Below are 47,625 nucleotides of genomic sequence, written 5' to 3' on the forward strand. Positions count from 1 at the left end.
GAGCCACAGGCGTGACAGGTACAACTGGTGTAGGAGTGACGGGAGCGACTGGCGTTGCAGGAACTACCGGAACTACCGGAGCAACGGGAGTAACAGGAGCCACGGGATCAACTGGGGCTGTAGGAAATACGGGAGCAACCGGAGCCACAGGCGTGACAGGTACAACTGGTGTAGGAGTGACGGGAGCGACTGGTATTGCAGGAACTACCGGAACTACCGGAGCAACGGGAGTAACAGGAGACACGGGATCAACTGGGGCTGTAGGAACTACGGGAGCAACCGGAGCAACAGGTGTGACAGGTACAACTGGTGTAGGAGCAACGGGAGCGACTGGTGTTGCAGGAACTACCGGAACTACAGGGGCAACGGGAGTAACAGGAGCCACGGGATCAACTGGGGCTGTAGGAACTACGGGAGCAACCGGAGCMACAGGYGTGACAGGTACAACTGGTGTAGGAGTGACGGGAGCGACTGGCGTTGCAGGAACTACCGGAACTACCGGAACTACCGGAACTACAGGAGCATCGGGAGTAACAGGAGCCACGGGATCAACTGGGGCTGTAGGAACTACGGGAGCAACCGGAGCAACTGGAGCAACAGGTCCGACAGGAGTAGGAGTGACGGGGCCAACAGGAACAACAGGAGTAACAGGTGCAACTGGTCCAGCTCCTACGTTCATAGACGCATACTTTAACGGCAATATTCAACCTCAGACAATAGCATCTGGTTCAAACATTTTAAATATTACCCCAAACCAGTCTACTGCATTAACTTATAACGCAGTAACAAGTGTTTTTACAATAGTAAACGCAGGTTTATATAACATTAGCGTTGTGATAAATCTGGCAACTGCAACTCTACCAGAAGCAACAATTGGGTTATCACTGAATAATTCAACTGCTTATCTCGCACCTGCTGTAACCTCGGCAACAAGCGGTCAATTGGTATTAATTCAGGTCGAGGCTTTCGCTATAGGAGATACTCTACAATTTAGAAATATTTCTGGATTTCCTATTACCATTGCTAATTCTCCAGTAATAACTAATAGTGCAGGTCACGTAGCAATTTCAAGGTTTTCTGCATTCTAATCTGTGCTTTATTTTAAGGCAAGGTCAAAAATGGATTCATTTAATAAGAAGCTACAGGTTCAGGACAGGACTCTCTACTCCTATCCAAATCCTATAGTGCTCATCATGAGTACGGACCACCCTTCGGGGTGGTTTTTTTTGATAAAGAACTCATAAGAGCCTTGTTAGTATGTAGGCATATCGATGGTTCAGTAACATTTACTCTTAATGCAGCCGATTTCAAACTGGGGAAATCAGAAAGTATTTACTAGACACTTATAATATGTCTAATCCTGACGTTGATATATGACCAAATAAAACCGCCTTTGTAAAAAAGGCGGTTTATTAGGCTATCGGTTCTAAATAGTCGAGGAAATAATTTACTACGTTGGTAATATAATACCTAATTCTTCAAGTGATTCACGACACTCCTCGATACCATCTGCGTTCTCCAGTCCGATAAGGTTTGCTTCCTCTTGTGTTAATCTGATTTCGGTTTCTGGTTTCTGGAATTTACGGTGGAATAACGACAAAACCAAGTCGCTTTGCTCTTGTGACATTTCATGATAATCCTGCCATCTCTTTATTGCTTCATCTGTAAAACCTAAAAGTTGCGTTAGTATAATCTCTGCACCATGTTCAAATAAATCTTCTATGTTATCGGTGGAAATAAAGTCGTCATTCATACCGTAAAATAATGTCGTTATTAGCGGGATTGTTTGCCCGTCAACCTCATCTAGCAAGTATTGAAGTGTTTCCGACATAGCGACTTCATGAACTATTGATGGTGTGTTATGGAGGTTCTTTTGAACAGTTTGGGTCAAGTCGCTACTAATAAGGCGATCACTTTGTTCATTTCTAAATGCAGCTACAATAACTTCATCGTGGAATGTAATTGTTCCTCGTGTGCCTGCTCCATTTTGTACATTGTAGTTTATTCCATCCCATGATTGTTCGTATGAAAAGTCAGGGTAATGTGCAGTCATTACGGCATGAGCAATCGCCGCCAACATGCATCCGTTCCAGAGATGTTCTCTGTCGATATCCAACTTGTACAAATCTATATCAATCCTTTCAGGTATTTAATGACCGTTTTTCTTGCATCTAATGTACCGGCAGCTTAACAAGAAAACGTTGACAGCCTAGGCCAGACGTTCGTGTCCGTGATTGAAAACAGGCAGAAGCTAAACAGTATCTGTTTCTTATTCGACGTCGTATTCTCGTACTCCTTGCTGTCTACTTAACGGAACCAAGCCAAGTAGTGCTGTAAAAACTTGGTTGAAACGCCATTAAAGCCGTCCATCCATTTTTTCAGGCGGCTGTGGTAGCTGTTAACGTTTTGGATATGGTAAACGCTTTTCACCCGCTGCTGTTGGCAGGATTTACAGCGGAGCGTTACCGTTAAACATCCTCAGTGCGGACACACAAGCCCGTTTTATGCTTTTGCTCCCGAATTTCATCAATGAAGGTAATCGAAGCTGCAAATACTCTGGTGCGAAACTGAAAAAAGTCGATAAGCTCTTGCTTACCGCTATAGACCAATGTATCGGCGTGGCTTTTCAGTTCCTTTAAATCCATAGGCAAATCATCACGGACTCATATTGTCACACATTCCCTTAATGTATACGATGTTTTGAATTGCAATAAATGTCCTATCCTCTCCAGAACCCTCAACAACGCCACGATCAAAGGATTGGGATTCCTATTCTTGTCAGATTACCGACAAGTTACAGTGAAAACTTAGGAACTGCCGTATTCCGAACGGTAAGTTCGGTGGTGTGGGAGGTCGGCTACTCAACTTTTGGGTAGTCTCTTACCCGATTCCTCTCCACACAAAAACTTGAACACACTACTCTTTTTCGCCCTTATTTTCATCACTAGACATAACAATACGCAACTTCACAAATCCTGCATTGACAGTGGCAGTGTCCTTTATTATACTTTCATTACACACGGTGTGCAGTAAGTGATCTTGGTGTAATGCGAAATGAAAATGAGAGGATGGCAAGCACGGATGATAACATCAGAGAAGCCAGCTTACCGCCCCTGGGTAAAGTGGATTTTAATTCCGGTCTATCTGCTAATGATGTATCCGCTTAAATTACGAAGGTGGCTTTACCGCTATCAGCCAGAACCTGTGGAGCAGCGTTATGGCGAACCAGGGCCTCATCGTAGCAGAAGTGTGGTAATTAAGGAAGAGGATGGGAATCCGCAATACAAAATCTATTGCCCGGAGGAGATGGACGAAGCTTGTCCTGTTATTGTTTGGGGCAATGGGTCGGATGCTCAGCCTGAGAATTATGATGCGCTGCTGCTTCATTTGGCGACTTGGGGCTTTGTTGTCATCGACAGCTATTGCCGTCATACGGGCACAGGCCGAGAAGTTGCAGATACGGTCCGTTATGCCCTGCAGGAGAATGTTAATCCTGCAAGCCCTTTTTATCGCAAGCTGCTGATAGACCGCATTGGTGCAGTGGGTCATTCCCAAGGCGCGACAGGGGTCCTGAATGCAGGGAATTATCTGGATGAGCCGCTTCAGACGGTGGTTACGATTGCGCTGCCTGCTCCGATGTGGTGTGAACCCAAGGATGTTTATGAGATCGAAACGCAAACTGCTGCATTATTTTTCATGGCGGGAACACATGACTTTATGATTTCGCCAAAGTCCTCCAATCGGAGTGCCTACGCAGCGGTTCGATCAGGCCAAGCAGCTGTTATGGCGATGACGAGAGCGGCACATCATCTAGAGAGCATGGGGCAGGGCGGCATGCATAGAGGTTATTTGACCGCTTGGCTGCGTTATCGGTTGGCTGATGATTCAGATGCAGCGGCAGCTTTTTCTGGAGAGCATCCGGAGCTGTACCGCAATAAAGGCTGGAGCGGTGTCCATTCACAAGGACTGAAGGCTTTTAATTATGAGAGAAGAGGGGAATTAGCATGCAAAGGCTGAAGCGAACATTCTTTTTTATTGTTGCAGTGGCAGTCCTTTCCATTGTCTTTGTCAGCCGTAAGGTTTTCAAAAGACCAAGCCAAAAGAATAGCTTCCGTGATACGAAACCGGGCAAGTGGAACAAGGTAAAGCTTAGCAAGCAGACAATGGCCACGGATGGTTCAACGTTTTGCTTGTATTCTCGCAAAGGCAGAAGCCGAAATTTGATGGTCTATTTCTGCGGGGGCGGGGCCTGCTGGGATGCAGAGACAGCGAAGATCCCGTTGTCCCTGCGTTCTTATCTCAAGTATGGGCAATTTGGCTATTATTTCGCCCGAATTCCGTTCTACATCTTTAATATGCACCGTGKGATCTTCGATCAACGTCCAGACAACCCGTTCTCCGAGTGGAATGTCGTCTTCATTCCTTATGTCTCAGCTGACTTCCATACCGGCAATGCTGCAGTTACTTACAGCGATGAGAAGGGAAAGAAGATGCGGCATATCCGTCATAATGGCAGGAATAATGTGGAGGAAGCGCTGCAATGGGTGTATGCTAATTTCGACACACCGGATAAGCTTCTGATTACAGGCTCTAGTGCTGGTGGGTTTGGTTCAGCCTTCTATGCCAGTGACATTGCGAGCCATTATGCAGATGCAGAAATCTATCATCTCTCTGACAGCTCCTTTCTTGCTTCAGAGCAATGGCCGAGTATTGTAAACAAGCAGTGGAATACGGATTTCACACGCCAGTTCGCATTTCCGATGGAGACAGATATGATTGGAGCGGCGTTCCGACACAATGCGAAGGCCATGCCTGCTCATGCTGTGCTCATGCATGCTTGTACGATTAATGACAAGGTGCTCACCTCGTTCCAGAACCGTCTTAATGGCAAAGGAGACGATATTGACCCGCAAAGTTTGGAGGCATGGAGCCAGCAGTTTCGGGCGGCGACCCGCCAGCTTGACGAACAACTGCCTAATTTTTATTATTTTCTTACAGAATACGGCTATGATAAGGAGAATCACACGACTCCGCATACGCTGCTGCCGATGCAAGCCTTCTATGAGGCAGAGGAGGAAGGGCAGAAATTAGTGGCATGGCTGGATAGCATTATTCACAAGCAAGAACGCAGCTCTAGAGGCACACGCTTCCTGCATAACGATGCAGAAGCGAGCTCCAATGCTGCCGAAGAGCTTAGCACTACAGGATAGGGGAGCACATGATGAAGCTTAGAGAGAAACAACTGCAGCTTACCAGAGAAATGATTAAAGAGGCGGCGCTGGCCGCCTTTTGCGAGAAGGGGATTGAGGGTGCGGATTTGGTACTCGTTGCTACCCGCTCAGGCGCGTCCAGACGTACCTTGTACCATCATTTTAAGGATAAGGAGGAGCTGGCCACTGAAGTGTATGTAGATAATCTGAAGCGCATGTTCGGACGCTTGCTGGTGGAGTTCGATTTTAAATCCCCGCGTGCTTCTATTGAAGCCATTCTCGACAAGTATTTGTGGTTAAGAGAGCACCAGCCAGATCTTCTCTATTATGATTCGCTCTTTAGTGTGTATTACGCCAGTATGGGCAAGAATCCGGCAGAACTGGAGGCATTCAAGGAGCTGATCAGCGAGGAGACACGCCTGTCGATGAGTGCATTTGCCACTGAGCGCGCAGCCGATATTCCTAATGATGAGAAGCTGGCTTGGATCGAACGGACGCGAATGATTACACATTTGTACTTCATTTATTTACAAAAGTCTGTCTTGATTTGCCGGCAGAACGGTGACGCAACCAAGGCAGAAGAGCTGGAGCAGAATGCGCGTTATAAGGATTTTCTGCTTAGCCTATGGGAAAGGCAATGAATACACAGCGCAGAAGCAAGCTTCGAAATACGATGCGATTCAAACTCATTGTGGGCGTAGCCGCCATTTTGGTTCCGCTCATTGTGCTGCTCAATTTCAACCAATATTATGCCGCTCAAGTAGTACGTAAGCAAGTCGCTGAGAGCAACCAGAGCTTTATCACCCTCTATATGAATCAAATTGATGGGCTGCTCGATGAAATCGACAGCTTCTTAATTAACATGGTGGCTTCTGACCCGAACCTGCTGCTGCTGGACCGAAGGCAGCCAGAAGCCGAGACGGCACTGCTAAAGGTACAACTGTCCAAGCAGCTATGGAACGAAAACTCCCGTAATGGAGCAGTGGACGGCTTTTTTATTTATAGCACACTAGATGCAAGCTTCATAGAAGCATTCAGTCCACGCCCATCCTATATGGAAAGAGTAGCGGTATCAGGTGAGGTTACCCGTAAGCTGAATGCGTCCCCCACACAGTCTGAGCTTGGGGGGCGTGACTGGCTTGTACGACAGATCGATGGCAGCTATTATATTCTCCGCTTGCTTCAGGCAGCTCCCAACACTTATGTTGGCGCCTGGGTCAAGGCGGACACACTTCTCATTCCGTTTAACCTGATTAATTTAGGCGAGAACGGTTTTTCGCTATTTTCTACAGAAGCTGGAGAGCCTATGCTGCATGCTGAAGTGGTTCGCGAAAAACAAATTGATTTAAGCTTTGCCTCTGGTGGATATAGCTTATCAGGTGGTCCGGAACGTTATCTGACGGTAGGTGAACGTTCCCGGCATGGTGGTTTCCGACTGGTTGCGCTTATACCGGAGCAAGATATTTTGAAAGGTTTTTTCAATCTCTGGAGCTGGAATAGGTTTGTCTCTGTGGGTTCAATATTGCTGATTCCCTTGAGTTTGGTGCTGCTTCGCAAGATGATTTTGCTTCCGATCAGAAGACTGCTATCTGCCATGAATCGAATCGGTGAAGGGCATATGCAAGGGATTCCAGAATCTAAAGCCTCAACCGAAGAATTTAGCGTCGTTAACGATCATTTTAACCAAATGCTTTCCTACATTAGAGAGCTGAAAATCCATGTTTATGAGGAACAATTAAGCAAACAGCAGGCGGAGCTTAGGCAGCTGCAGACAACGATTAATCCTCATTTTTATTTAAATTCCCTTAATATGCTGCACAGTTTGGCTGCTGTACGCAATTATGAATTAATTCAGGAGATGTCGCGCTGTCTCTCGGACTATTTCCGTTACATTTTCCGTAGTCATGTGTCACTCGTCTCTCTCGGGGATGAACTGATGCATATGCGCAATTATATACGTATTCAGGAGCTGCGGTTTCCAGATCAGCTGAGCAGTGAAATTGAGGTGCCATCTTATCTGCTGAACCTCGCTATACCCCCGCTTGTGATTCAAACCTTTGTGGAGAATGCCATCAAGCACGCCTTTACGCTGGAAGCGCCATTCCGGCTATCGATTCATGGAAAGCTGGAATCAGATGGTCAGCTGCCTCGCATTCTACTCGTTATTGAAGATACCGGAGAAGGATTTACCCCAGAGCTGCTGCATCTCTTAAATGAGAAGAGGAACTTGGAGCGTGAGGACGGCAGCAGGCATGGCATCTGGAATGCATGGCGCAGACTAGAACTATTGTATGGCGGAAAAGCCGGCCTTAGCTTTCTTAATCTTCATTCAGGCGGGGCTCGAGTCGAAGTTCGCTTACCCATGAAGTCATTCCCGGAAGGAGAGGAGGGAACACCTTGCTGAACGTGCTGATCGTAGATGATGAGATTCATTTTGTGAAAGCGGTTAAAAAAATGGTGGACTGGTTGCAGCTTGGTATTTCCAACGTTTATGTTGCTTACAATCCGACTGCGGCGGAGCGGATTTTTGAGGTACAGGAGATTCATATTCTGCTATGCGATATTGAAATGCCGCAGCGGAGCGGACTAGAGCTGCTGAAGTGGATGCGGGAGAAGGGAATTCGCACCGTTCCTGTGCTGATGACCTGCCATGCGGATTTCAATTACGCCCAAGAAGCTGTACGTCTGGGCTGCTCCAATTATTTGTTGAAGCCGCTGACCAAGGAAGAGCTGGAAGCCGCACTGTGCAAGGCGGCAGACGCTGTGAAGCGCGAGCAAGAACTGGCGGATGCGCAGCGGGTTAAGAACTGGTGGTCGCGGCAGCAGGATATAAATCGTGAGCGCTTCTGGCTGGATGTTCTGAATGAAACCATTCCGGCAGTGAGTGAGATTTTTGTAAAGGAAGCGGCGGCAAGGCAAGTATCTCTCCCTGCGGACTCCTTGGTTCTGCCAGTGTTAATGATCATACGTGGTTGGCAGCAGGACTTCCTGGTCAGAGATCGGAAGCTGCTGGAATATGGGCTCAAGAACGCAGGCAAAGAGATGCTGGGAAGGCTTACGTTAGGCAGTGTCGTTGTACCTGCCGGGAATGACGCTTGGTTGCTTATTATGCCTGTGGAACAGGAACAACTAGAGAACGGACTTGCCATCATGTGTAGCCGCTTGGTTGAGTTTTGTCGTGTACATTTATACTGTGAATTATATTGCTATGGGGGGCGGCCAGTAGAAGGACATGAACTCCCTGCTCTGCTGGCTCAATTACACAATTTAGACAGAGATAATGTGACCGGAATCCATTATGTTGCTCTGAATGAGGCAAAGCGTCTTGCAGCAGCGCCTCCAGCTCTGCCAGATATGAGTGGCTGGGCAGCGATGATGAGGCAAGGCGTGAAGGAGAGGCTGCTGGAAGAAGCGAGAGCTTGCATCCATGGACTGCGGGATCATACGGGAATAGATGGCGATTATTTGCGTGCGCTGAAGGAGAATTTTTTGCAAATGGCCCATGTAGTCCTGCAGCAGCAAGGGGTTCAGGCACATCTCATGTTCTGTGATGAGGAGAGCCTGCGTCTGGCGGAAGCAGCATCCCGCTCGCTTACCGATCTGGAGCGCTGGCTTGCCCATGTCATTATGAAGGCTGTGAATACCACACATCCGTCCTCGATTAGCGATGTGATTGAACGGGCGACACGCTATATTGTATCCAATCTGGATCAGAATCTGTCCAGAGAAACGACAGCGAACCACGTATACTTGCACCCGGACTATTTGACCCGCTTATTTAAAAAAGAGCTGTGCTGTACGATTCCAGAGTATATTTTGCAGGAGAGAATCAAGCTGGCTAGGCAGCTGCTTATTCATTCTGAGCTTCCTGTAAGCGCCGTTGCGATGGCTACGGGCTATTCGAACTTTTCTCATTTTGCAAAGTTGTTCAAGGCTCAGTCAGGCTTAAGCCCAATCGAGTTTCGCCAGCACGGACGAGGTGCCCCCCTTGCAAAGTCGAAATGACGTCAGTCAAAGGTCGAACCTGAAGCAGAGGATGCGGTCCTCTTCCCGCTATAATGGCAAGAGAAAGCCAAATGATCAAGCCAGGGGGAAAACAAAATGCGCAAGAAGACATGGTTATTCGCAAGTCTAGTGAGTCTATCGCTGCTCATATCCGCATGTGGTTCGAACGGAAATTCAGGCGGATTGGCGAAAGATCCGGTTAACAGCCCCGGAACAACAGGCGAGGAAGCATCACAAAAGATCGATGAATTGAATGTCGCATTTCTCAGTGTTACCGGCACGCCTCCGGATATGAAGGCAGTAGAGGATGAGATTAACAAGATTACAAAGGGAAAAATCAATGTAGCGGTTAATCTGATGCCAATCAATTACGGCGCTTATGCCCAGCAGGTTAACTTAATGCTGACGAGCAATGAGAAGCTGGATCTGATTGTCGTCGGATCACCGTTTGGATTTAGCTCGCAAGTGTCCAGAGGACAGCTGTTGCCGCTCGATGAGCTGCTGGAGAAGAATGGGGAAAATATTCGCAAGGCGCTTGACCCGGACTACTTGAACGCCAGTAAGGTAGATGGAAAGGTTTACGGCGTCACACCTGTGAGAGACTTGGCAACAGCCAACGGATTTACAATGCGCAAGGATCTTGCAGATAAGCATGGAATCGACGCGAGTGCGATTAAAACACTGGATGATGTAGAAGCAGCGCTCAAAATCATTAAAGATAATGAACCAGACATTACGCCACTAATTCCTAGCGGAGCAGGCTTCTCCTTTCTGACCAGCTACAGCTGGCATGATGGTCTTAGCAACGGGATGGGCGTGCTACCAGGCTACGATAATGGTCTGAAGCTTGTTAACAGCATCGAGTCTCCGGAATATGCTGCGCTCCTGAAACGGATGAGGAACTGGTATGAAGCGGGTTATACGTTGAAAGATTCAGCAACCAACAAGTCGAGCCAAATCGAATTAATGAAGGCTGATAGAGCTTTTGGTTATCTCTCTAAGCTGAAACCGGGATTTGATGCGCAGGAGTCCAGATCCATTGGCAAGGAAATGATTAGTGCAACCTTGTCTAATCCTGTATCCATGACAGATCATGTGCTGAACATTATGTGGGGGATTCCGCGTCAAGCTAAGAATCCGGTGGCATCCATGAAGTTTCTGGATCTGATGTATGGGGATGCTGAGCTTGTTAATCTGCTGGATTGGGGTATTGAAGGCAAGCATTATGTCAAAGTGTCCGATAATGTCATCAAATATCCAGAAGGCGTCACGATGCTGACGAACGGCTACAATTTAAATATGAGCTGGCTGTTTGGCAACCAGTTCCTCTCTTATGTATTTGAGGGAGAAGACCCGGATATTTGGCAGAAGATGAAGGATTTCAATGAGCAGGCGATTAAATCCAAGGCGATGGGCTTTACGATGAATCCGGAGTCCGTCAAAACAGAAATAGCGGCGGTATCCAACGTCATCGCGCAATATTATCTTGTTCTGGAAACAGGCTCTGTGGACCCAGATAAGGTTTTGCCGCAATTTATTGAGAAGCTGAAGGCCGCAGGAATCGATAAGGTTATTGCGGATAAGCAGCGCCAGCTGGATGAATGGGCGAAAGCCGAGGGTGTGCAATGAGTCGTAAACTTCATGAATTGCTAAGAGGTGAGGAACGGAATTATATTCTTCCGTTCTTCTGGCAGCGCGGAGAAGAAGAGGCGGTCATTCGTGAGGAGCTGTCTCGTATACGGGAAGCGGGCATCCATGCCGTATGTGTGGAGTCCCGTCCCCACCCTGATATGCTTGGTCCACAGTGGTGGAAGGATATGGATACCATTATGGATGAAGCCCGGAAGCATGGCATGCAAATTTGGGTCTTCGACGATGATCACTTTCCGACAGGACACGCAGCAGGAAAGGTGAAGGAGGCGCCGCTGGAACACCAGCGGCAGTTCCTCTCAGAGCGTCGAATGGATGCACGCGGTCCCGATCCTGAAGCTTCATTCTTGCTGCGCCCCTGGTCGGTACTAGATGGTGCAAGACCTGTCGGTGCTGCTGCAGCTAGGCGTGATCCAGTTACGGGCGATCTGGATGGGGATTTTATTGCAATAGATCTCGAAGCTTCTGTGCAAGACGGGGTTCTTTATTGGCCCGTGCCGGAAGGCTACTGGACGATCTGCTTGTTCGTTGTCACCCGGGAAGGCGGGGATGATCGCCGCAAAGATTATTTGAACCCGATCGTGCCGGAATCGACGCAGATTCTGATCGATACAATTTACGAAGCCTATTACGCACGATACAAGGATGATTTTGGCGTCGCATTCGCAGGTTTCTTCTCGGATGAGCCTGGCTTCTATAACAGCAAAGCATCGTACGATTATGCTTCGGGTCTTGGCGATGCCAAGATGGCTTTGCCGTGGCGTTCAGATTTGCTGGAGCTGCTGGAGGCAGAATACGGTCCAAACCTGCGGCAGCATCTGCCTCTGCTCTGGCATGAGGGAGGACCTCAGACGTTTGCTGTGCGCTACGCCTACATGAACGTAGTGAGCAAGCTGTACGCGGAGCACTTCAGCAGGCGGATTGGAGATTGGTGCCGAGAACGGGGCGTAGCCTATATCGGCCATCTAATGGAGGACAATAATGTACACGCCAGACTGGGCTGCGGAGCAGGGCATTTCTTCCGTGCGCTGGAGGGGCAGGACATGTCTGGTCTGGATGTCGTGCTATGGCAAATTGTACCCGGTTTTGATGAAATGTCATTCTCATGGATGGGCGGGAAGACAGACAGTGTCTTTTTCCATTACGGGATGACTAAACTAGCTGCTTCACTGGGACATATCGACCCTAGGAAGCAAGGCAGAACTTTTTGTGAAATCTTCGGCGCTTACGGCTGGGCGGAAGGGCTGAAGCTGATGAAGTGGCTGACCGACCATATGCTGGTTAGAGGCGTCAATCATTTTGTGCCGCATGCTTTTTCTCAGAAGGAGTTTCCTGACTGGGATTGCCCGCCGCACTTCTATGCCAGAGGGTATAATCCGCAGTTCAGGTATTACCGACTGCTTAATGACTATACGAACCGGGTATGCCACTTGTTGAATGACGGGGAGCATATTGCGAGTGCTGCTGTGCTATATCACGCTGAGGCTGAATGGTCCGGGGAATACATGCTGTTCCAAGAGCCGGTGAAGCAGTTGATGCAGAGCCAAATCGACTGCGATGTGCTGCCGATCGATATCCTGGTTTCTTCGGAAGTTATCGATGGGGAGCTAGCGGTGCACAAAGAACGCTACCGCTGTCTAATTGTACCTTATGCCGAAGCGCTGCCAATAGAATGGCTGGGTAAGCTTACTGAGCTCGCATCATCTGGTTTGTCTATTATCTTCATTGACGCATTGCCAGTAAGAGCGAGTCAATCTGTACCATGCGAGGAAGTGCTGAAGAAGCTGGCGGCTTACCCTCAGGTTACGATAACCCCATTGAAGCTTCTGGCAGAGACGCTTATCGACCGAGGGATGAATGAGCTAGTACTCAGGGACAAACAGCCTTATCTACGAGCCTACCAATACCGTCATGATCAATTGGAAGTTCTCATGCTGTTCAATGAGAATCCAGATCAGCCGATTGAGACTGGCATTACGCTCCCAGGCTCTGGTGTATGGCTTCGTTATGACGCATTCACTAACAAGGTGGATCGCGTAGGGGCAGGAGAAAACTATCAGCTTGATTTGCGATTGAGCGCTTATGAATCACTAATCTTGCTTCGTGTACCGTTTGGAGAAGAGGGGACTCTACCGGCTCCAATAGGAGAGTGGCAGCGTGCTCCACTAGGGACAGATCTGAGCCTGCATGCCAGTGCGGATCGTGCTTTATCCAGACGTTTGATTGAGCATGTCCAGTGGAACATTTCCCTCGCTACAGCCAAAGAATATCCAACGTTCACACCTTGGGGGACCATGAAGGAGCTGCGTAATATGAGCTCACGCGACCTGTTGCCGAGATTTTCTGGTACGCTGAAGTATGAGTGTGTCGTAACTGGTGAATTAACTGACCCGATATGGCTGGATCTGGGGCAGGTTTATGAGACTGCACAGGTGTGGGTCAATGGTCAGGATGTGGGTGTGAAGCTCTGTGCGCCTTATATATGGAATATCGCTCGCTATTGGAAGCAAGGAGAGAATGAAGTGACTATCGAGGTGACCAATACACTAGCGAAGAATCAGCAGGACTGGTTCTCCAAGTTCGTCCAGCAGGAGCCCTCTGGCTTGCTGGGTCCAGTTAGCATTATTGGTTCATCCGCGATCAGCCAGGGAAGCGGGGAGTAACATGGAACAAACCTATCGGCCCCGCCGGAAGAGCAATGTGCGAAAGTACTACGTTCTGCTGCTCATGATGATACCGGGGCTTGTCTACTTGCTCATCAACAATTATTTGCCGATGTTCGGGCTAATTATCGCCTTCAAGGATTACAATTTTGCAAAGGGACTACTCGGCAGTGACTGGGTTGGCCTGAGAAATTTTGAGTATTTATTCAAAACGCAGGATGCCTATATCATTACACGCAACACGATATTGTACAATTTTTGTTTCATTATCTTAAATACTGCTTTTGCACTGGGAATTGCAATCGCGCTGAATGAAATTCGCAGCCGCTTTATGTCGCGGTTTTACCAGAGTGTGTTACTGTTGCCCCATTTGATTTCGATGGTTATCGTAAGTTATTTGGCTTATTCCCTGCTCAGCATGGAGACTGGTTTTATTAACAAAACCGTTCTTTCCAGTCTGGGGATGGAGGGTATTTCATGGTATAGCGAATCGCAATATTGGCCATTCATTTTGACGATTATCAGCTTATGGAAAGGCGCCGGGTTCTTATGCGTCATCTATCTGGCTGCGATCATCGGGATTGATCCGGAATATTATGAGGCAGCAAAACTAGACGGGGCTTCCAAATGGCAGCAAATTCGCTATATTACTCTCCCATTATTGTATCCGATTATCATCATGATGACCTTGCTTGCCATCGGCAAAATTTTCTATTCTGATTTCGGCCTATTTTATCAAGTTCCACTCGGCTCTGGCGCTCTGAATGATACGACACAGGTTATCGATACCTATGTGTACCGGGCCCTAATGAATTTAGGCGATATTGGAATGTCTTCGGCAGCGGGGCTATATCAGTCCGTAGTCGGCTTTATACTTGTACTGTTATCGAATTACGCGGTGCGCAAATTCAACAAGGACAGCGCATTGTTCTAAGGCTTGGGACTGGAGTGTAGAAGCATGAAAACGATCAACAAGGGAATATGGCTTCATATTCCGATGATGGCCCTGGCGGTGGCCTGCGTGCTGCCGTTCCTGCTGCTTGTTATCTCATCGATCTCCGATGAGAGCTCAATTCTGCGGCAGGGATATACCTTCTTTCCGGATCAATTGGGATTAGGCGCTTATAATTATCTTTGGAATCACTCGGAGCAGCTCGCTCGTGCTTATGGGGTCACGGTGTTTATTACACTCTTCGGCACGGCAGCAAGTCTGCTGATGACCTCGATGCTTGCTTACCCGATGTCCAGACAGGGAGTGCCTTTACGTAACGGAATTGCATTTTTTGTATTTTTCACGCTGCTATTCAACGGCGGACTTACACCAACCTACTTGGTCTATGTCCAATACTTCGATATTAAAAATACCATTTTGGCCTTGATCGTACCAGGCTTGCTCATGAATGGCTTTAATGTGCTCTTAATGCGGACATTCTTCATGACGACGATTCCCCCGGCATTAATCGAGGCTGCGCAAATCGACGGATCAGGAGAATTCAAAATATTCTGGAAAATCATTGTGCCGCTATCGATGCCGATCGTAGCTACAGTAGGTTTGATTCAGACGATTATTTACTGGAACGATTGGTTTAATGGGATGATCTACGTGACCGATTCCAGGCTGTTCAGCGTACAGAACATATTGAATCGAATGCTAACCGACATCCAGTTTCTGACGGAGAGCAAGTTTAGTGCTCAGCTAGGTGAGGCTGGAGCTAACTTGCCGAGTACGACGGTGAAGATGGCGATTGCTGTGATCGGTGTTCTGCCGATTATGGTGATGTATCCCTTTTTCCAAAAGTATCTTATCAAGGGGATTACCATTGGTGCAGTGAAGGGGTAAGGGTATGTAGGGTTAAGGTGGATGAATGAATGGAACAAGTGAAAATAAAGGAATGGCTTCCTATCATGATGGTGGAGGAGAAGGCGAGTATGTGCTGAGGTAAAGAGCAAAAATATAAAAGTAACAGCTGCCGTTAGACATAGAAAGAAACTATATAAAATGATAGAGTATTTGATATTTTTATTCCAACGTCTTTTTTTTTCATTTTTTTTTTTGTCGCTAGTTATAACCTTCATGAATAAGAGGGAAGAAGCTTAAGTTAATGAACTTATCCATAAACATATATTAGAGTTAGCAAATCATAATGAATTAGAAAAAAATAGCGAGTAGACCTTATTGGTTTACTCGCTATTTTCGTTTATAAGCTATCTCGTTGTTTATTTTTTTAATTAAAGTGCTAAAATTCAAAAATGGTAAAATCAATCGTTTTTGATTCTCCAGCAGGCTAGTGTAATTTTAATGCCAAAGATGCCTTGCTGTTATTGAGGGCGAGACTGAAGTGGAAGAAACTTATTAATAATATGGTTGTTTTAATGGCCAACTTGATGATGACGAAGTATCTAAGTGAATCCGATATTTCTGCAGTTGAATCCCTGAGTGGGAAAGAAGCAATCACGTTTGTTGAGTCTACTCTATTAATATTACTGCCTGCGAAGGAAGAACAGCTTCTTTTAGAAAGTCGAGACCGGAGTAAATGAAGTATTCAAACCAGTGATTTTACCGCAAATTTATTGGCTATGCTTCGCGGCATAATTGTCGAGTTTTTGCAGGAACGAGCCGATTTTCCTTTCTGATGCAAGCGCCCATTGCAACCAGCTTGTAGTTAAAGGAAACCTCTCAAAAGGAGATAGCACCAAGTACGTAGTGTACGGAAACCGTAACCAGACTTGAATAAGTTCATAATCGGTTTTACTCAGTTTCGCTACCTTGCGGTAACCTGTCAGAATAGCTTTAGCAATCGCGAAATTCCAATTGTAATCTTTGCACGAATTATAGATGACTCGAAACAGGTCGTAGGCGCGCAAATCGACGTGCAGCGTTTCGAAGTCGATAAGATATGTTCCTTTTTCATTTAGAATAAAATTGCTGGGCCCTCCATCGCCGTGTGATAGTACTCCGTTTTGGCGCGGACTACGGCAATAAGCTCGATATCCGCTGTTTCGCAGCAGCGCTCCCGCTTGGCTCGAATAATGCAAAATTTCCGAGCGGTGCTGTTGTACAAAGCGGTTAATCGGAGGACTGAAACCATTTCTATTCGCCTTGGTAATCTTTTTTTGTAGATTCCGTTGCCGATAACGAAGAGTAGAGTGCCATGATCCGATCCTGCTATGAGCGATTTTACCTTTAAGTCCGGTACGTCCAGCCAAATGAAATTGTGCTAAGGCGACGCCGCATGCTCGCATATCGCTTAAAGAACGGGGAGAAGGCTCTCTCCCTGAGATCCATGGTGTAAGTACGTAAGGCTCTCCTTTTTGCGAGATTACATAAAGCCTTCGTCCTTCTGGCATTTGTGGATTGCGCCATGCAAGAAGTGGTCCGCTATTTTGGACACGTCGCAGTACTCGGTCGGTCCACTGTAAACGCGCAAGCTGCTTTGGCATTCGTTTCAAGCTGAATATTTTCCCGCTAGGTGTTACAACCCGATAAACTCCTTTCCGAATTTTCTTTATTCTGCTTGCCTTTATTCCAAATCGTTCTGCGATTCTAGAAATCGGTTGCTCACTCAAGGAGAATTCACCTTCCTCAGTTTCATATATAGTGATTTGTAGCGGCGAGCGATTGAAGGCCATCTATAACGAGCGGCAGTCGAATGGGCGTTGGTCAGACGCTGCTTTTTCTTCTCCGGATTTTTCCACAGCGCTGCAATTGCATCGGCGATAGTGGAGCTATCAACGGAATGAATAACTTGGGCATTCCGTGTGTTCACAAATTCCTTTAGCCCGCCAGATAATGTCGATACAAGTGGTACGCCGTTTGCCATCGCTTCGAGCGCGACAAGGCAGAACGACTCTTTTTTGCTCGGAACAACAACGGCCCCATAAGTAGCGTACATCCGCTGTACCGCATCGTTCGGTTTCTTTTTAATCCAATGAATGCGTTCAGCAATGCCATATCGCTTTGCGAGGGCTTGTAGACTATTTTGATAAGCCACTGAGCCGCTTCCGACGATTGTTAAACTAACATTCTTGTGATTGTGGTATAACAAAGCAACAGCTTTGATTAAGGGGTTAATGCCTTTCGAAGGAAGAAGTCTTCCGACATAGAGCAATTTGGTAGGAGAACCTTTAGTTTGCTTCGACTTGGCTTTCACACCGTTAGGAATGACGGTTATACTGCCTTGTTTACGTGGATTCAGCCGTTTGATTTCATTTGCTTGCCACCTGCTCGGAACGACGATCCGTTTCGCGGTGAGAAACAGTTTGGCTTGGTTTTTTCCTGATGATGAAGTGATTCCTTTTGAAGCCATTGAATGGCATGTATAAATGATAGGAATACGGTACAAGCTTCTTGCTGCCAAAGCAACTGCGGCGAAATCCGTACTATGAACATGAATGAGGTCTGGTTTGCCGAAGCCCATGGCTACTGCAGCCCGCAGAACGGTACTAGCTTTGAACGCTCGAGTGTAATGACTAAAGTAACGTAAGTTTTTGGGAATCCTAACGATTCGCAGTCTGCCGTTAGGGTTCGAAAACGAAAGTTGCTTAGAGTCACTGGAGCATAACACCATAACTTCTACATCGAGCTTGCTCAGCATTTTAGTCAAATTGGTTGCGACAATACCGAGTCCCCCAACAATATTTGGATGAAATTCATTTGTCATGACCCATACTTTAAGTTTCCTTCTACTTTTCATTTGAGTACTCCTTTCACATTAATTTTTATAAAACGAGCCCAAAGAATGGACTTAGTTATTAATGATATTATATGAGTTAACGAATGTAGATTACGCAATTAATAGACTTTGTTGTTGTTGAGGAAGCAGATTGTTTCTTCACGTTTTTCGTCGCGTTCTCTCATCTTGTCTCTCATTGCGACTGTGGACGTTGCAACCACAAGCGATGATGTCCTATAAATGAAAAGCACAAAAATCGTACCTAGGTTATTGCGTGTTTTTTAATTCGCCTCCCTGTGTATTGATTTCCATGTAGAGTATGTACTGATAGAACTTAGTGATTGGATGTTTGTTCTGGTATGATACTAGCCTTTTATAAAAGGCTAGGACAATGTGTGTGAACGTACAGTTTTGCATTGCTTGAGAACTCAAACGTTTGTACCGGAAGTTTATGTTGCTAAACAATCACATCCCGATTTTTAAACGCTATGTAGATTATGTGCGGATGATGCTTTGGGATTGGACGTTTTCTCTGCGGTGATGAGTGACCAGATTGAATATTGAAGCTCTAGATATGAATTTTAGAACACAAAAGACCCAAACTACGAGACTTCTGGATAGATATTTCTTCTCTTCTATCATTGCGGCCGAGGATACCTCAACTACAAGCAATAATCACTAATAGAATGAAAAACACCAGAATCGTATAGTGAGAAGTATATTAATATAAATCTAATGAGGGTATTCCAAATTAAAGAATATTTCATAAAGCATTATTAAGCGAAATGCTAATTTAAACAATCTTATCAGCTGTCTTTTTTGCATTTTCGGAATATATGGCGGTTAATGAGGTATTCACTGAAAATGCGAAATCTGCGATGATTTCTTCAATTAGACAACAGCTCATACTCTTTATTATAACTTATATATTATGTACTAAATTTAATATATAACTTTTGAAATATCCTAAGTATAATGAACACAAATATCTAGGCATGGTATTAAAAAATAGGAAAAGAAGGCATTACTCCATGCTTGCCTTCAAAAAAGTGTGAAGTTGGGAAATAAAAGCAACGGCGGGTCTATGGATCGACAGGCCAAGACTACTACTATAAGCATAGATCTTCACCTGTTGAGTAAACGAACTTCAAATAATTTAGAAGAGTGGGGAATCGTATGAGCAAAACTTTTGTGAATCCATTACTAGTGCATGGCGCGGATCCTTGGATGTATAAACACGTAGATGGAACCTATTATTTTATGGTTACAAGAAGGAATCGTCTAGACCTATGGAGATCAGACAATATTACGAATATCGCCAACGGTGACAAAAAAACAATCTGGATCCCGGAAGAGACCGGAATTAACAGTAATAATCTTTGGGCTCCAGAAATTCATTATATTAACAAAAAATGGTATGTATATTATACGGCGAATGATGGGGGCGGGGACAGTACTCGTAAAATATTTGTCCTTGAGAATGAGGAAGATGACCCTTTTGAAGGAACCTGGACGGATAAAGGATTTATTAATACAGAATATGCAGGCTTGGACGGTACGGTATTTGAACATATGGGCAGTCTTTTTTTCCTATATGCGGGATATGGCCATTTTCCGGAGTATGGGTCTGCGATTTATATGGCAAAAATGATCAATCCTTGGACATTAGAAGGAGAAAACGTCCTGCTAAGTGCACCAACGGACCCTTGGGAAATGCAAGGTGGTATGGCGATTAATGAGGGCCCTGTAATTTTGAAAAATAACGGGAAGATTTTTCTTGTGTTCTCGGCTAGCACTTGTTGGTCTGATGACTATTCACTAGGTTTGCTGACGTGCTCTGAACAGGATAATTTGATGAATCCAAAATCTTGGATAAAAACCGAAAGTCCAGTATTCCAAAAGAGCTTGGAAAACGAAGTGTTCGGGCCAGGACATAATAGTTTTGTTAAGTCACCTGATGGCAAGGAAGATTGGATAATCTACCACGCTATTTCAGTATCAGGCGCAGGAAGTGCGCATAGAAGTACTAGAGCACAAAAATTCGGATGGGATGAACAAGGTAATCCCGATTTCGGAATTCCGGTCCCAATCGATCAGCCAATTGATGTGCCTTCTGGCGAATAATGAAATCGACTCAAATTTAGATAGGGGAGAGATAAAATGATGCGTTTGGCGCTATTTGGAGATTTGCATTTTTTTGATAACAAATTTGTGCAAGGAAATGAAGAACTGTTAAGGGCTAAAGAATATTTCTATGAAAAATATTTGCAAAAGCTATTCGAAATCGAGGCAGATTTACACATCTCCCTTGGCGACTTGACCCACATGGGAACGGAGGAAGAATTCGAAAACGTATATCAGTATATTCGTAGCTCCGGTGTATCGTTTCGACAAGTACTAGGGAATCACGATGCATATGAATTACCTAAAACAAAACTTCAATATTTGATTGATCAACCATTAAACGATGTATATGAAACAAGTGATGCCCTGTTCGTGTTTGTTGATTCGACTAGAGAAATGGACCCGCAAGATTATAGCGGTCATCTTAATCCGGAACAATTGGAATGGTTGGAGGCACAAATGCTCGTTTCTCCATCTAAGCCAATCTTGGTTTTTGCCCATCATCCCCTATATAACACGACAACTGGGTCACTGGATGAGAAGATGCATATTGATCCTACGATTGATATGCGAGCCGTATTACAAAAAAGACAAGGAAACTGTTTTTACTTCAACGGCCACAATCACGTACACTCCATTGTAAAGGAAGGGCAATGGAATTTTATTCAAACTGCTGCAGGGTTGTGTCATCCTTCCATACGCATCGTGGAAATCGATAAGTCTGAAGTTCGCACCCGAATTGTAGCCATCGAGGATGAAGAATTAGTAAGAGCTGCACAGGTTTTATATGAAAAATTACCTCTGTATCATCGGCCATTAAATGCATATGGGCAAAATGCGGATCGGGATCAAATCATGAAGTTTTAGTGGCACAAACTAAAAAGATCGCTCTGGAGTGGAGGCAAGGCAATGAATGATGCTCTGGCAGGCGCCGTGTCAGATATCGTACGTCATTTCGAACTATACTACGAACTTCGGCGGCCATGATACTGTTCGTGGGTGGAGCGGGTATCGGGTTAGGAGCCGGCTTCTATGGTTTCGTGCTTTTTGCTGTACTGACAAGCATGATGTTTGCAAGATTCGCCAACTATGTAGAGCGGCAGAGGTTTCAGAAAGTCTCTCGTATCGAACAACCGGCGGATTCGAATCTGACAGTTAAGAAATACTAGAATTTGCTTGCAGATTCTGCTGTTTACTTTATCAGCCGAATGCCTATTCATAAATTCATAATAGTGGAGGATAAGGCTATGAAAATCAGAGGTGTAGCGCATAGGGGTTATCCGGTGAGATTACCGGAAAATACATTATCTTCGTTTCAGGCTGCCATTGACTTGTCCTTTACCCACTTGGAGCTAGACGTCCATTTGTCTAAGGACGGTGTGCCCGTGCTGATGCACGATTTTGCCATTGACCGTATGACGGACGGGCAAGGTTTGATCCGCGATTATACGTTGGAGGAATTGAAAAGGTTCCGTGTGAAGGAAATAGAAACGATCCCGACGCTGGAGGAAGCGATGAAATTGCTCAAGGGCAACATTTCTGTGCTTATCGAATTAAAGCAAACCGGAGACCGGTATCCGGGACTGGAAGAATCGGTGCTGGATGTTGTTCGCCGTACGAATACATTGGACCAATCGCGGATTATCAGCTTCGACCATTTTTCCATAGCACGTACTAGAGAACTTGATCCTAATATTGAATTGGGAATGATTTGCGGTGGCAGTATGCCTTACGTTTTCCCGTTTATGAAGGAGATCCGCTGTACGTATCTTGGGGTGCAAAAACAATTTATGACGCTGAAATATGCGGAAATGATTGCGGAGCACGGCATTGAATCCGGCCCTTGGCCGATTGATACGATTGAGGATATGGAGTTAATCGCAAAAAAATATCCGACATCTCTGGTTACAACTGACAATCTGGAGCTTTGGGCGGATTTTTACCGCAAAAATCCCGAATTACATATCTCTTAATAAGTCATTTCGAAGTACATGAATAACATTTTAACTGTGTAAAGGATAACCTTTTTGATGAAGGTTGTCTTTTTTTTAGGCTTAATCACTTGCACACGCTCACACTTGGTTCACCTTCATTCTTAAAAATCCACAGCCATTAAGGCTGTGGATTTATAATTAATGTTGATTATTGAACAAGGGTTCCGTTCTTAGTAAATAGTTACCTCTTACCTCTGCAGTCCAATTTGCAAAGACCTCTCTCCATTGAACACTGTTAAAGAAATCGTCAACGGATTGGTTGTCGGAATCCCAATCAATAAATATGTTGAGAGGTGTGATTCCACCAGCCCAAACGCCATTATTGACGTCCGTTCCTTTCTCTCTAACTAATAATATTGGAATTCCGAATTGAAAAGCCATGGCAGGCTCGATTTGAGAGAAAGTCGATCCTTCCCAGAACGGAGTGCTCGATGGCGGCTGCCCCACATTGGATTGAAGAATTTCAACAAAAAATTTGCGGAAGTTGATCGTGAGCAACCCGTAGCTTGAAAAAACCAAGCGTCGTATATTCGTGAGGATGCTCTCTGGATATTGTTCGCTTACAGGCAATGTGCGGGGAAAGAGCAATGCATCTTCAATTTCCGCAATAAGACGATTCAGAAATTGTCCTTGCAGGTCATTTACTGAGTTTGTTGTACTCAAAAATATAGGAATTCGAAAAGCGCGATCTACGCATGCATCGATAGCCAATATTGTGCCCATTTGATTATCGGAGGGCTTAGAATTTGAGGAGGAGGTCCTTAAATTACCGCGGACGGGAGGAAGCTCTCTTACAATGCTTACGGGTGAAAGTTTTTTCATGGAAAATTGCTGTGCTTTATCCTTAGTTGTTTTTGTATTGCTCAATTCTCACATCTCCAATGCCAAAGAATCATGATATTCAGCGCTAGTCTATGCGCATTCGCCCATTTGTGTTACTAGACACTCACGAGGGGGAGAGGAGCTGGGATGACAGCGAAAAAAAATATTGACTCAAAAATGATTAGGTGCCATACTACATTTATGGCGAACGATAAAAATGTAATGATGGATAGTCAAGCTGTTCCTTCACTTGTCCAAACGAAACGTCAGATTGAGCGCTACGGGTTGAACGTCGATGCGCAAGCCGTACTTGTCGCGTCTAGGCTGATGGCCGCTGGAGCCAAGCTTGAACATGCCGCGGAAATTCATTTTTCCAGATTCGGTTTGTCCACAGGCCGGTATCGTTTATTAGCGGATCTTGAAGATCACCAGGGCGAAGAGCTGCCCTCGCAATTAGCGGAGCATCTAGGCGTAACGCGTGCTACCGTTACGGGGCTTATCGACAATCTTGAACGGGACGGTTACGTATCCCGCCGGACCAGTTCGGCGGATGGCCGTCAGAAGTCAGTCATCTTAACTGAGAATGGAGCGAGCAAGCTTCGCGACATGGCTTCAGAGCACTTCGAGAGACTGGAAGCGATGGTCCGCTTGCTTACGGTCGAGGAGCGCAGAGTATTTCTCGATTTGTTAGGCCGGGTGACGCAAGGCATGTCAGCATTGACCGACGAGCCGAGCGCATCCAAGGAAAATGGTAGCATAAAGAAAGGGTAAAACGGGCTAGTCATGCTAGCCCTTATTTACCGCCATATAGTTAGGCGCCTAATTATATGGCGATATAAACATTTGTAGCAAATTTTGGAAGAAAGGGGTGACAACATGAGCAATGTGAAGCATTCGCACAATACAGATCCTGCTTATAGCCTTGCAACGGAAGGTTCCGAATTGAAAGGTTTTGTGCTATGGCGCGAAGTACTGATGGCCTATGTTTCGCCCGCCGTCATGGCAGGCATCGGGGGACTGATCACAGGCGACAAGAGCCTTCAGATCGCTGCGTTAACCACAATTGGGGGAACGTCCGCACTGATTGCATGGCTATTGGGGCTTTGGCTGCGCAAACGGGGGAGAAGCATACGATGGGTTGTTGGACCGCCTCGTTTGCTAGTCGTTGTCATGTTCGCGATAATCTGCGCTTCGCTCGGCTTTTACGCCGCATGGGTGACGAACAAAGTGCCGGATACAGTTCGTTTGAGCGACTATTCGATTTGGTTTGATCGGATATGGATCGATTTTCCATTATCCGGCACGATTGCAAGCACGATCATAACATGGCGTTGGCGCAAGGCGTTGGAAAAAAATGACACGTTAAACGGAGGAGATAGAAGATGATAGCGATTATTGGAGCAACAGGCACGATAGGGAGCGAACTTTTGAAACGTTTGGCCGATCTTGAGGTGCCCGCTCGGGCGCTCAGCAGGGAACCGGAGATGCTGCGCAACCGGCTCGGAGATGCAGGTAAATCCACGATCGAGGTGGCAGGGGCAGATGCCGCCGATCCCGAATCGCTTCGCCGCGCGTTTGCCGGAGTGAAGCAGCTCTTCATGACCATATCCAACAGCCCGAGACAGGTCGAGATGGAAATGACGATCATTCGCCTCGCCGCCGAAGCCGGCATCGAGCATATCGTCAAAATATCCAGTCCAGCCTTCGAGGAGCTCTCGCCCGTGGCAGTCGCCGGCTGGCATCGCGATATCGAGTCGTTTTTGGACGAGGCCGGTATGACTCGCACGGTATTGCGTCCCTATGCATTCATGCAAAACTTGCTGCGCCATGTTCCGACGATTACAGCTCAAGGTGCTTTCTTCGGCGTCATGGGCGATGCGCCTTGCAATTTCATCGATTGCCGGGATATAGCGGACGTTGCAGCAGAAGTTTTGACCAACCAGGAGGCAGCCGGTCGTATTTATACGCTTACCGGATCGGAGATCTACAGCTATCCGCAGATCGCGGATAAGCTATCCGCTTTGCTAGGCAAGACGATTCGCTACATAAACGTGGAGCCTCAAGTGATGCTTCGCAATCTGACTGAGCAAGGGCGCATGCCCCCTTGGCTCGCAAACCACGTTGTAGAAATTCAGACGATGTCTACGTTGGTGCCGGAAAGGCCAACGGACGATGTCACGCGTTTGCTCGGCAGACAGCCCCGAACGCTGGACGGGTATCTGCAAGAGAATGTGGATATATTTCGGTAGGCTTCTGTAAATAGAGCGTTCTCCAAACCAAACCGTCTGAACCGTCTGAACCGGCTGTCACAGCCTTCAGGCGGTTTTTGTGATTAAAGTTATTCCAGCGAAAGGTTCTGCTTGAAATAGGAAAACCTCTTACGCCACTCTATTGATGTAATCGATTCTGATAATATTATAAGGGCATCATTTATTGTCGAAGAAATATATGAGAGAATTATAAATACAACATTCTCGAAGTTTACATTAAAAACGACTTGATGCTAGGGAGCAGGTAGAGAGCAATGATAAATTTAAATAAATTAGCAGAGATCTTTGCTGCTGGTACCTATGAAATAGAAGATGTCTATCGTTTAGTCATCCAGCCGAAAAATATATTGCGTGAAATATTCGCTTTTTTATAAAATAGATAAGTTAGATGATGTAAATTGGACTCATGAATGCGACTCTCATTTCAGGCTTGAACCGGGAGCAAATCCAAGTACAAATCATGCTTCATCAGAATGTTCATGCATCTGGAGGGATTGAAAAACTTCGTGTCAAGGAATTATTCTTAAGCATCTTACATCAAGTTCTAATTAGTTGCAGGAATCGAGAGAATGACTTCTTTAACAAATATACCGGATTCCGTCCAATTGACTATGTTTTTAATTATCGTATGGAAAGATCCAGTGACCTACTCAAAGCAGGCAATTTCTCCATCCACGATATTGCCGTTAGCGTAGGTTATACGAATCCTTTATATTTCAGCAGATTATTTTTTAAAAATTTTGGTGTGTCTCCATCCGCATACACACATAAATTAGGTAATCATATATATTGATTTTCCGATTTAGATTAAGCTTGCAACTGATGGTGTTGATCTCCATGATCATTGGATTTCTGGATCTCCAATGAGCGAAACATCGATGCCAGGCATCTATGCAGCAGGAGATATTTTACACCATGATGGAAAGCTGCATCTCATTGCGGGGGCGTTCCAGGACGCTGCGAACGCAGTTAATAAAGCAAAGCAATACGTGACTCCGGATGCAAATGCGAATGGAATGGTATCCTCGCACAATGACTTGTTTAGGAAAAAAAACCGTGAACTGATGAAAAGCTTATATACGAAATAAAAGTCATTTTGCGGAGTGCATTTGGTTCTTAGTAAGTATTTGAGTGAGTAGGGGACGCGAACCTTCGCGTCCCCTTACTTTGTTCCATCCATGTTCCTATATTCGTATACAACCTTAATCATATGAATATATTCTGTAGTAAGAAATTGGATCGAGAATGAAGGAGGAAATGGGTAAATGGAGGTTTATTCATCTGGTTCTATTTTACTTACAAGCAACACAACAAGAATACAAATGGTTGACGGCTTTATCGCTTTTATCCGTGAAGTAAATGAACTTCTTCAAAAAGAAGTTGATCTGTCTCCTGCTAATCAATTAGTTACGAACATGATTAGGCGCCTTTCACTTCAATTACGTTCCCACTACTTACCGGAGGAGGTACAGGCCGTTCTTAGCAACGAATATATTCGAATGAACCAACGAAATTTGCAGGATAAGTTGTCAGAAGCCGAATTTTTAGTAGAGTTAGGCGATTCTCTTCACATTAGCAAATCAGAGGATTCCGTCTTGGATAACATTCGAAGGCTGTCTTACTGGAACATTTATATGGCCTTAGTTAGTGAGGAGCTGTCCACTCTTCGCCGGATTACTCGAGCGGATGGTCAGAAAGAGAAGTCGCGGATTGTCTTTGTTGGAAGTGGGCCGATGCCGCTAAGTCCTATTATTTTGCATCTTATCGGGGATGTTGAGGTTCTCTGCTTGGAAATTGATCCTGTGGCCTATGATGCATCATGCTTTTTGCTCGAGCGTATGGGATTTGGGAATAAAGTGACTGTTGTATTGGAGAATGGATCAGATTTTGATTATAGCTCTTATAGTAGAGTATTCGTGGCTAGTCTCGTTAGAGATAAGCTTGGGGTGCTGAATCAAATTAAACGTACATCCCCAGATTCTCTAGTAGCTGTTCGAACAGCTGAGGGAATGAAGCGAATCATGTACGAAGCGGTTGATGAATCGCAGTTGAAAACGCAAGGGTGGCGGATTCTGACGCGAACTTGGCCTGAAGAAACGCTAGTCATTAATTCGACCTTGTTTCTTGAAAGTATGACTGCTCCTGCCATACCTGGTTGACATCGTATCGTGTACATAACGTCAAAGCAATCGACATTATTGGCGAGGCTCTTGAGGATCTGATTTGCATGAGGAGTTTGGGATAAGTCGAGCAGTCTATACATTTTCACTTTTTTTAGTGCGAGCCACCCTTCCAGGTGGCTATTTTTATTGCTCTTTTAGTGACCTATCTGCTAAAGGACACGCTTTAAATGAGGGATGGTGGACAAGCTGATAAGATCAGCTCACATTATTCTCTGCCGGAGTTAAAGCGTAAGTAATTTCAGCGATGAATTTACACAAAGACCATATAGAATTAATTAAAGCATCGAAGTTCTTTTATATACTTTAAGGGTTAGAAATAGCGAAATAAAAGGACTAGGTGGTAGATTTAATGTTAAAAAAACGTGATTTGCAGGAATGCCATTCACTGTATGACTTAATGATGGATCCTGCGGTTTTTCCTTACGTTCGTTATAATTGCCAATTATATGAACAATACTTATTCATAACCAAACAGTTGATCGTTGAAGAAGAACAGGAGACATGTATATCTAGAACAATAATAAATGAGAATGGACATCCCATTGGTACTATTGATCTATATGATATTGTTAATAAAACCGGCTTTTTAGCCACATGGATTGGAACTCCTTATTTTGGAAAAGGTTATAACCAACGAGCGAAGGAATCCTTTTTTACTGAACTATTCCTTGAGCATAATATCGAAACGGTATTTTTGAAAGTCCGTAAACAAAATATTCGATCGAGGAAGGCGATAGAAAAATTACCGTATGCCAAATTAGCAAATGATATAAACCATCAAATATATAAATCGATAAATAATGCGCAACAGATCTATGATTTGTATAAAGTGGAGCGGTTAGACTTTTTAGATTGCAATAAAATCATGCAACATGATATTGCTACGTAACAAACTGTGCAAAAAACTGTTTTCAAGAAAGTTTTGGACCGTTTTTTGTATGACGAAAAGCTTCACTAAAAGCAACAAAAAGAACCTTCTAAGCGATTGCTGGAAGGTTTTTCTTCTGTGTAATTGTTTTATTTGACTAAACCGGCTCTGTACTTACTTTTATTGATATTAACAATATTTTATAGAACTGCATTCCCATGTGTTTTAAATGCATGTTCCCACTGGCAAGGTGTGATAATATAGTGTTATTTATGTTAGTACAAAGGTGGATTCAGCATGGTTGATTTTGAATGGTATAGAAGCTTTTGCACGATTTACAAGCATCAATCCGTTTCCGAAGCAGCAAAAACCCGCATGATGACGCAGCCGGCCATGAGTCAGCATTTAGCTGCCTTGGAAGCGGAGGTCGGAGAAACTTTATTTATTCGATCGACTAGAAAAATCACCCCGACAGAGCGGGGAAAGGAGTTGTATTCCCAGCTCGCTCCGCTCATTGAATCGTTAGAGAATACGACGATGAACTTTAAATCAACTTCTTTGCCTACGCTGAGCGTAATCAAGATTGGAGCGGCGCATGAGTTTTTTAGTGAAAAAATACTGCCGCAGCTTCCTAAATATAATGTTTGTACCATTTCACATTTTGGTACTGCTGAGCAATTGCTGGAGCTGCTGAAGGAAGACAAGCTAGACATCCTCATTATGTCCCAAAGGTTTCAAACGCCCGGTATCGAGTATTTGAAATTGATGGATGAGGAGTTTGTTATCGTTGCTCCAAGCGATTATGAAATTGTTGCATTCGATAATCTGAAGCTTGAAGAGCAATGGCTCTCAGAACAGAAATGGATCAGCTATGGCTTGGAACTGCCAATCATAAGAAGAATTTGGAGAGAGCATTTTAAGATGCGTCCTCAAATTAGACCTATTCATGTCATTCCTAATTTACATATGATTCTGAAGGCGGTTGAGCTTGGGACGGGCTTAAGTGTCATCCCTACATATCTCTTGCAAGATTCGTTAACAGCAGGGAAAGCAAAAGTTATTTTTAAACATTTAAAAGTAAAAAACGAGCTATATCTCGCTTATCAGTTAAAGAATAAGCATTTACCTCTAATCAATGAAATCATGTCAGTCATTAAGGAAAATACGAAGGATCATTTCGTTTGATTTATAAAAATAATTATTAATGAACAGTTATTTCGTAATTTGTTTTATATATGAATTGAGCCTTAAAATAAAGAAGCAGCAGAATAAAAAATAATGGAGGCTAAATATTATGTCAAAAGAAGTGCTGATCGTTGTTACGAACCATTCCGATATTCATGAAGGAAAAAAGACCGGCATATGGCTTTCAGAGTTCGCCGAAGCATATATGGAGTTTACGGCTCAAGGATATAAAGTAACGGTTGCAAGCCCGCTTGGAGGAATCGGCCCAATTGATCCTGGAAGTGTTGATGCTAACACTCCGCAAGAAATATTGAATGCACAGAAATATTTGGAGAACACTATAAAACTGGATGAAGTATCTGCTGAAGGGTTCGACGCTATATTTTTGCCTGGCGGTCATGGAACGATGTACGACCTACCGCATGACGAAAACCTGAAGAGGCTGCTGCGTGATTTTTATGAACAAGATAAAATTGTAGCTGCTGTATGTCACGGTCCTGCGGGGCTGGTTGGTGTAACTTTGACAAATGGACAACCGCTTGTAGCGGGTAAAAGAGTCAATGCATTTACAGATCGGGAGGAAGCCCAAACGACGCTGGACAAGCATCTGCCTTTCTTGCTGGAGAGCAAGCTTCGTGATCTAGGAGCAATATTCGTGGCAGCGCCGAACTGGTCTACTCATTACGAGGTGGACGGCAACCTCATTACTGGTCAAAACCCGCAATCTACGCTTGCTGTAACGAAAGCCGTTATTGAAAAGTTATCTTAATTTAAGTTATACAACATGATTGAAGAGGGATAGTTATGAAAGTGTTTGTTACAGGAGCTTCAGGCTATATTGGTGGATCGGTGGCCAAAGCTTTGCTTGATGCGGGGCATACCGTCTACGGTCTGGTTCGTAATCCCGATAAGGTGGAAGCATTAAGGGAAATCGGTATAGAGCCTATACTTGGAACGTTGGATGATACAGATACTCTAACGAAGTATGCCAAACTCAGCGACGCAGTTATTCATACGGCCGATTCTGATCATTTAGTGGCAGTTGAGACTTTTATTGCTGCGCTGCGCGGAAGCGGGAAACCATTTCTGCATACTTCGGGTTCGAGTGTGGTTGGGGATGATGCCCGCGGCGATACAGCGAGCGAACATATTTTTGACGAGGAAACGCCGTTTGTGCCTATGGATATTAGGGAAAATCGCGTAGCGATCAACAACCTCGTGCGCAGGGCTGGAATTGAGGATTGGGTGAGAGGCATCGTGATTGTCCCGTCTATGATCTATGGTGATGCATTAGCATTGCCTGTGGAAAGCGATCAATTGCCTCAAATTATTCGCAAGTCGCGTGAGCTGAAAGGTGGCGTTCACGTTGGTAAAGGCGTAAACCGCTGGTCCAATGTACACATCAAGGATTTGGTTCAGCTGTATGTGTTGGCACTTGAAAAAGCACCTTCCGCATCGTATTTCTTTGCCGAAAATGGGGAGGAATCGTACGGGGACATCGCCAAATCGGTCAGTGAGGCGCTAGGCTTTGGCGGCAAGACGATAAGCTGGTCCGCAGACGAGTCGATTGCAGAGCTTGGGGATTGGGCGCGTTTTGCCATCGCTTCAAACAGCCGTGTACGTGCGGCTCACGCAAGAAATTTACTTGGCTGGGCCCCTAAGGAAGAATCACTGCTTAGCTGGATAAAAAACAATTTACAATGGTAAGTCAGTAGAGAATTTTAAGAGCATCAACAAGGGAGGAGCTCCCGTTAATCAGAGCACTTTCATCCAATCGAGGACAGAAGAAAAAGGTTAATGGGAGGGAATTGTTCCTTTGTTATTGGATTTAAAGCTGGGAGCGGGGAATGGAAAATATTCTTTTGCACTCTTTTGGATTGTAAGCCGCCTTTTTAGGTGGCTTTTTCTTTTTGAAAAACATAAAATTCCGCGCAACCGCTGTTTAGTAGCGTCAAATAGTATTGAAAAACCAAAAAAAACCAAAATCAATATTGACACGGTTCAACATCATGCTATAATCAATCCTGTGAGTGATAATCGTAATCATTACATTTAAAACAATGTTATATCGTAATTATTACACTTTATAGCTTGGGAAACTCTACACATTAAAGGAATACCAATAAAAAATCGGAGGGTTGAGGGTAGTTGTGATGAAACAGGAAATAGATTTTATTAAATTTAATCCAACACAAAATATGACGATTTTAGTTAAATCGAATCATCCTGTTGATGAGTATAAGCATATTGCAACAAAAATGATGTCCTATGACAACGTGAATGCGGAGCAAGTAGGTTTTATCGAAAAATCGAATAAAAAAGAAGCGGATGCACATTTGATCATGGCTGGAGGTGAGTTTTGCGGGAATGCGTGCATGTCATTGGCAGCTTTTATTGCGTCAGAAAAAGGGTTGGATCAGGATGCCTTGGCGGAATTACGATTAGAGGTATCAGGAACAGATAAATTAATCATATGCCAGGTAAGAAAAATGGCAGATGAATATTTATGTCAAGTTGCTATGCCAGTTCCTAACAAGATAGAAAAGAGAACGATTAAACATGACGGTTGCGATCTGGATGTTATTCTAGTGAGTTACCAGGAGTTTACTCATATTGTGATAGAAGTAGAGCAATTTGATAAATGGAATAGAGATAAAGCGCAAAGATTAGCTAAATTATTTGGATCAACTTTAAAAGCAAACTTGGTTGGCATTTTATTGTATAAATCACAATCTGCTGAATTAGCTCCGCTGATTTATGTTCCGCATCTAGACAGTATGATCTGGGAAAGGGGATGCGGTTCAGGTACTGCTTCATTGGGTGCTTATCTAGCATGGAAAAATAAGAAGGGAGTTGTTGCACAAATAAAGCAACCCGGTGGCACGATTAAAGTAGTGGCGGATTGTTATAAAGAAGTACTTGCTAGTCTTAAAATTGAAGGATCTGTTGGAATTGTTGCGCAGGGCAAAGCTTTTATAGAAGTGTAGTGATTTTTTATAGCAGGGGGAAAACAATGAAYAAGGTGGAGAGTTTTCAAAATAAATTGATTGAATTTTCAGAAAAATTTGATCGTTTAGCAGGCCGATATGATCATACGGTTAACAATAGCTCGGAGATGGAAAATTTAATAGATGAATATTCGAAATTCGTAACAAACAGAAGTAACCATGAAGCTTGGGATCTACTTGGACATCATGATTCCAATGATATTCTTCAACTTGTGGTGGATTTGAGAAGAAAATCGGCATTTTGCGTTGCGATTATGGAGAAATATCGTGCATTAAAGCTTCATGAAGGAAATGCTGAGATAACCGATTATTTCAAAAACATAGAATCGTGCATCGAAGAAGAATTTGGGAGCTTCCAATTATCCTCGGATTCAAAAGTGTTATTAATAGGCTCAGGTGCATTTCCGATGACGCCCATTTTGATTGCGAAGCGCACTGGAGCGGAGGTCGTTGGCTTAGATATTGACGATGAAGCTATAGAGCTTGGAAGGAGCGTTGTGGAGAAATTTAGCAGCGGCTTGAATATTCGATTAGAGAATAGGCTGGTGGAAAATCTTGATTTTACGAAACTGGCGTCCCATATCATTTTTAGCTCAACCGTTGAAAATAAATATGACATATTGGATCAGCTCTATTCATTGACCAATAAGCATGTCGTTGTGGCAATGAGATATGGAGAACAAATAAAATCATTATTCAATTTTCCATTGAAAGAGGTGAATGCTCAAAAATGGAGGTTGGTTGAACAGGTAAGACGTCCAGATCATTTGTTTGATATTGCATTGTACCAAAAAGCATAGTGTGTTTTTTTATTAGGAAGGAAGGCATTTATGGGTGATTTCAAACATGTTTTGCTGTTAGGCACGGGACCAGCTACGATTCAACTCGCTGTGAATCTAAAAAAATGTTGGGATTGCCGTATAGCGATAGTAGGGAGAGAATCCGTGCGTTCTGAGTCATTTTTTGATTCGATTAAACAGAGCAATCAACGTATACGTGTAAGCATTCAGAATGAGAAGCATCGTGCTATGGAGGGTGAATGTTTTGTAGATCACGTATTTAAAGGGTACGAAACGATTACAGGTGAGTGGGATACCCTTATATTTGCTGTCACAACGGATGCCTATATCGAAGTGTTGAAACAAATCGATCCTAAGCTTCTAAGGAAAGTAAAGAGCATGCTATTAATTTCACCGACGTTGGGCTCGAATAACTTAATTCGCCATTATATGAATGATTATAATCCGAGTACGGAAATTATTAGTTTTTCCACCTACTTTGGTGATACAAGATGGATGCATGCTAGACCTACAAATCATGCCCTAACGACAGCGGTCAAGAAAAAAGTTTTTATAGGCTCTACAAAGTACCCATCTCCTAATGTTGAAGAACTCTGTAAAGCATACAAACAATTAGGTATTGCGATAGACATAATGGAATCGCCGATTGAAGCAGAAACAAGAAATATTTCGTTATACGTTCATCCGCCGCTCTTTATGAATGACGTTTCTTTAAGCACGATATTCGGGGATCGAGAAACCAAAAAGTATGTTTATAAAATTTATCCTGAAGGGCCAATTACACCATTACTCATTCGTGAGATGTTGGCCCATTGGAAAGAAATTATGAATATTATCAGTAAGCTACATATAAAAGGTATAAATTTACTTAAATTTATGACGGATGACAATTATCCGGTAAGACTCGAAAGTTTATCACGTCATGATATAGATAATTTCCCCACGTTCGAAACTATTCATCAAGAGTATTTGTTGTATATCCGTTACACCTCGCTATTGATCGATCCTTTTTCTGAACCAGATAAGGATGGGAAATATTTCGACTTTTCTGCAGTCCCTATCAGAAAGATGTTCATCAATAGGGAAGGTGATTTGGATATTCCAAGAATGCCAAAGGAGGATTATTATCGTCTGAAAATCATTCAGGGAATTGCAAAATTTATAGATTCGAGCTGCCCTACCATCGATAAATTCATACTTACCTATGAGAATAAATTGGAAGAAGTTGTTCAATCCCATAAGGAAATTAGGTTATCTGCTGCATTTGCTGTTCAAAGCTTTGAAGAAGACTTGAACAGAATTTGTAATGAAATTGGAAAATATTTAAAAGCGTAATTGTTGAAATCATAATGAACTTATATTTTTTAGGAGGAAATATTGTGAAAAAAGGAAATTTGCTTGTTGTTGTTTTATCCATGCTGATGCTTTTAATTGTGCTGGCAGGCTGCAGCGACGTCAAGGATGCGAAATCGAAATCAACAAATAAGGAAAAGAAAACAGAACTCGTGTATGCATCGGCCAAAGACATTAATGATATGAATCCACATCTTTATGCAGGTTCAATGCCAGCACAAGGAATAGTGTACGAATCTTTAGTCGAAAACACAAAGGAGGGAATCATGCCTTTACTGGCTGAATCATGGGAAATTTCTGAAGATGGCAAAATATATACCTTTCATTTGAGGAAAGATGTGAAGTTCCATGATGGTGAACCTTTTAACGCAGAGGCTGTAAAGCAAAATATTGAAGCGGTACAACATAATAAAGAAAAGCATACTTGGATCAAGCTGTCGACAAAAATAGTAAGCGTTAAAGCGGTAGATGAATATACAGTTGAACTCACACTGTCTGAATCCTATTATCCAACCTTAGTTGAATTATCCATGACTAGGCCGTACGTATTCATCTCCCCTAAAAACTTTATGGATGGAGAAACGAAAAATGGCGTAAATGGCTATAACGGCACAGGGCCATATAAGCTTACGGATCATAAAACCGATAAGTATGCTTCGTTTGAAGCGAATGATGCATATTGGGGCGGCGTTCCTAACATTAAAAAAATTACGTCTAAAGTTCTCCCAGCGGGGGAGACGACATTCCTAGCTTTGCAAAAGGGTGAAGTGAACTTTGTGTTCACTGATGATCGTGGTGCAGACAGTATTGATGTTGAAGCTATGGAACAATTAATCGAAACAGGCAATTATCAGCTTGTTAGAAGTGAAGCGATGAACACAAAAATGATCGTGGCCAACAGCAGTAAATCCGATCATCCCGTAAGTGAAAAAGCTGTTCGTGAAGCCATCTGGCACTCTATTGATAGAGATACGATTAGTAAGGATATTTTTAACGGGACTGAATCAGCAGCCCATTCCCTATTTTCTGCTAACGTCAATTATGCGAATGTCGATTTGAAGAAACGAGACTATGATTTGGAAGCAGCGAAGCAACTATTGGAAGGTGCAGGATGGAAACTGGAGAAAGGCGCTGCTGCTAGAGTAAAGGATGACAAAACATTAGCAATCCAATTATATTATGACAGCAATTCTTCTTCCCAAAAAACGCAGGCTGAATTTATTCAAAGCTCTTTGAAGGAGATAGGTATTCAATTGGAAATTATCGGTGAGGAATCAACCTCAATCGCCAAAAGAAGATCAACTGGAGATTATGATTTATTATTCAATCAAACATGGGGACTCGCTTATGATCCGCAAAGCACCATCTCTGCTTTTACTTCTGAGAATGCTTATTTGCATACAACAAGCGGAATTGCGGAAGCAAGTGAGCTTTACAAGAAAATTGATGAGGTCATGGTATCCAAGGATGAGGCTGCACGGAAAACGTTATATGCTGATATTATGACAATCGTTCATGACGAAGCTGTCTTTATTCCAATCTCGAATGGCAGTGTCACTATCGTGGCGCCAAAAGAGATAAAAGATATCTCGTTTAAACAAACACAATTTGAGCTGCCATTCGAGCGAATGAGCTTTGAATAGAACGCGAAAAATTAAAGGGGAGGATTACTCCCTTTTTTATTTTGAGTAAAGAAGGATAGAGTCTTTTGATATTTTCTGTAGAAAGGAGATTTTTATATGGCAAGGTACATCATTAGAAGGCTATTGTTAGCAATCCCTCTTCTATTAATTATTTCGTTTATAACGTTTGTATTCATTAATCTCTCTCCCCAAGATCCGGCCCAATTGATATTGCAAGCGCAAGGCATACCCAATATAACAAATGATTTAATTTCTCAGACAAAAGAAGAACTTGGCTTGAACCAGCCATTTATCATTCGTTATTTACATTGGGTCGTTGCCTGCATGCAACTAGACTTTGGAGATTCATATGTCACAGGAAAACCGATTTGGTCAATGGTAGGTCCAGCTTTACTGAATACGTTAAAGCTAACGCTGGTTTCATCTATCGTTGTTATTGTTTTGTCCATCCTATTGGGGGTGCTTAGTGCAATAAATGAAGGGAAAATGATAGACAAATCAGTAAGGGGCATCTCATTTTTATTAACATCCATGCCGTCATATTGGCTTGCAGCTATTTTAATTTGGTATATATCCGTTAAATTGGATTTGCTGCCTACGAGCGGAATGGATTCGTATAAAAGCTATATTTTGCCGGTAACTGTGATTGCGATAAGTTATGCAGGGATTTATTTTCGAAACGTCAGAAGCTCGATGATAAGCAATCTAAATGAAGACTATGTTCTATATGGCAGGGCATCTGGCTTGTCTGAGAAAAAAATTACGATGCATATATTAAGAAATTCCTTGCAGGTTGCCATTTCGATTTTCGGTATGGCTATCCCGATTATTTTAGGAGGCACCGTCGTTGTTGAAAATGTTTTTGCCTGGCCAGGGTTAGGCAGTTTAAGTATAAGATCGATTCTAAGCAGAGATTTCCCTGTGATCCAAGCCTATGTTCTAATAGTGGCAGTCGCATTTGTATTATTTAATACCGTTTCGGACATCGTAAATGCCGTTTTGAATCCTAAAATGAGGAAGGAGATCTAGATGAAACGATTAAAAAACATAAGCGAAGATAAAATAGGCAGCTTATCCTTAATCGTTATTGCTGCAACGCTTATTGTCGGATTATTTCCTTCTTTTTTTGCCCCGCATGATCCTAACGAAGTCAAGATGAGCGTAAGATATGCGTCCTCGTCCTGGGAATACCTGCTCGGGAACGATCACTTGGGGAGATGTATTCTATCCCGATTAATTTATGGGATTCGTCCCAGTGTCTTGTGGGTATTGGCAGCATTAGCGATATCGATAGGGATAGGCGCTTTATTAGGCTTTATCGCGGGTTACTTTAGAGGAAAAGTAGATGCCTTTATTATGAGAGTTTGCGATATCATGCTTTCTTTCCCGCTATATGTTATGACACTGGCGTTAGTCGGCATTCTAGGCGTAGGTCTTGAAAACATTTTGATAGCGTTTGTTGTTATGAAATGGGCATGGTTTGCTCGGGTAATCAGAACGTCTGTGATGCAGTATTCCGAACTTAATTATGTCAAATTTTCCAAAGCATCTGGCATCAGCAATACAAAAATTATTTATAAGCATATGATTCCAGTTACATTTGCGGACATAACAGTCATCTCGAGCAGCGCGATCGGTTCGATGATTTTGCAAATATCAGGGTTTTCGTTTCTAGGATTAGGCATTCAAGCGCCCGACGCGGAATGGGGAATGATGCTGAATGAAGCGCGGGAAGTTATGTTTACAAGACCTGAGCTCATGTTAGCCCCAGGCATAGCTATTATTATTATCGTTTCGGCATTCAATTTCTTGTCGGATGCCCTTCAGATTGCATTGGATCCGAAGTTAATGAGGTCTAATTCTATGCTTCAAGAGAAACGAATCGTGACCAAAAAAAGTTTTCGCGAAAAAGAGGTGGCAGATTAAAGCCATGAATGTATTAGAGGTGAAAAACTTAAAAGTATGGGATATGAAAACGGATCATGTGATCATTCATAACAGCTCATTCGAGTTAAAGCAAGGCAGCTGCCTCGCTATAGTAGGGGAAAGCGGGAGCGGCAAGTCTGTCACCAGCAGGTCGATTATGGGGTTGAATAAAGCCTGGCTGCGCCAATCTGGCGATATCATATTTAAAGGTGAACATCTAAATCATCTTTCTGAACATGAAATGAGGAAAAAAAGGGGAAAGCAGCTATGTATGATTATGCAAAATGGGATGAGTGCATTTGACCCTTCATGTGTGATCGGCATTCATTTGAAGGAAACCCTTTATGAACATTTCGGCTGGAGTACGAACGAAATCGTAGAAAAAATGAAAAAAGCTATGGCAAGCGTGATGTTGAACAATCCGATCGAAGTGATGAATAAGTATCCGCATCAGCTATCGGGGGGCATGCTGCAGCGAGTTATGATTGCGCTCGCATTAGTACTGGAGCCTGACATTATTATCGCGGATGAGCCAACAACAGGTCTGGATACCATTTCACAATTTGAAGTGATTGAACAATTTATGCAATTGCGTGAGCGAATGGGCTGCTCGATGATCTTTATTTCTCATGACCTCGGCGTTGTAAAAAAAATGGCCGATGACGTTTTGGTCATGAAGGATGGAGAGATTGTCGAACAAGGAAGCATCCGAGCTGTTTTTTCAGAACCAGTGCATGAATATACAAAATATTTGTTGTCTACTAGATTGGCGCTGAGTAATCATTTTATGCTGATCATGGGGGAGGGTTGAACAATGCTGAAAATTGATCATGTGGATAAATCGTATGAAAAAGGCGGGTTTTTTTCGAAAAAGAAACAAAAAGTGTTGAATGATATTAGTTTTGAATGTGGAGCGGGCGAATGTCTCGGTATTATTGGAGAGAGCGGAAGCGGAAAATCAACATTAGGGCGATTGTTATTAGGCATTGAAAAGCCTGATCGAGGCAGCGTTTTATTTGATGGCAAGAGTGTAGGGGATAGAAATGTGCGCTTTGGCAACATTAGCGCGGTATTTCAAGACTATAAGTCGTCCATTAATCCTTTTTTTACGGTCGAAGAAGCCATTATGGAGCCAATAAAAAGGTATAAAAAAAAACATAGTATGGTTGATACGCTGTTAAATCAAGTTGGATTACATCCATCCTATAAAATAAAATATCCACATGAACTATCGGGCGGAGAGGTACAGAGGGTATGTATTGCAAGAGCCATCTCCATCGAGCCAAAATGCATTGTGTTAGATGAAGCAATCAGCTCATTAGACGTATCTGTTCAAACCCAAGTGCTTGATTTATTAAAAGATTTAAAAAAAATGTACAACATGAGTTATGTATTTATCACACATGATATACAGGCTGCGGCCTATATTTGCGATAGAGTCATTATTTTTAGAGATGGTCAAGTTGAAGAAATAGTGAGAATCGAACAATTAAATGACGTCAAGTCGGAATATGCGAAAAAATTGTTGCAGATGCTTATCACTTTTTAGCTGAATGAGTTTTGGAGAATAGGATATTTGCATGCAGAAGTTAGGAGGAAGGGAAGTTGTGAGTGGAGCATTATCTTGGCCTTTTATACGATTGTATATGCTGGCTCTTCTTTATTTCAGCGGCAATTCCATATTAAATGTCATTATACCTTTGCGTGGAGAGTCACTCGGAGCCAGCAACACAACGATCGGTTTAATCATGGGTGCGTATTTGTTCACTACCATGTTCTTTCGACCGTGGGCAGGCCGGATTATTCAAATGCACGGACCGATAAAAGTGCTGCGCATTATTCTTATCGTCAATGGTTTTGCTTTAATCCTCTATACGATTACGGGTTTAGAGGGTTATTTAATTGCCCGTATTTTACAAGGAGTTTCAACCGCTTTTTTCTCAATGGCATTGCAGATTGGCATCATTGATTCACTGCCAGAGAAGGATCGCTCCCAAGGCATTTCACTTTATTCTTTATTTACGTATATGCCAGGTATCCTTGGCCCTGTTCTGGCTTTGGGCATTTGGCAAACGGGGGATATGAATTATTTTACGATGGTCATGATTGCGATTGCGATCTTTACGGGGGTGTTCGGCTATGGCACCAAAATGGATCAAGGAAGCGACCAGACTGCTGCAAATCAGACCGAGCAGTCAGAAAGTATGTTTAAATCCTTCGGTCAGTTAGTAACTAACCCAATCTTGTTTAAGTGCAGCATGTTGATGTTAGTAGCTTCAATGGTATTTGGAGCAGTTACCACCTTTATTCCTTTATACGCTTCGGAATTAAAAAACGGCAATGCTGGAATCTATCTAATGCTGCAAGCGGGTACCGTTGTTTTGGCTCGTTTTGCTTTAAGAAAAAAGATTCCTTCGGACGGAAAATGGCATTCATCGTTTATGATGAGGAATATGCTCCTTTTGACATTGGCGGCGCAATGCGTGAGCTTTTCTGTAACGGGGGGAGCTGTTTTTTTCTATTTGGGTTCCATTTTAATGGGAACGGCTCAGGCTCTCATCTATCCTACGTTAACAACCTATTTAACATTTGTTTTGCCGCAGAAGAGCCGCAATATGTTAATCGGACTTTTTATTGCTATGGCTGATTTAGGAATTTCGTTGGGCGGCGTTATTATGGGGCCAATAGCTGATTTCACCTCATATTCTATGATGTATATGATCAGTGCTGGCTTAGGTGCGACGATGATCATCCTTGCTTATGATCGAGGAAAAATGTCTGTTCGACAACGATAGCAGGGCTTGAAAATATTTATTATTCTTACACATGTGCAAGCTAAAAAAACATTAAATCATATTTCATAATTTAAAAGATCGACCCTTTTGTGATCCGAGCAGAAGGGTTTTTGTTGTATCTATTTTAGCATTTTTTGGAGTAGCTGAACAAAAGTATAATTCTATATTTTGTTATTATTCATGAGGCTTTCGGTTGCTTCCTCGCGGTGTTAATCTTCAATCCTTCATTTTGTATTCTCTTTACAGGGGAGTGCAGGTCTGCTAGAATAGCAAAATCCGATTGTTAACCTAAATTTAATTTTTAAGGTTAACAATTAAAAATAATGGATGGTGATCATTTGTGATAACAGATTTCGAACGGCTTGCTGCCATGAATAAGAACCACCTATGGCATCCTTTTACTCAAATGAAAGATTACAATAACGCTGATCCACTCATTATTGAACGCGGAGAAGGCATCAAGCTATTTGACGTCCAAGGACGCGCATATTATGACGGTTTCTCATCCGTCTGGCTTAACGTACATGGACACAACGTGCCGGAGCTAAATCAGGCGATTACAGAACAGTTAGGGCGAGTGGCCCATTCCACCCTTCTTGGTATGGCTAATGTTCCGGCAATTGAGCTTGCAGAAAAATTGGTGGAAATTACTCCGGAAGGACTAAACAAAGTGTTTTACTCCGATTCAGGAGCAACCGGTGTCGAGATCGCGATCAAAATGGCGTTTCAATACTGGCATAACAAGGGGATACGAGGTAAGACGAAGTTTGTAACGATGAACCAAGCGTACCATGGCGATACAATTGGCGCGGTGAGCGTTGGTGCCATTCCTCTGTATCATGACACTTTTCGCCCCATGTTATTTTCTTCTTACACCATTCCATATCCCTATGCTTATCGTCATGCAGGCGGTGAGGCGCAGGCACTGGAAGATACGTTAGCGTCACTGCGTCATTTGCTTGAGACAAAGTCGGATGAAATCGCGGCACTTATTGTGGAGCCGATTGTGCAAGGGGCTGGGGGCATTATCGTTATGCCTTCAGGCTGTTTACGCCAGATGGCTGCGCTGTGCCGTGAGTATGGTGTACTGCTCATTGCTGATGAGGTGGCGACTGGTTTCGGTCGGACAGGCGCGATGTTCGCTTGTAATCACGAAGATGTCTCGCCTGATTTGATGGTGATTGGCAAAGGGCTGACCGGTGGGTATTTGCCTGTAGCAGGGACACTTGCAACTGACGAGGTGTATGAAGCGTTTTATGCTGATTACGAAGAGCAAAAAACATTTTTCCACGGTCATTCCTATACCGGTAACCCGCTTGGCTGTGCCGTTGCTTTGGCAAGCTTAAAGCTGTTTGAAGAGCGCAATATGATCGAGGGAGTAAGAGCAAAGGCGTCGTTTGTCCAGCAAAAGCTCGCAGCGCTAAAGGATTGCCAGCATGTCGGTGAAATCCGGCAAAAGGGACTAATGATTGGAATAGAGCTCGTACGTGACAAGGTTTCACGTGAGCCGTATGACTGGGCAGATCGAATTGGAGTTCGCACAACCTTACGGGCGAGAGAGCTCGGAATGCTAACAAGGCCGCTTGGCAATGTGATCGTCTTTATTCCTCCGCTCTCGAGTAATGTTGCCGAACTGGATGCCATGACAAATATTTTGATGGAATCGATACTTCACGTCACAGAAGGGGTGTGAGTTCTTTGAACATTTTTAACGAGGATACGATACGCGGATTATTTGTGACAGGTACAGATACAGCCGTCGGGAAGACGGTTGTAACGGCAGCCATAACCGCTATGCTCCGTGCTGAAGGAATGAATGCTGGTGTCTGGAAGCCGATTCAAACCGGTGCTCGTATTGGCAGCGGACATACTGATGCTGAGCGGCTGATAAAAAGCACGGGCATCAACGAACGGCCTGAAGCAGTTGCGCCATTTACATTCGAAGCTCCACTTGCGCCAATGCTCGCAGCTAAGCAGGCTGGTGTGATGCTTACGATGAAGGAGTTAATTGCCGCTGGTTTACCACTAACCAAACAATACGAGGGACTGCTCATCGAAGGGGCTGGCGGCGTTGCCGTGCCACTGACCGATGGCAACCTCATGGTGGATCTCATTGCGGAACTCCGAATTCCTGCTCTAATAGTAGCCCGTTCCAGCCTCGGGACAATTAACCACACACTTCTGACTGCTTCTTTCCTTCAAAATCGGGGGGTTCCTATTGTTGGCGTCATACTGAACGATGGTGAATTAACGGAAACAGATGACGATCCGAGTGTTGCTACGAATGCACAACTAATTGAACAATTTAGCGGCCTTAAAGTTCTCGGTCGGTTTCCTCGTTTGCATACCGAAGAGACTACACACATGCTGATACATACCTTACAAAAATCCATACAATTCGCGCCTATTAGAGAGGCATTTGCAGTTAAACCCATGGGAGGATAATAGAGATGAAAACAATTAAAGTAGAGATGGATTGGCAATCGCTTGCCCGAAAAGCATTGCATGGAGAATGCTTAACGTTAGAAGAGGGGCTCGCTGTGCTTGAAGCTGCCGATGATGAGCTGCTGCTGCTCATGCAAGCAGCGTTTACGGTGAGAAAACATTTTTACGGTAAAAAAGTGAAGCTGAATATGATCATCAACGCCAAAAGCGGCCTTTGCCCCGAGGACTGCGGCTATTGCTCGCAATCGATCGTTTCGACGGCTCCAGTTAAAAAATACTCCCTGCTTGATAAAGACACATTGCTTTCAGGTGCACGTGAGGCGATGGCGCGTAAAGCTGGAACCTATTGTATTGTTGCCTCCGGGAAAGGCCCAACTAACAGGGAGCTCGACCAAGTGGTGGCTGCAGTAAAAGAAATTCGTCAAACGATGCCTCTAAAAATTTGCGCATGTTTGGGTATTCTTGGGGATGATCAAGCTAGGCGACTTGCAGAAGCAGGCGTACATCGATACAACCACAACCTGAACACCAGTAAAGCCAACTACCCTTCCATCACGACGACCCATACTTATGATCAACGCGTTGAAACTGTGGAAAATGTAAAGACATACGGCATGTCCCCTTGCTCTGGCGTCATTATCGGCATGGGTGAGACAAATCAGGAAATTGTCGAAATGGCTTATGCGCTGCGCGAACTAGATGCGGATTCAATTCCAATCAATTTTCTGAATGCAATACCGGGAACACCACTGGAACACGCAGGTCGCACGCCATCGATGAAAGCGTTGAAGGTACTAGCACTGTTTCGTTTCATATGTCCTTCTAAAGAAATCCGTGTGGCAGGCGGCCGAGAGGTCAACCTACGTACGCTGCAGCCTTTATCTCTTTTCGCCGCGAATTCACTTTTTGTGGGGGATTATTTAACGACAGCAGGCCAAGACATATCAGCTGATCATCAAATAATTGAGGATTTGGGCTTTGAGATTGAGTTAAATGCCCTTTAAGGCGGTGCCGACTATGAAATGGATGGAAGAAGAACTAGAATTATTGGCTGATGTTTCGAGGGAGCGTTCTTTGCGTATAACTAGCTCTGTATTCGGATCACCTGGTTATACGATGCGCGGAGAACGAACATTGCTCAATTTGTCCTCTAATGACTACCTTGGACTTGCCCAGCATCCGGCCATACTTGAAGTGATGCGTGAGGCCTTGCTCACTGAAGGAGCTGGTTCAGGTGCATCACGCCATGTGACAGGCAACCGATTACCTTATGGTTGTCTAGAAGAAGAACTAGCGGATTGGCAAAACTGTGAAGCATCGTTAGTTTTTGCAAATGGTTATATGGCTAATTCTGGTGTGATTAGTGCACTTGTAGGGCGAGGAGATGTTGTTTTTAGCGATCAGTTGAACCACGCGAGTATGGTGGACGGCATTGTACTCAGCCGTGCGGAGCACACCCGGTATCGCCATAACGACATGGAACATTTACGTACACTATTAAATAAGCATCGTGATAAACGGCGTAAGCTGATCGTTACAGACGCTATTTTCTCTATGGATGGCGACATGGCACCATTGCGTGAACTTGTTGCGCTTAAACAGGAGTACGGAGCGATGCTTATGGTGGATGAGGCACATAGTGGGGGGATCTACGGAGGGCGAGGCGAAGGATTGTGCCATGAATTCGGATTGCAGAATGACATTGATATTCATATGGGAACATTCAGTAAATCGTTCGGTATTTATGGCGCTTATATTTGTGGCAGCCGCTTGCTAATACGATGGCTTGTGAATAAGGCTAGACCACTCCTATATTCAACTGCGCTGCCTCCTTCAATCGTTGCTGGTATTTCAAAGGCGTTAGTTTTAGTAAAAGAGGAACACTGGCGTCGAGAAAGGCTTTATGCAGCAAGCAGATTATTTCGTTCCTTCCTTAGTGATGCGGGGTTTAACATCGGTTCCGGAAATTCGCAAATTGTACCCTTAATCTTAGGCTCTAACGATATGGCTTTACGCTTCAGCGAAGCTCTTGAAGAAGAGGGAATCACAGCGGTTGCCATCCGTCCACCTACTGTACCTGATGGAACAGCTCGTATTCGCTTTTCCTTGTCAGCAGTTCATACAGATAAGGAATTGTTAAATGCAGCCGCACGCATTCATGCAATCGGACTTCGACTAGGAGTGCTGTGTCCATGATTATATTGGATAGCGAATCAGTGAAACTTAAGCGACAGAAAAGCGGCACTATTTTATGGTTATGCGGATGGAGTATGCCACATGCGGTTTTCGATCGGATACGTGAGTTTCTTTCGGATTTTCATCATGTTTCTGTTGATTACAGTGATGCCGATTCTCCAGAGAAAATGCTGCTCCTGATTGAAATGGCAGTAGACAAGACGATGGCTGATCATGGTCCGTTGTTAATCGGAGGTTGGTCTCTTGGCGGTTTACTTGCACTAAGACTCGCGGCAAAAGGGTTTGCTGATGGTCTTGTGTTGTTCGGAGCATCTGCTCGATTTACTCGATCAAAAGGTGAGTCTGATCTCGGCTTTGCAGATATATATGTTAGGGAGATGATTACAAGGCTCAAACAGGACCGACAAGGGATTGAAGCAAGATTCCGAGAGCTCATGTTTTCGGATGCAGAAAGGGAAGTCAATCTAGACGAAAGCCTACCCCCGATTGGCAGCTGGACAACCCCAGCGTTAATCGCAGGACTTCAAATTTTACGAAGCGAGGATTGTTTGTCTCAACTAAAGAGCATCACTTGCCCGGTATTTATTGTGCATGGGTCTGATGATCGTATTTGTCCTTACGGCGCTGCAGTGGAGCTTATGACCCAGTTGCCAAAAGCAAAGTTATTCACGATGCCATCCTGCGGGCATGCCTCTTTCCTAGGAAGGGAAGACCAAATAGCTAATGAGCTGAGGAGATGGTGGCATGAGCAGTAGGAAAAATGATATCCGACGTCAATTTAATCGCAGTGCAAATTCGTATGACGCTCATGCTCATGTTCAGCGTATGATGTCAGATCAGCTTGCAAAATCATTCATAGGGTGGAAGAACAAGCGCAACATAGCCGTGCCCAAAATTCTTGAGATCGGGTGCGGCACGGGGACATTGACTGAGATTCTAGTTAATGAATGGCCTAGTGCAAGTATTTCAGCACTTGATATTGCTCCCGCCATGATCAAGCTGGCTGAACAACGTGTCTTATCAAATGAAGCGAACCGTGATGGCATCCTAAAAAATACTTCAGATCGTATAAGCTTTATTCAGGCGGATGTTGAAGTATGGGCGGAAGATGCTCAGGAATCCTCTTGTGATCTCATCGTCTCAAACGCCTGTTTTCAATGGCTGAGCAACCCAAGGCAAACACTTGGTCACCTTCGGCGCATGCTTCGTCCTGGAGGCTTGCTCATATTCACGACATTCGGACCTGCTACATTTTGCGAGATGCATCATGCTTTTAACGAAGCTTATCGAGCCAGTGCAGTCGAGCCGCAGCGGCACGGACTTTGGTTTCTATCGACAAATGAATGGAGCAGCTTGCTCAAGCAATCTGGTTTGTCTAGTATTCAATCTGAAAGCTTCATTCAGATAGGAAAGTATGCTTCAGCAAGAGACTTTCTTCACTCGGTAAAAGCGATGGGAGCCAGCACTTCAGAGGCTAATACGATGCGAGGTCTCAGTTCGAAGCGGTTGTTTGCCAACATGTATAAGGAATACGAGGAGAAGTTCAGCATACAAGGAGGCGTTGCTGCCAGTTATGAACTTCTATTGATTCAAGCATTCGCAAATGAGTAAATATGTAAAATCACAAAGCTTAATAAAAGCAGCCCCGTCTAGAGCATGGTATTCGGGACTGACCCCCATTTGTGAGACAGGGATCAAAACACCTTCAAGTTTAAACGGCCAGTCGCCTGTAATCAATCGGCGACTGGTTCTTTAGTTTCGTTTGAATACGAATTGCGTTATAGTAAGTGATGTAGTCTCGAACGGTCTGTT

The 47,625-nt window shown here is 44.0% G+C and carries 45 protein-coding genes and 2 pseudogenes; 40 read left to right on the forward strand and 7 right to left on the reverse strand.

Annotation, left to right across the window (positions count from 1 at the left end):
* The first annotated feature begins 35 nt into the window (after nucleotides 1–35).
* Nucleotides 36–1,088 (forward strand): BclA C-terminal domain-containing protein, encoded by a 1,053-nt coding sequence (locus AC1DM9_RS32735; RefSeq protein ID WP_477584238.1) that lies wholly within the window; start codon nucleotides 36–38, stop codon nucleotides 1,086–1,088.
* A 362-nt stretch (nucleotides 1,089–1,450) separates the two neighbouring features.
* Here the strand turns inward: AC1DM9_RS32735 and AC1DM9_RS32740 are convergent, their stop codons facing one another.
* The 3 genes and pseudogenes from AC1DM9_RS32740 to AC1DM9_RS32750 all read right to left on the reverse strand — a co-directional run bounded on the left by AC1DM9_RS32740 (nucleotide 1,451) and on the right by AC1DM9_RS32750 (nucleotide 2,645).
* Nucleotides 1,451–2,080 carry a hypothetical protein gene (locus tag AC1DM9_RS32740; protein WP_477584187.1) on the reverse strand — a complete coding sequence of 210 codons (630 nt, stop codon included), beginning with the start codon at nucleotides 2,078–2,080 and terminating at the stop codon, nucleotides 1,451–1,453.
* 230 nt (nucleotides 2,081–2,310) lie between these two features.
* Nucleotides 2,311–2,427 (reverse strand): annotated as a pseudogene (locus AC1DM9_RS32745) (IS1595 family transposase); the annotation flags it as partial.
* 41 nt (nucleotides 2,428–2,468) lie between these two features.
* Nucleotides 2,469–2,645: a hypothetical protein gene (locus AC1DM9_RS32750; RefSeq protein WP_477584188.1), complete on the reverse strand. Its 177-nt coding sequence runs from the start codon at nucleotides 2,643–2,645 to the stop codon at nucleotides 2,469–2,471.
* 409 nt (nucleotides 2,646–3,054) lie between these two features.
* Here AC1DM9_RS32750 and AC1DM9_RS32755 point away from each other — a divergent pair, with 409 nt between their 5' ends.
* From AC1DM9_RS32755 to AC1DM9_RS32795, 9 genes are all read left to right on the forward strand, one after another.
* Nucleotides 3,055–4,017, forward strand: a complete 963-nt coding sequence (locus AC1DM9_RS32755) for a poly(ethylene terephthalate) hydrolase family protein (RefSeq protein WP_477584190.1) — start codon at nucleotides 3,055–3,057, stop codon at nucleotides 4,015–4,017.
* Nucleotides 4,005–5,210, forward strand: a complete 1,206-nt coding sequence (locus AC1DM9_RS32760) for a pectin acetylesterase-family hydrolase (protein ID WP_477584192.1) — start codon at nucleotides 4,005–4,007, stop codon at nucleotides 5,208–5,210. The genes AC1DM9_RS32755 and AC1DM9_RS32760 overlap by 13 nt, the downstream gene beginning before the upstream one ends.
* Nucleotides 5,211–5,218: 8 nt before the next feature.
* Nucleotides 5,219–5,851 carry a TetR/AcrR family transcriptional regulator gene (locus tag AC1DM9_RS32765; RefSeq protein WP_477584194.1) on the forward strand — a complete coding sequence of 211 codons (633 nt, stop codon included), beginning with the start codon at nucleotides 5,219–5,221 and terminating at the stop codon, nucleotides 5,849–5,851.
* A complete protein-coding gene (locus AC1DM9_RS32770) occupies nucleotides 5,836–7,614 on the forward strand; it encodes a sensor histidine kinase (protein ID WP_477584196.1) in 1,779 nt (592 codons plus the stop codon). The genes AC1DM9_RS32765 and AC1DM9_RS32770 overlap by 16 nt, the downstream gene beginning before the upstream one ends.
* Nucleotides 7,615–7,616: 2 nt before the next feature.
* Nucleotides 7,617–9,215, forward strand: coding sequence for a response regulator transcription factor (locus AC1DM9_RS32775; protein ID WP_477584240.1), 1,599 nt, complete (start codon nucleotides 7,617–7,619; stop codon nucleotides 9,213–9,215).
* A gap of 96 nt (nucleotides 9,216–9,311) precedes the next feature.
* Nucleotides 9,312–10,844 carry an ABC transporter substrate-binding protein gene (locus AC1DM9_RS32780; RefSeq protein ID WP_477584198.1) on the forward strand — a complete coding sequence of 511 codons (1,533 nt, stop codon included), beginning with the start codon at nucleotides 9,312–9,314 and terminating at the stop codon, nucleotides 10,842–10,844.
* Nucleotides 10,841–13,528 carry a glycosylhydrolase-like jelly roll fold domain-containing protein gene (locus tag AC1DM9_RS32785; RefSeq protein ID WP_477584200.1) on the forward strand — a complete coding sequence of 896 codons (2,688 nt, stop codon included), beginning with the start codon at nucleotides 10,841–10,843 and terminating at the stop codon, nucleotides 13,526–13,528. Before AC1DM9_RS32780 ends, AC1DM9_RS32785 begins: the two co-directional genes overlap by 4 nt.
* A 1-nt stretch (nucleotide 13,529) precedes the next feature.
* Entirely contained in the window at nucleotides 13,530–14,462 is a 933-nt protein-coding gene (locus AC1DM9_RS32790) for an ABC transporter permease (protein ID WP_477584202.1), read from the forward strand.
* A 24-nt stretch (nucleotides 14,463–14,486) separates the two neighbouring features.
* Entirely contained in the window at nucleotides 14,487–15,368 is an 882-nt protein-coding gene (locus AC1DM9_RS32795; RefSeq protein WP_076265488.1) for a carbohydrate ABC transporter permease, read from the forward strand.
* A 728-nt stretch (nucleotides 15,369–16,096) separates the two neighbouring features.
* On the opposite strand, the gene AC1DM9_RS32800 is transcribed toward AC1DM9_RS32795, so the two are convergent.
* Together AC1DM9_RS32800 and AC1DM9_RS32805 are read right to left on the reverse strand one after the other, a co-directional pair.
* Nucleotides 16,097–17,095 carry a phosphotransferase gene (locus AC1DM9_RS32800; protein WP_477584204.1) on the reverse strand — a complete coding sequence of 333 codons (999 nt, stop codon included), beginning with the start codon at nucleotides 17,093–17,095 and terminating at the stop codon, nucleotides 16,097–16,099.
* Nucleotides 17,092–18,222: a glycosyltransferase family 4 protein gene (locus tag AC1DM9_RS32805; RefSeq protein WP_477509797.1), complete on the reverse strand. Its 1,131-nt coding sequence runs from the start codon at nucleotides 18,220–18,222 to the stop codon at nucleotides 17,092–17,094. Before AC1DM9_RS32805 ends, AC1DM9_RS32800 begins: the two co-directional genes overlap by 4 nt.
* Before the next feature lie 1,155 nt (nucleotides 18,223–19,377).
* Here AC1DM9_RS32805 and AC1DM9_RS32810 point away from each other — a divergent pair.
* The 4 genes from AC1DM9_RS32810 to AC1DM9_RS32825 all read left to right on the forward strand — a co-directional run bounded on the left by AC1DM9_RS32810 (nucleotide 19,378) and on the right by AC1DM9_RS32825 (nucleotide 22,298).
* A complete protein-coding gene (locus AC1DM9_RS32810) occupies nucleotides 19,378–20,325 on the forward strand; it encodes a glycoside hydrolase family 43 protein (RefSeq protein ID WP_477509796.1) in 948 nt (315 codons plus the stop codon).
* A gap of 36 nt (nucleotides 20,326–20,361) precedes the next feature.
* Nucleotides 20,362–21,192, forward strand: a complete 831-nt coding sequence (locus AC1DM9_RS32815; RefSeq protein ID WP_477549565.1) for a metallophosphoesterase family protein — start codon at nucleotides 20,362–20,364, stop codon at nucleotides 21,190–21,192.
* Nucleotides 21,193–21,308: 116 nt separating this feature from the next.
* On the forward strand, nucleotides 21,309–21,494 hold the full coding sequence (locus AC1DM9_RS32820; protein ID WP_477509794.1) for a hypothetical protein: 186 nt from the start codon (nucleotides 21,309–21,311) through the stop codon (nucleotides 21,492–21,494).
* Between the two features lie 78 nt (nucleotides 21,495–21,572).
* The gene (locus tag AC1DM9_RS32825; RefSeq protein WP_477509793.1) at nucleotides 21,573–22,298 is read left to right on the forward strand and encodes a glycerophosphodiester phosphodiesterase; all 726 of its coding nucleotides are present in this window, start codon (nucleotides 21,573–21,575) and stop codon (nucleotides 22,296–22,298) included.
* Between the two features lie 159 nt (nucleotides 22,299–22,457).
* Here AC1DM9_RS32825 and AC1DM9_RS32830 read toward each other — a convergent pair whose 3' ends face one another.
* Nucleotides 22,458–23,042: a hypothetical protein gene (locus AC1DM9_RS32830; RefSeq protein ID WP_477509835.1), complete on the reverse strand. Its 585-nt coding sequence runs from the start codon at nucleotides 23,040–23,042 to the stop codon at nucleotides 22,458–22,460.
* A 300-nt stretch (nucleotides 23,043–23,342) separates the two neighbouring features.
* On the opposite strand from AC1DM9_RS32830, the gene AC1DM9_RS32835 reads away from it, so the two are divergent.
* From AC1DM9_RS32835 to bioC, 26 genes and pseudogenes are all read left to right on the forward strand, one after another.
* Complete coding sequence (locus tag AC1DM9_RS32835; protein ID WP_477509834.1) at nucleotides 23,343–23,912, forward strand: MarR family winged helix-turn-helix transcriptional regulator; 570 nt, start codon at nucleotides 23,343–23,345, stop codon at nucleotides 23,910–23,912.
* A 105-nt stretch (nucleotides 23,913–24,017) separates the two neighbouring features.
* Nucleotides 24,018–24,527: a hypothetical protein gene (locus tag AC1DM9_RS32840; RefSeq protein WP_477549564.1), complete on the forward strand. Its 510-nt coding sequence runs from the start codon at nucleotides 24,018–24,020 to the stop codon at nucleotides 24,525–24,527.
* Complete coding sequence (locus AC1DM9_RS32845; RefSeq protein ID WP_477509791.1) at nucleotides 24,524–25,390, forward strand: SDR family oxidoreductase; 867 nt, start codon at nucleotides 24,524–24,526, stop codon at nucleotides 25,388–25,390. The genes AC1DM9_RS32840 and AC1DM9_RS32845 overlap by 4 nt, the downstream gene beginning before the upstream one ends.
* A gap of 649 nt (nucleotides 25,391–26,039) precedes the next feature.
* Complete coding sequence (locus tag AC1DM9_RS32850) at nucleotides 26,040–26,204, forward strand: AraC family transcriptional regulator (protein ID WP_477584242.1); 165 nt, start codon at nucleotides 26,040–26,042, stop codon at nucleotides 26,202–26,204.
* Between the two features lie 61 nt (nucleotides 26,205–26,265).
* Nucleotides 26,266–26,499, forward strand: a pseudogene (locus tag AC1DM9_RS32855) (thioredoxin reductase); the annotation flags it as partial.
* 177 nt (nucleotides 26,500–26,676) lie between these two features.
* A complete protein-coding gene (locus tag AC1DM9_RS32860) occupies nucleotides 26,677–27,570 on the forward strand; it encodes a nicotianamine synthase family protein (protein ID WP_477584206.1) in 894 nt (297 codons plus the stop codon).
* Between the two features lie 373 nt (nucleotides 27,571–27,943).
* Nucleotides 27,944–28,483 carry a GNAT family N-acetyltransferase gene (locus AC1DM9_RS32865; RefSeq protein ID WP_441883974.1) on the forward strand — a complete coding sequence of 180 codons (540 nt, stop codon included), beginning with the start codon at nucleotides 27,944–27,946 and terminating at the stop codon, nucleotides 28,481–28,483.
* A 276-nt stretch (nucleotides 28,484–28,759) separates the two neighbouring features.
* Nucleotides 28,760–29,647, forward strand: coding sequence for a LysR family transcriptional regulator (locus AC1DM9_RS32870; protein ID WP_477584208.1), 888 nt, complete (start codon nucleotides 28,760–28,762; stop codon nucleotides 29,645–29,647).
* A gap of 109 nt (nucleotides 29,648–29,756) precedes the next feature.
* The gene (locus AC1DM9_RS32875) at nucleotides 29,757–30,416 is read left to right on the forward strand and encodes a type 1 glutamine amidotransferase domain-containing protein (RefSeq protein WP_477509788.1); all 660 of its coding nucleotides are present in this window, start codon (nucleotides 29,757–29,759) and stop codon (nucleotides 30,414–30,416) included.
* A 35-nt stretch (nucleotides 30,417–30,451) separates the two neighbouring features.
* Nucleotides 30,452–31,354, forward strand: coding sequence for an NAD-dependent epimerase/dehydratase family protein (locus AC1DM9_RS32880; protein ID WP_477584210.1), 903 nt, complete (start codon nucleotides 30,452–30,454; stop codon nucleotides 31,352–31,354).
* Nucleotides 31,355–31,463: 109 nt separating this feature from the next.
* Nucleotides 31,464–31,703, forward strand: a complete 240-nt coding sequence (locus tag AC1DM9_RS32885; protein WP_477584212.1) for a hypothetical protein — start codon at nucleotides 31,464–31,466, stop codon at nucleotides 31,701–31,703.
* A 97-nt stretch (nucleotides 31,704–31,800) separates the two neighbouring features.
* Entirely contained in the window at nucleotides 31,801–32,634 is an 834-nt protein-coding gene (locus AC1DM9_RS32890; protein WP_477584244.1) for a histidine racemase CntK family protein, read from the forward strand.
* A 26-nt stretch (nucleotides 32,635–32,660) separates the two neighbouring features.
* Nucleotides 32,661–33,455 carry a class I SAM-dependent methyltransferase gene (locus tag AC1DM9_RS32895; protein WP_441883989.1) on the forward strand — a complete coding sequence of 265 codons (795 nt, stop codon included), beginning with the start codon at nucleotides 32,661–32,663 and terminating at the stop codon, nucleotides 33,453–33,455.
* A gap of 30 nt (nucleotides 33,456–33,485) precedes the next feature.
* The gene (locus AC1DM9_RS32900) at nucleotides 33,486–34,790 is read left to right on the forward strand and encodes an opine metallophore biosynthesis dehydrogenase (protein WP_477584214.1); all 1,305 of its coding nucleotides are present in this window, start codon (nucleotides 33,486–33,488) and stop codon (nucleotides 34,788–34,790) included.
* Between the two features lie 44 nt (nucleotides 34,791–34,834).
* Nucleotides 34,835–36,451 carry a staphylopine-dependent metal ABC transporter substrate-binding lipoprotein gene (gene cntA, locus AC1DM9_RS32905; protein WP_477584216.1) on the forward strand — a complete coding sequence of 539 codons (1,617 nt, stop codon included), beginning with the start codon at nucleotides 34,835–34,837 and terminating at the stop codon, nucleotides 36,449–36,451.
* Between the two features lie 96 nt (nucleotides 36,452–36,547).
* The gene (opp1B, locus tag AC1DM9_RS32910; protein ID WP_477584218.1) at nucleotides 36,548–37,480 is read left to right on the forward strand and encodes a nickel/cobalt ABC transporter permease; all 933 of its coding nucleotides are present in this window, start codon (nucleotides 36,548–36,550) and stop codon (nucleotides 37,478–37,480) included.
* Nucleotides 37,481–38,377: a staphylopine uptake ABC transporter permease subunit CntC gene (cntC, locus tag AC1DM9_RS32915; protein ID WP_477584220.1), complete on the forward strand. Its 897-nt coding sequence runs from the start codon at nucleotides 37,481–37,483 to the stop codon at nucleotides 38,375–38,377.
* 4 nt (nucleotides 38,378–38,381) lie between these two features.
* Nucleotides 38,382–39,188, forward strand: coding sequence for a staphylopine uptake ABC transporter ATP-binding protein CntD (cntD, locus tag AC1DM9_RS32920; RefSeq protein ID WP_477584222.1), 807 nt, complete (start codon nucleotides 38,382–38,384; stop codon nucleotides 39,186–39,188).
* A 3-nt stretch (nucleotides 39,189–39,191) separates the two neighbouring features.
* Entirely contained in the window at nucleotides 39,192–39,926 is a 735-nt protein-coding gene (locus AC1DM9_RS32925; RefSeq protein ID WP_477584224.1) for an ABC transporter ATP-binding protein, read from the forward strand.
* Nucleotides 39,927–39,984: 58 nt separating this feature from the next.
* On the forward strand, nucleotides 39,985–41,172 hold the full coding sequence (cntE, locus tag AC1DM9_RS32930) for a staphylopine family metallophore export MFS transporter CntE (protein ID WP_477584226.1): 1,188 nt from the start codon (nucleotides 39,985–39,987) through the stop codon (nucleotides 41,170–41,172).
* Between the two features lie 370 nt (nucleotides 41,173–41,542).
* Nucleotides 41,543–42,865 (forward strand): adenosylmethionine--8-amino-7-oxononanoate transaminase, encoded by a 1,323-nt coding sequence (bioA, locus tag AC1DM9_RS32935; RefSeq protein ID WP_477584246.1) that lies wholly within the window; start codon nucleotides 41,543–41,545, stop codon nucleotides 42,863–42,865.
* Nucleotides 42,866–42,870: 5 nt separating this feature from the next.
* Nucleotides 42,871–43,617 (forward strand): dethiobiotin synthase, encoded by a 747-nt coding sequence (bioD, locus tag AC1DM9_RS32940; RefSeq protein WP_477584228.1) that lies wholly within the window; start codon nucleotides 42,871–42,873, stop codon nucleotides 43,615–43,617.
* A gap of 5 nt (nucleotides 43,618–43,622) precedes the next feature.
* Complete coding sequence (bioB, locus tag AC1DM9_RS32945; protein WP_477584230.1) at nucleotides 43,623–44,621, forward strand: biotin synthase BioB; 999 nt, start codon at nucleotides 43,623–43,625, stop codon at nucleotides 44,619–44,621.
* 13 nt (nucleotides 44,622–44,634) lie between these two features.
* Nucleotides 44,635–45,813 (forward strand): 8-amino-7-oxononanoate synthase, encoded by a 1,179-nt coding sequence (bioF, locus tag AC1DM9_RS32950; protein WP_477584232.1) that lies wholly within the window; start codon nucleotides 44,635–44,637, stop codon nucleotides 45,811–45,813.
* Nucleotides 45,810–46,568 carry an alpha/beta fold hydrolase gene (locus AC1DM9_RS32955; protein ID WP_477584234.1) on the forward strand — a complete coding sequence of 253 codons (759 nt, stop codon included), beginning with the start codon at nucleotides 45,810–45,812 and terminating at the stop codon, nucleotides 46,566–46,568. The genes bioF and AC1DM9_RS32955 overlap by 4 nt, the downstream gene beginning before the upstream one ends.
* Nucleotides 46,558–47,424: a malonyl-ACP O-methyltransferase BioC gene (bioC, locus tag AC1DM9_RS32960; RefSeq protein ID WP_477584236.1), complete on the forward strand. Its 867-nt coding sequence runs from the start codon at nucleotides 46,558–46,560 to the stop codon at nucleotides 47,422–47,424. Before AC1DM9_RS32955 ends, bioC begins: the two co-directional genes overlap by 11 nt.
* A gap of 100 nt (nucleotides 47,425–47,524) precedes the next feature.
* On the opposite strand, the gene AC1DM9_RS32965 is transcribed toward bioC, so the two are convergent.
* The coding region (locus AC1DM9_RS32965; protein WP_477580142.1) for an IS3 family transposase at nucleotides 47,525–47,625 on the reverse strand (101 nt) is incomplete at its 5' end.

The organism is Paenibacillus sp. 01T431 (assembly GCF_056398625.1).

Coding starts and splice junctions, on each gene's coding strand:
- AC1DM9_RS32740 (WP_477584187.1), bottom strand. CDS start 2,080: ATGTTGGCGGCGATTGCTCATGCCGTAATGACTGCACATTACCCTGAC.
- AC1DM9_RS32750 (WP_477584188.1), bottom strand. CDS start 2,645: ATGGATTTAAAGGAACTGAAAAGCCACGCCGATACATTGGTCTATAGC.
- AC1DM9_RS32755 (WP_477584190.1), top strand. CDS start 3,055: ATGAAAATGAGAGGATGGCAAGCACGGATGATAACATCAGAGAAGCCA.
- AC1DM9_RS32765 (WP_477584194.1), top strand. CDS start 5,219: ATGATGAAGCTTAGAGAGAAACAACTGCAGCTTACCAGAGAAATGATT.
- AC1DM9_RS32770 (WP_477584196.1), top strand. CDS start 5,836: ATGGGAAAGGCAATGAATACACAGCGCAGAAGCAAGCTTCGAAATACG.
- AC1DM9_RS32780 (WP_477584198.1), top strand. CDS start 9,312: ATGCGCAAGAAGACATGGTTATTCGCAAGTCTAGTGAGTCTATCGCTG.
- AC1DM9_RS32785 (WP_477584200.1), top strand. CDS start 10,841: ATGAGTCGTAAACTTCATGAATTGCTAAGAGGTGAGGAACGGAATTAT.
- AC1DM9_RS32790 (WP_477584202.1), top strand. CDS start 13,530: ATGGAACAAACCTATCGGCCCCGCCGGAAGAGCAATGTGCGAAAGTAC.
- AC1DM9_RS32795 (WP_076265488.1), top strand. CDS start 14,487: ATGAAAACGATCAACAAGGGAATATGGCTTCATATTCCGATGATGGCC.
- AC1DM9_RS32805 (WP_477509797.1), bottom strand. CDS start 18,222: ATGAAAAGTAGAAGGAAACTTAAAGTATGGGTCATGACAAATGAATTT.
- AC1DM9_RS32810 (WP_477509796.1), top strand. CDS start 19,378: ATGAGCAAAACTTTTGTGAATCCATTACTAGTGCATGGCGCGGATCCT.
- AC1DM9_RS32815 (WP_477549565.1), top strand. CDS start 20,362: ATGATGCGTTTGGCGCTATTTGGAGATTTGCATTTTTTTGATAACAAA.
- AC1DM9_RS32820 (WP_477509794.1), top strand. CDS start 21,309: ATGATACTGTTCGTGGGTGGAGCGGGTATCGGGTTAGGAGCCGGCTTC.
- AC1DM9_RS32825 (WP_477509793.1), top strand. CDS start 21,573: ATGAAAATCAGAGGTGTAGCGCATAGGGGTTATCCGGTGAGATTACCG.
- AC1DM9_RS32830 (WP_477509835.1), bottom strand. CDS start 23,042: ATGGGCACAATATTGGCTATCGATGCATGCGTAGATCGCGCTTTTCGA.
- AC1DM9_RS32835 (WP_477509834.1), top strand. CDS start 23,343: ATGGCGAACGATAAAAATGTAATGATGGATAGTCAAGCTGTTCCTTCA.
- AC1DM9_RS32840 (WP_477549564.1), top strand. CDS start 24,018: ATGAGCAATGTGAAGCATTCGCACAATACAGATCCTGCTTATAGCCTT.
- AC1DM9_RS32845 (WP_477509791.1), top strand. CDS start 24,524: ATGATAGCGATTATTGGAGCAACAGGCACGATAGGGAGCGAACTTTTG.
- AC1DM9_RS32850 (WP_477584242.1), top strand. CDS start 26,040: ATGGAAAGATCCAGTGACCTACTCAAAGCAGGCAATTTCTCCATCCAC.
- AC1DM9_RS32860 (WP_477584206.1), top strand. CDS start 26,677: ATGGAGGTTTATTCATCTGGTTCTATTTTACTTACAAGCAACACAACA.
- AC1DM9_RS32865 (WP_441883974.1), top strand. CDS start 27,944: ATGTTAAAAAAACGTGATTTGCAGGAATGCCATTCACTGTATGACTTA.
- AC1DM9_RS32870 (WP_477584208.1), top strand. CDS start 28,760: ATGGTTGATTTTGAATGGTATAGAAGCTTTTGCACGATTTACAAGCAT.
- AC1DM9_RS32875 (WP_477509788.1), top strand. CDS start 29,757: ATGTCAAAAGAAGTGCTGATCGTTGTTACGAACCATTCCGATATTCAT.
- AC1DM9_RS32880 (WP_477584210.1), top strand. CDS start 30,452: ATGAAAGTGTTTGTTACAGGAGCTTCAGGCTATATTGGTGGATCGGTG.
- AC1DM9_RS32890 (WP_477584244.1), top strand. CDS start 31,801: ATGAAACAGGAAATAGATTTTATTAAATTTAATCCAACACAAAATATG.
- AC1DM9_RS32900 (WP_477584214.1), top strand. CDS start 33,486: ATGGGTGATTTCAAACATGTTTTGCTGTTAGGCACGGGACCAGCTACG.
- opp1B (WP_477584218.1), top strand. CDS start 36,548: ATGGCAAGGTACATCATTAGAAGGCTATTGTTAGCAATCCCTCTTCTA.
- cntC (WP_477584220.1), top strand. CDS start 37,481: ATGAAACGATTAAAAAACATAAGCGAAGATAAAATAGGCAGCTTATCC.
- cntD (WP_477584222.1), top strand. CDS start 38,382: ATGAATGTATTAGAGGTGAAAAACTTAAAAGTATGGGATATGAAAACG.
- AC1DM9_RS32925 (WP_477584224.1), top strand. CDS start 39,192: ATGCTGAAAATTGATCATGTGGATAAATCGTATGAAAAAGGCGGGTTT.
- bioA (WP_477584246.1), top strand. CDS start 41,543: ATGAATAAGAACCACCTATGGCATCCTTTTACTCAAATGAAAGATTAC.
- bioB (WP_477584230.1), top strand. CDS start 43,623: ATGAAAACAATTAAAGTAGAGATGGATTGGCAATCGCTTGCCCGAAAA.
- bioF (WP_477584232.1), top strand. CDS start 44,635: ATGAAATGGATGGAAGAAGAACTAGAATTATTGGCTGATGTTTCGAGG.
- AC1DM9_RS32955 (WP_477584234.1), top strand. CDS start 45,810: ATGATTATATTGGATAGCGAATCAGTGAAACTTAAGCGACAGAAAAGC.
- bioC (WP_477584236.1), top strand. CDS start 46,558: ATGAGCAGTAGGAAAAATGATATCCGACGTCAATTTAATCGCAGTGCA.